This is a genomic window from Eubacterium sp. An11 (assembly GCF_002161065.1).
In the GTDB taxonomy this organism is placed as follows: Bacteria; Bacillota; Clostridia; order Lachnospirales; family Lachnospiraceae; genus Anaerobutyricum; species Anaerobutyricum faecale.
Genome location: NZ_NFLV01000002.1, coordinates 113,046 through 170,716 on the forward strand (window position 1 = coordinate 113,046; position 57,671 = coordinate 170,716).

General features: G+C 46.7%; 55 protein-coding genes, 3 tRNA genes and 1 other annotated feature (2 of these 59 cut by a window edge). Of the genes, 6 read left to right on the forward strand and 52 right to left on the reverse strand.

The window, feature by feature from the left end; genetic code table 11:
• Nucleotides 1–740 carry the 5' portion of an N-acetyl-gamma-glutamyl-phosphate reductase gene (gene argC, locus B5E53_RS02440; RefSeq protein WP_087312432.1) on the reverse strand. It extends 301 nt beyond the left edge of the window, so the window shows 740 of its 1,041 coding nt (coding positions 1–740); its start codon is at nucleotides 738–740; its stop codon lies beyond the left edge, outside the window.
• 396 nt (nucleotides 741–1,136) lie between these two features.
• Between argC and B5E53_RS02445 the strand changes: the two genes are divergently transcribed.
• Together B5E53_RS02445 and B5E53_RS02450 are read left to right on the forward strand one after the other, a co-directional pair.
• Nucleotides 1,137–2,369, forward strand: coding sequence for an argininosuccinate synthase (locus B5E53_RS02445; RefSeq protein WP_087312434.1), 1,233 nt, complete (start codon nucleotides 1,137–1,139; stop codon nucleotides 2,367–2,369).
• 257 nt (nucleotides 2,370–2,626) lie between these two features.
• A complete protein-coding gene (locus B5E53_RS02450) occupies nucleotides 2,627–3,094 on the forward strand; it encodes a hypothetical protein (RefSeq protein ID WP_087312623.1) in 468 nt (155 codons plus the stop codon).
• A gap of 57 nt (nucleotides 3,095–3,151) precedes the next feature.
• Here the strand turns inward: B5E53_RS02450 and B5E53_RS02455 are convergent, their stop codons facing one another.
• The 4 genes from B5E53_RS02455 to B5E53_RS02470 all read right to left on the reverse strand — a co-directional run bounded on the left by B5E53_RS02455 (nucleotide 3,152) and on the right by B5E53_RS02470 (nucleotide 6,731).
• Nucleotides 3,152–3,874: an amino acid ABC transporter ATP-binding protein gene (locus B5E53_RS02455; protein ID WP_087312436.1), complete on the reverse strand. Its 723-nt coding sequence runs from the start codon at nucleotides 3,872–3,874 to the stop codon at nucleotides 3,152–3,154.
• Nucleotides 3,861–4,529, reverse strand: a complete 669-nt coding sequence (locus tag B5E53_RS02460) for an amino acid ABC transporter permease (protein ID WP_087312624.1) — start codon at nucleotides 4,527–4,529, stop codon at nucleotides 3,861–3,863. Before B5E53_RS02460 ends, B5E53_RS02455 begins: the two co-directional genes overlap by 14 nt.
• Before the next feature lie 318 nt (nucleotides 4,530–4,847).
• Nucleotides 4,848–5,666 carry a basic amino acid ABC transporter substrate-binding protein gene (locus B5E53_RS02465; RefSeq protein WP_087312438.1) on the reverse strand — a complete coding sequence of 273 codons (819 nt, stop codon included), beginning with the start codon at nucleotides 5,664–5,666 and terminating at the stop codon, nucleotides 4,848–4,850.
• Nucleotides 5,667–5,723: 57 nt separating this feature from the next.
• Entirely contained in the window at nucleotides 5,724–6,731 is a 1,008-nt protein-coding gene (locus B5E53_RS02470) for a DMT family transporter (RefSeq protein ID WP_087312440.1), read from the reverse strand.
• Nucleotides 6,732–6,903: 172 nt separating this feature from the next.
• Between B5E53_RS02470 and argH the strand changes: the two genes are divergently transcribed.
• The gene (gene argH / locus B5E53_RS02475; RefSeq protein WP_087312442.1) at nucleotides 6,904–8,289 is read left to right on the forward strand and encodes an argininosuccinate lyase; all 1,386 of its coding nucleotides are present in this window, start codon (nucleotides 6,904–6,906) and stop codon (nucleotides 8,287–8,289) included.
• 19 nt (nucleotides 8,290–8,308) lie between these two features.
• Here the strand turns inward: argH and B5E53_RS02480 are convergent, their stop codons facing one another.
• From B5E53_RS02480 to B5E53_RS02560, 16 genes are all read right to left on the reverse strand, one after another.
• On the reverse strand, nucleotides 8,309–9,217 hold the full coding sequence (locus B5E53_RS02480) for a helix-turn-helix transcriptional regulator (protein WP_087312444.1): 909 nt from the start codon (nucleotides 9,215–9,217) through the stop codon (nucleotides 8,309–8,311).
• A 279-nt stretch (nucleotides 9,218–9,496) separates the two neighbouring features.
• Complete coding sequence (locus B5E53_RS02485; RefSeq protein WP_087312446.1) at nucleotides 9,497–10,357, reverse strand: mechanosensitive ion channel domain-containing protein; 861 nt, start codon at nucleotides 10,355–10,357, stop codon at nucleotides 9,497–9,499.
• Between the two features lie 90 nt (nucleotides 10,358–10,447).
• Nucleotides 10,448–11,533, reverse strand: a complete 1,086-nt coding sequence (gene asd / locus B5E53_RS02490) for an aspartate-semialdehyde dehydrogenase (RefSeq protein WP_087312448.1) — start codon at nucleotides 11,531–11,533, stop codon at nucleotides 10,448–10,450.
• Nucleotides 11,534–11,573: 40 nt separating this feature from the next.
• Entirely contained in the window at nucleotides 11,574–12,737 is a 1,164-nt protein-coding gene (locus B5E53_RS02495) for a phosphoglycerate dehydrogenase (protein ID WP_087312449.1), read from the reverse strand.
• 113 nt (nucleotides 12,738–12,850) lie between these two features.
• A complete protein-coding gene (ilvB, locus tag B5E53_RS02500) occupies nucleotides 12,851–14,539 on the reverse strand; it encodes a biosynthetic-type acetolactate synthase large subunit (protein WP_087312451.1) in 1,689 nt (562 codons plus the stop codon).
• A 99-nt stretch (nucleotides 14,540–14,638) separates the two neighbouring features.
• Nucleotides 14,639–16,312, reverse strand: a complete 1,674-nt coding sequence (gene ilvD / locus B5E53_RS02505) for a dihydroxy-acid dehydratase (RefSeq protein ID WP_087312453.1) — start codon at nucleotides 16,310–16,312, stop codon at nucleotides 14,639–14,641.
• A 33-nt stretch (nucleotides 16,313–16,345) separates the two neighbouring features.
• Entirely contained in the window at nucleotides 16,346–17,428 is a 1,083-nt protein-coding gene (leuB, locus tag B5E53_RS02510; RefSeq protein WP_087312625.1) for a 3-isopropylmalate dehydrogenase, read from the reverse strand.
• 232 nt (nucleotides 17,429–17,660) lie between these two features.
• Nucleotides 17,661–18,518 carry a peptidoglycan recognition family protein gene (locus tag B5E53_RS02515; protein ID WP_242963489.1) on the reverse strand — a complete coding sequence of 286 codons (858 nt, stop codon included), beginning with the start codon at nucleotides 18,516–18,518 and terminating at the stop codon, nucleotides 17,661–17,663.
• Nucleotides 18,519–18,741: 223 nt separating this feature from the next.
• Nucleotides 18,742–20,199 carry an IMP dehydrogenase gene (gene guaB / locus B5E53_RS02520; RefSeq protein ID WP_087312455.1) on the reverse strand — a complete coding sequence of 486 codons (1,458 nt, stop codon included), beginning with the start codon at nucleotides 20,197–20,199 and terminating at the stop codon, nucleotides 18,742–18,744.
• 282 nt (nucleotides 20,200–20,481) lie between these two features.
• Complete coding sequence (gltA, locus tag B5E53_RS02525) at nucleotides 20,482–21,879, reverse strand: NADPH-dependent glutamate synthase (protein ID WP_087312457.1); 1,398 nt, start codon at nucleotides 21,877–21,879, stop codon at nucleotides 20,482–20,484.
• Between the two features lies 1 nt (nucleotide 21,880).
• A complete protein-coding gene (locus B5E53_RS02530; RefSeq protein ID WP_087312627.1) occupies nucleotides 21,881–22,708 on the reverse strand; it encodes a sulfide/dihydroorotate dehydrogenase-like FAD/NAD-binding protein in 828 nt (275 codons plus the stop codon).
• A 254-nt stretch (nucleotides 22,709–22,962) separates the two neighbouring features.
• Complete coding sequence (locus B5E53_RS02540; RefSeq protein WP_087312461.1) at nucleotides 22,963–24,624, reverse strand: glutamine--tRNA ligase/YqeY domain fusion protein; 1,662 nt, start codon at nucleotides 24,622–24,624, stop codon at nucleotides 22,963–22,965.
• Between the two features lie 200 nt (nucleotides 24,625–24,824).
• Nucleotides 24,825–25,457, reverse strand: a complete 633-nt coding sequence (locus B5E53_RS02545) for a cell wall hydrolase (RefSeq protein ID WP_162611758.1) — start codon at nucleotides 25,455–25,457, stop codon at nucleotides 24,825–24,827.
• A gap of 270 nt (nucleotides 25,458–25,727) precedes the next feature.
• On the reverse strand, nucleotides 25,728–26,552 hold the full coding sequence (locus B5E53_RS02550; protein WP_162611759.1) for a C39 family peptidase: 825 nt from the start codon (nucleotides 26,550–26,552) through the stop codon (nucleotides 25,728–25,730).
• Between the two features lie 399 nt (nucleotides 26,553–26,951).
• Nucleotides 26,952–27,024: transfer RNA gene (locus tag B5E53_RS02555), tRNA-Thr, on the reverse strand.
• 154 nt (nucleotides 27,025–27,178) lie between these two features.
• Nucleotides 27,179–27,682, reverse strand: coding sequence for a shikimate kinase (locus B5E53_RS02560; RefSeq protein WP_087312467.1), 504 nt, complete (start codon nucleotides 27,680–27,682; stop codon nucleotides 27,179–27,181).
• A 181-nt stretch (nucleotides 27,683–27,863) separates the two neighbouring features.
• Here B5E53_RS02560 and B5E53_RS02565 point away from each other — a divergent pair, with 181 nt between their 5' ends.
• The gene (locus tag B5E53_RS02565; RefSeq protein ID WP_087312469.1) at nucleotides 27,864–28,616 is read left to right on the forward strand and encodes a hypothetical protein; all 753 of its coding nucleotides are present in this window, start codon (nucleotides 27,864–27,866) and stop codon (nucleotides 28,614–28,616) included.
• A gap of 132 nt (nucleotides 28,617–28,748) precedes the next feature.
• The gene (locus B5E53_RS02570) at nucleotides 28,749–30,386 is read left to right on the forward strand and encodes a DUF6020 family protein (RefSeq protein WP_087312471.1); all 1,638 of its coding nucleotides are present in this window, start codon (nucleotides 28,749–28,751) and stop codon (nucleotides 30,384–30,386) included.
• Here the strand turns inward: B5E53_RS02570 and B5E53_RS02575 are convergent.
• From B5E53_RS02575 to B5E53_RS02675, 21 genes are all read right to left on the reverse strand, one after another.
• Entirely contained in the window at nucleotides 30,380–31,312 is a 933-nt protein-coding gene (locus tag B5E53_RS02575) for a glycosyltransferase family 2 protein (protein ID WP_087312473.1), read from the reverse strand. The two genes, B5E53_RS02570 and B5E53_RS02575, sit on opposite strands and share 7 nt — an antisense overlap.
• 20 nt (nucleotides 31,313–31,332) lie before the next feature.
• The gene (gene rlmB / locus B5E53_RS02580; protein ID WP_087312475.1) at nucleotides 31,333–32,085 is read right to left on the reverse strand and encodes a 23S rRNA (guanosine(2251)-2'-O)-methyltransferase RlmB; all 753 of its coding nucleotides are present in this window, start codon (nucleotides 32,083–32,085) and stop codon (nucleotides 31,333–31,335) included.
• Nucleotides 32,061–32,540, reverse strand: coding sequence for a ribonuclease III domain-containing protein (locus B5E53_RS02585; RefSeq protein WP_242963490.1), 480 nt, complete (start codon nucleotides 32,538–32,540; stop codon nucleotides 32,061–32,063). The genes rlmB and B5E53_RS02585 overlap by 25 nt, the downstream gene beginning before the upstream one ends.
• Nucleotides 32,525–33,931 carry a cysteine--tRNA ligase gene (cysS, locus tag B5E53_RS02590; RefSeq protein WP_087312477.1) on the reverse strand — a complete coding sequence of 469 codons (1,407 nt, stop codon included), beginning with the start codon at nucleotides 33,929–33,931 and terminating at the stop codon, nucleotides 32,525–32,527. Before cysS ends, B5E53_RS02585 begins: the two co-directional genes overlap by 16 nt.
• A gap of 90 nt (nucleotides 33,932–34,021) precedes the next feature.
• Nucleotides 34,022–34,254: a binding site (T-box leader), on the reverse strand.
• 91 nt (nucleotides 34,255–34,345) lie between these two features.
• Complete coding sequence (locus tag B5E53_RS02595) at nucleotides 34,346–35,623, reverse strand: GNAT family N-acetyltransferase (protein ID WP_087312479.1); 1,278 nt, start codon at nucleotides 35,621–35,623, stop codon at nucleotides 34,346–34,348.
• Nucleotides 35,620–36,180 (reverse strand): 2-C-methyl-D-erythritol 2,4-cyclodiphosphate synthase, encoded by a 561-nt coding sequence (gene ispF, locus B5E53_RS02600; protein ID WP_087312629.1) that lies wholly within the window; start codon nucleotides 36,178–36,180, stop codon nucleotides 35,620–35,622. Before ispF ends, B5E53_RS02595 begins: the two co-directional genes overlap by 4 nt.
• A 220-nt stretch (nucleotides 36,181–36,400) precedes the next feature.
• Nucleotides 36,401–36,474, reverse strand: a tRNA-Met gene (locus B5E53_RS02605).
• A gap of 14 nt (nucleotides 36,475–36,488) precedes the next feature.
• Nucleotides 36,489–36,561, reverse strand: a tRNA-Val gene (locus tag B5E53_RS02610).
• A gap of 121 nt (nucleotides 36,562–36,682) precedes the next feature.
• Nucleotides 36,683–37,879 (reverse strand): amidohydrolase, encoded by a 1,197-nt coding sequence (locus tag B5E53_RS02615; protein ID WP_087312481.1) that lies wholly within the window; start codon nucleotides 37,877–37,879, stop codon nucleotides 36,683–36,685.
• Nucleotides 37,880–37,899: 20 nt separating this feature from the next.
• The gene (locus tag B5E53_RS02620; protein WP_162611760.1) at nucleotides 37,900–38,427 is read right to left on the reverse strand and encodes a DUF1700 domain-containing protein; all 528 of its coding nucleotides are present in this window, start codon (nucleotides 38,425–38,427) and stop codon (nucleotides 37,900–37,902) included.
• A 70-nt stretch (nucleotides 38,428–38,497) separates the two neighbouring features.
• The gene (locus B5E53_RS02625; protein WP_087312483.1) at nucleotides 38,498–39,586 is read right to left on the reverse strand and encodes a transglutaminase domain-containing protein; all 1,089 of its coding nucleotides are present in this window, start codon (nucleotides 39,584–39,586) and stop codon (nucleotides 38,498–38,500) included.
• A gap of 6 nt (nucleotides 39,587–39,592) precedes the next feature.
• Nucleotides 39,593–39,976 (reverse strand): hypothetical protein, encoded by a 384-nt coding sequence (locus tag B5E53_RS02630; protein ID WP_087312484.1) that lies wholly within the window; start codon nucleotides 39,974–39,976, stop codon nucleotides 39,593–39,595.
• A gap of 415 nt (nucleotides 39,977–40,391) precedes the next feature.
• A complete protein-coding gene (groL, locus tag B5E53_RS02635) occupies nucleotides 40,392–42,014 on the reverse strand; it encodes a chaperonin GroEL (RefSeq protein WP_087312485.1) in 1,623 nt (540 codons plus the stop codon).
• A 32-nt stretch (nucleotides 42,015–42,046) separates the two neighbouring features.
• A complete protein-coding gene (locus B5E53_RS02640; RefSeq protein WP_087312486.1) occupies nucleotides 42,047–42,322 on the reverse strand; it encodes a co-chaperone GroES in 276 nt (91 codons plus the stop codon).
• A 54-nt stretch (nucleotides 42,323–42,376) separates the two neighbouring features.
• Nucleotides 42,377–42,550, reverse strand: a complete 174-nt coding sequence (locus B5E53_RS19060) for a hypothetical protein (RefSeq protein WP_162611761.1) — start codon at nucleotides 42,548–42,550, stop codon at nucleotides 42,377–42,379.
• A gap of 34 nt (nucleotides 42,551–42,584) precedes the next feature.
• Nucleotides 42,585–42,806 carry a PF20097 family protein gene (locus B5E53_RS02645; RefSeq protein WP_087312487.1) on the reverse strand — a complete coding sequence of 74 codons (222 nt, stop codon included), beginning with the start codon at nucleotides 42,804–42,806 and terminating at the stop codon, nucleotides 42,585–42,587.
• Nucleotides 42,807–42,842: 36 nt separating this feature from the next.
• Nucleotides 42,843–43,982, reverse strand: coding sequence for a hypothetical protein (locus B5E53_RS02650; RefSeq protein WP_087312488.1), 1,140 nt, complete (start codon nucleotides 43,980–43,982; stop codon nucleotides 42,843–42,845).
• Nucleotides 43,983–44,088: 106 nt separating this feature from the next.
• On the reverse strand, nucleotides 44,089–44,832 hold the full coding sequence (locus tag B5E53_RS02655; RefSeq protein WP_087312489.1) for a hypothetical protein: 744 nt from the start codon (nucleotides 44,830–44,832) through the stop codon (nucleotides 44,089–44,091).
• Between the two features lie 254 nt (nucleotides 44,833–45,086).
• Nucleotides 45,087–46,409 (reverse strand): M56 family metallopeptidase, encoded by a 1,323-nt coding sequence (locus tag B5E53_RS02660; protein WP_087312490.1) that lies wholly within the window; start codon nucleotides 46,407–46,409, stop codon nucleotides 45,087–45,089.
• 729 nt (nucleotides 46,410–47,138) lie between these two features.
• On the reverse strand, nucleotides 47,139–47,510 hold the full coding sequence (locus B5E53_RS02670) for a BlaI/MecI/CopY family transcriptional regulator (protein WP_087312492.1): 372 nt from the start codon (nucleotides 47,508–47,510) through the stop codon (nucleotides 47,139–47,141).
• Between the two features lie 130 nt (nucleotides 47,511–47,640).
• A complete protein-coding gene (locus B5E53_RS02675; RefSeq protein ID WP_087312493.1) occupies nucleotides 47,641–48,456 on the reverse strand; it encodes a hypothetical protein in 816 nt (271 codons plus the stop codon).
• Between the two features lie 218 nt (nucleotides 48,457–48,674).
• On the opposite strand from B5E53_RS02675, the gene B5E53_RS02680 reads away from it, so the two are divergent.
• Nucleotides 48,675–49,538 (forward strand): DMT family transporter, encoded by an 864-nt coding sequence (locus B5E53_RS02680; protein ID WP_087312494.1) that lies wholly within the window; start codon nucleotides 48,675–48,677, stop codon nucleotides 49,536–49,538.
• A gap of 125 nt (nucleotides 49,539–49,663) precedes the next feature.
• Here B5E53_RS02680 and B5E53_RS19065 read toward each other — a convergent pair whose 3' ends face one another.
• From B5E53_RS19065 to B5E53_RS02735, 10 genes are all read right to left on the reverse strand, one after another.
• The gene (locus B5E53_RS19065) at nucleotides 49,664–49,813 is read right to left on the reverse strand and encodes a hypothetical protein (protein WP_162611762.1); all 150 of its coding nucleotides are present in this window, start codon (nucleotides 49,811–49,813) and stop codon (nucleotides 49,664–49,666) included.
• A 39-nt stretch (nucleotides 49,814–49,852) separates the two neighbouring features.
• Nucleotides 49,853–51,046 (reverse strand): polysaccharide deacetylase family protein, encoded by a 1,194-nt coding sequence (locus B5E53_RS02690; RefSeq protein WP_087312496.1) that lies wholly within the window; start codon nucleotides 51,044–51,046, stop codon nucleotides 49,853–49,855.
• A 144-nt stretch (nucleotides 51,047–51,190) separates the two neighbouring features.
• On the reverse strand, nucleotides 51,191–51,748 hold the full coding sequence (efp, locus tag B5E53_RS02695; protein WP_087312497.1) for an elongation factor P: 558 nt from the start codon (nucleotides 51,746–51,748) through the stop codon (nucleotides 51,191–51,193).
• 63 nt (nucleotides 51,749–51,811) lie between these two features.
• A complete protein-coding gene (locus B5E53_RS02700) occupies nucleotides 51,812–52,327 on the reverse strand; it encodes a YqeG family HAD IIIA-type phosphatase (protein WP_087312498.1) in 516 nt (171 codons plus the stop codon).
• A 77-nt stretch (nucleotides 52,328–52,404) separates the two neighbouring features.
• Entirely contained in the window at nucleotides 52,405–53,034 is a 630-nt protein-coding gene (sigK, locus tag B5E53_RS02705; RefSeq protein WP_087312499.1) for an RNA polymerase sporulation sigma factor SigK, read from the reverse strand.
• Between the two features lie 159 nt (nucleotides 53,035–53,193).
• A complete protein-coding gene (locus B5E53_RS02715; RefSeq protein ID WP_087312630.1) occupies nucleotides 53,194–54,417 on the reverse strand; it encodes a U32 family peptidase in 1,224 nt (407 codons plus the stop codon).
• Between the two features lie 94 nt (nucleotides 54,418–54,511).
• Nucleotides 54,512–55,156, reverse strand: coding sequence for an O-methyltransferase (locus tag B5E53_RS02720; protein WP_087312501.1), 645 nt, complete (start codon nucleotides 55,154–55,156; stop codon nucleotides 54,512–54,514).
• The gene (locus B5E53_RS02725) at nucleotides 55,153–55,521 is read right to left on the reverse strand and encodes an endolytic transglycosylase MltG (protein ID WP_087312502.1); all 369 of its coding nucleotides are present in this window, start codon (nucleotides 55,519–55,521) and stop codon (nucleotides 55,153–55,155) included. Before B5E53_RS02725 ends, B5E53_RS02720 begins: the two co-directional genes overlap by 4 nt.
• A gap of 32 nt (nucleotides 55,522–55,553) precedes the next feature.
• The gene (locus B5E53_RS02730; RefSeq protein WP_087312503.1) at nucleotides 55,554–55,940 is read right to left on the reverse strand and encodes a YlbF family regulator; all 387 of its coding nucleotides are present in this window, start codon (nucleotides 55,938–55,940) and stop codon (nucleotides 55,554–55,556) included.
• Between the two features lie 76 nt (nucleotides 55,941–56,016).
• On the reverse strand, nucleotides 56,017–57,671 hold the 3' portion of the coding sequence (locus tag B5E53_RS02735; RefSeq protein ID WP_087312504.1) for a ribonuclease J. 10 nt of this gene lie beyond the right edge of the window; the window shows 1,655 of its 1,665 coding nt (coding positions 11–1,665); its start codon lies off the right edge, out of view; the stop codon is at nucleotides 56,017–56,019.

Genomic DNA, 57,671 nt, shown 5'->3' on the forward strand with positions numbered 1-57,671 from the left:
TAGGCTGTCACAAGAATGCCCCGGTTCATCGGCACCAGATGAGGCGTAAAATTGATCAGCGTTTCCTGGCCGGACGCATAGGAAAGCTGCTCTTCAATCTCCGGTGTGTGACGGTGTGTAGTCACACCGTAAGCCTTGATACTCTCATTGACCTCACAGTACAGGTTCGCCACCTTGGCTCCCCTGCCCGCGCCGGAAGTACCGGACTTGGCGTCAATGATGATGGACTTCATGTCAATCCACCCTGCCTTTGCCAGCGGATAGACGGACAGGAAGGAACAGGTCGGATAGCAGCCCGGATTGGCCACCAGGCGGGCTTTTTTAATCTGCTCCCTGTTCACCTCGCAAAGTCCGTAAACGGCTTCTTTTATATATTCGGGACTTCCGTGTTTGATGCCGTACCATTTCTCATAGGTATCCACATCTTTAATACGGAAATCCGCGCTCAGATCAATAATGTTCACTTTTGATAAAATGTCTTCATTTACAAGGGTGCTGCAAAGTCCCTGGGGCGTTGCGGTAAAGATCACATCCACTTCCTCGCAGAGCCTCTCCATGTCTTCTCCCTCACAGATATCCGGAACCAGAGTAAACATGTTCCGGAACACATCGGCGTAAGGCTCGCCGGCGTAGGTTCTTGAACCATACCATTTGATCTCCGCTTCCTTATGCCCAAGCAAAATCCGCACCAGCTCCTGTCCGGCATATCCGGTGGAACCGATAATTCCTACTTTTATCATGTGCTTTTCCTCCTGTATACTGCATATTTTGGAAAGTCAGAACAAATCCGGCTTTTCCCTGTCGCCTGCATCATTGCTGCAATTGTGTATTATCCCACATTTTTCTGCCTGTGACAAGGAAAACTTCCCTTCCTCTCAATTTTTTATGCATAATTATTTAATAAACGACCATAATTATACGATAATCTCCTTATTTATGCAAGCATAAGTTAATATTTATTCATCTTTTTTCAAAAAACTCTTGCAAATTTCTCTCCGATGCCGTATAGTATACCTATCGCGCTGAACATTTCCTGTTTCAATAGAATTTAATAGAAGTTTTACGGCGCATCTGTATTCGGTCTGCGGACCGTGTACTTTTTTCTTTAAGAAAACATTTTAAGGAGGATACATAGAATGAGCAAAGAAAAAGTTGTTTTGGCATATTCCGGTGGTCTTGACACCACAGCCATCATCCCTTGGTTAAAGGAAAACTACGATTATGACGTTATCTGCTGCTGCGTAGACTGCGGACAGGGCGAGGAGCTGGACGGCCTTGAGGAGAGAGCACTCTACTCCGGCGCATCCAAATTATATATTGAAGATATCACCGATGATTTCTGTGACAACTACATTATCCCATGCGTGCAGGCAGGCGCTGTTTACGAGAACAAATACCTTCTCGGAACTTCCATGGCACGTCCCGGCATCGCTGCCAAGCTGGTGGAGATTGCCAGAAAAGAAGGCGCTGTCGCTATCTGCCACGGCGCTACCGGTAAAGGCAACGACCAGATTCGTTTTGAGCTGGGCATCAAAGCGCTGGCTCCTGACTTAAAGATCATCGCCGCATGGAGAGATGACAAATGGACGATGAACTCCCGGGAAGAAGAGATCGCCTACTGCAAAGCGCACGGCATCGACCTTCCATTCTCCGCTGACAGCAGCTACAGCCGTGACCGGAACTTATGGCACATCAGCCACGAGGGACTGGAACTGGAAGATCCTTCCATTGAACCAAATTACGATCATCTGCTCATGCTCAGTGTAACTCCTGAAAAAGCTCCGGATAAAGAAGAGTATGTGACTATGACATTTGAAGCCGGCGTACCGAAGTCCATCAACGGCGAGGAAATGAAAGTTTCCGATATCATCCGCAAATTAAATGAGATTGGCGGAAGAAACGGCATCGGTATCATTGATATCGTAGAGAACCGTGTTGTGGGCATGAAATCCAGAGGCGTCTATGAGACTCCTGGCGGAACTATTCTTATGGAAGCACAGAAACAGCTGGAAGAACTGGTTCTCGACCGTGACACCATGGATGTAAAGAAAGACATCGGAAACCGGATGGCACAGCTCGTATACGAAGGCAAATGGTTCACTCCTCTCCGCGAGGCATTACAGGCATTTGTGGAATCCACACAGAAATATGTGACCGGTGAAGTGAAATTCAAACTTTACAAAGGAAACATCATCAAAGCCGGAACCACTTCTCCATACAGCCTGTACAGCGAATCCCTGGCATCCTTCACCACCGGTGACCTGTACGATCATCACGACGCAGAAGGCTTCATCACCTTATTCGGTCTTCCAAGCAAGGTTCGCGCCATGAAGATGCAGGAAGTGGAAAAAACAAAAATAAATAATTGATGATCATCATCCATACAGCTGCTTCCCATAAGTGTTTTTCTGAATAATTATGGGAGCAGCGGCACACTGCCGCGATGGCTCTGCCTTTCCGGGACAAGACGATTTTCTCTTCCGGAAATATATCTCCTGTTTCAGGAATCTGCAGACCTGCGGCAGTGTTTTTTATTATCTCGTATATTTTTTCCTCTGTCGATTATACTATCCCTGAATACGCAGGATTGCTTTACATCCTGCATGATACAGGAGAAAGACAGATCATGGATACCAATCGCTTCATAATAAAAATCCTCCGGACACTATTCATCATATGTACCGGAGGAATGGTCTATTATAATATTGAAATTCTTTTTCGGGGATATTCGCATATCTCCATGTTTCTCTGCGGAGGGCTGAGTCTTTATACCATCGGTATTCTCAACGAACATCCGACCATTCACCCGTCCTTCCTCACACAGATGATTCTCGGAACTCTCATCATCACCGCCTACGAATTTATCACCGGCATGGTGGTCAATCTGATTCTCCACCTCCACGTGTGGGATTATTCCGATATGCCGTTTAATTTAAAAGGGCAGGTATGCCTGCCCTTTATGTTTGTCTGGTTCTTTCTCACGCCCGTCTGCATCGTAACCGATGATATCATCCGGTACGCACTGTTCCACGGGAAAAAACCTTCTTATTTTCATTTGGAAAGGAGCGTTCCAAAAACAGAACGCTCCTCCTGATGAAATGCACTTTCATGCAAAATATATCTTCTGCCCGTCAGACTGCCCGGACAACGCCTACAGCACCTTGGACAAAAATTCCTGGGTACGGGCTTCCTTCGGATTGCCGAAAATCTCTTCCGGCGTCCCCTGCTCCAGAATGATACCGTCATCCATGAACATGACACGGGTTCCCACCTCTCTGGCAAATCCCATCTCATGGGTGACCACGGCCATGGTCATGCCCTCGTCCGCCAGGTTCTTCATAACTTCCAGAACCTCTCCGACCATCTCCGGGTCGAGGGCGCTGGTCGGCTCGTCAAAGAGCATCATCTTCGGGTTCAGCGCCAGAGAACGGACAATGGCGATCCTCTGTTTCTGTCCGCCGGAGAGCTGTCCCGGATAAGCGTCTGCCTTCTCTTCCAGATTGACCAGACGGAGCAGGCGAAGCGCCTCTTCCTTTGCCTCGTCGGCTTTCATCAGCTTCAGTCTTGTCGGCGCCAGAGTGATATTTTCCATGATCGTCTTATGCGGGAACAGATTAAAATGCTGGAACACCATTCCCATATGCTGACGAATCTTATTGATATCGGTCTTTGGATCCGTGATATCCACCCCGTCAAAGATTACCTGGCCGGAAGTCGGACGCTCCAGAAGGTTCATGCAGCGCAGAAAAGTGGACTTTCCGGAACCGGAAGGGCCGATGATAACGACTTTCTCGCCCGGGGCGATATGTTCGTTGATATTTTTCAGCACCTGATGGCTGCCAAAAGATTTACACAAATTCTTAACGTATATCACTTTCTCTCAGCCTCCTTTCCAGTAAACTCATGATCCAGGTAAAGAACATGACGATGATCAGGTAAACAATGGCAACGGCAATCAACGGCAGCAGTGCGTCAAAGGTCACGCCACGGATAATATCACCGCCGCGGGTAAGCTCTGCCAGTCCGATGTAACCGCAGATGGACGTCTCCTTCAAAAGAGCGATCATCTCATTGACCAGAGCCGGCAGACAGTTCTTGATTGCCTGCGGCATGATGATCTGCGTCATCGTATCCACATAGCCAAGACCCAGAGAACGCCCTGCTTCCATCTGGCCTGCGTCCACGGAAAGAATACCGGAACGGAAGATCTCTGCCACATAGGCACCGGAATTGATACCAAAGGTCACAACAGCGACCATAGTCTTACTGATATCCGGTGAACTTAAAATGATAAAGTACATAATCAACAGCTGTACCAGCGCCGGCGTACCACGGATTACCGTCAGATATACCCGGCAGACGATATCTGCCACCTTTAACAGGAATCCGCCCAGTCCTCTTTTGTTCTCCTCCCGCATGGAGCTGTAACTGGTACGGACCACGGCGACCAGCGCACCGATAATCAGACCGAGAATCAGTGCTAAAAATGTAACGATCAAAGTTGTCTTGAGACCATCCACGATATACATATATCTCTGGTCCACGATAAAGTCATTGACGAACTTTGTCTGTAATTCTGAAAACCATTCGCTCAAAATCTCATCCTTCGCTTTCTTTTCTATAAATCTGTGTCAACCAACAATAACAGTTGAATGCCCCCGGAAAACCGCTGCTAATGCAGCCTGTCCGGTGCCGCAATCTGTGACCCACAAACAAAATGCAGGGGATAGGTGGCTGTACGCACATCCAATTCCCTGCACCACAGGCTGTCAGTCTGCATCTGCCTCCCGTTTCATCTGTTTTTATATGAAGTACCGGTTACTCTGCCGACTGCACCACCCTTTAGATTATTCTGCCGAAATATATTTATCAAGAATGGACTGAATGGTACCATCCTCTTTTAACTCTGCCAGAGCGCCGTTGACAGCGTCGAGCAGCGCATCGTTGCCTTTCGCGATACAAGCAGCGTACTCTTCTTCCGCATACTGGGTATCCAGGATCTTCAGGCCGTCTGTGCTTGCCACATAGGAAAGAGCCGGCTGGTTGTCGATGATAACCGCATCGATCTTGCCCTGGGATAATGCCATAACCGCATCGTTGCCTTTATTGAACTTCTCTACATTTTCCTCACCGAACTGTTCGCTGGCTTTGATATCACCGGTGGTGGATAACTGTACGCCGATCTTCTTGCCCTGTAAATCATCGATGGTCTGGATATCGGAATCTTCTCTTACGATAACGGACTGGATACCTGTTGCATAAGTGTCCGTAAAGTTAATATTTTTCTGACGCTCCGGTGTCACAGTCATACCTGCAAGACCGATATCTGCTTTTCCTGTGGAAACGGCTGTGATGATGGAATCAAACTCCATATCCTGAACTTCTACTTCGAGTCCCAGCTTCTCGCCGATAGCTTCTGCGATCTCAACATCGATACCAACAATCTCATTTCCTTCATAGTACTCGTATGGAGGGAAGTAGGCGTTGGTCGCCATGATCAGTTTACCCTCTGTCACTGTAGGAACCGTGGATGTCGCAGCGGCACCTGTTGTGCTCTCCGCCGGTGCGTTATCCTGTGTATCCTTCGCGCTGTTTCCGCATCCTGCTAAAAGAGATGCGCCGAGAACAGCTGCCATAGCTAATGTCATTACTTTTCTAAACTTCATGATAATCTCTCCTTTATTGAATAATATTTACTATTATACACATATTCATGCATAAAATCAATGGTCCTTTCGACGAAAATCCGGAAGCTGTGCGAGAATAATCGCCGCAAACATCAAAATACATCCCAGAAGTTCTCTTCCACTCAGCACCTGATAAAGGATTACGAAGCCGCTCAGCGCGGAAAATACCGATTCCAGGCTGAGAATCAGCGCCGCCATGGTCGGATTCATACCCTTTTGTCCCACAATCTGCAATGTATAAGCCACTCCGGTGGACATGACGCCCGTGTAGAGCACCGGCACCGCTGCCTCCAGGATCAGGGAAAACTGCGGGTCCTCAAACAGCAGCATCCCGATGCAGCCAAGGACCGCCCCGGTAAAGAACTGGATGCAGGACATTTTTACCCCGTCCAGAAAGGTATTAAAATAATCAATGGCCATGATCTGTCCCGCGAATAAAAATGCGGAAATCAGGATAAGAAAGTCTCCCGTCTGGATCTGCAGCGCTTCATTCATACATAAAAAGTACAGTCCCGCCAATGCGATGACCACGGCAATCCAGGTGAGAATCCCGCAGTAGCGTTTGAGAAAAATCCCCATGAGCGGCACGATAATAATATAGAAAGAAGTGATAAATCCCGCTTTGCCCACGGTGGTATACTGGATTCCCGTCTGCTGAAAACAGTTGGCGGCAAACAGAAACAATCCGCAGACCACACCGCCAAACAAAAGTTTCCGGTCCGTCCACCAGCGGCAGGGTTTTCCGGATGTCTTTGCCGCAGCCGGCGTACTTCCGGCCGGCATACCCCCGGACTCCTTCCGGTCCGCATCCATATGTCTTTCTTCCTTATCCACATCTCTTTTCTTTCCGCCCAGATGGTCAAAAATCCAGATACAGGGCAGAAGAACGATTCCTCCGATCAGCGAACGAAGACAGATAAAAGTGAGCGGTTCAATGAAATCCATACTCACACTCTGCGCCACGAAGGCAGCTCCCCAGATCAGCGCGGTCAGCAACAGCAGAATGGTATTCCTGACCTTGTGTGTTTTCAATTGTGTTTCCATACTTATGTCCTCTCTTCTGTCGTTTTACACGCAAACAGATTGATTATACTCTTTTTCCCGGCAGAACTCAAGAAATGTTTTTGCAACGAACCTTGTCAGACCATAGATTTTCGTGTAAAATAAATGGCAGTCATTATAGATTCATTTTGTAAATTTGTAAAGGAGGAGCATTATGGCTCAATTATGGGGTGGACGCTTTACCAAGGAGACCGATAAGCTGGTCTATAATTTCAACGCGTCTATCAGTTTTGATAAAAAGTTCTACAGACAGGATATGGAGGGCAGCATGGCCCATGTAAAGATGCTGGCCGCAGTCGGCATCCTCACCGAGAAAGAACGGGATGACATTCTCCGGGGCATCGAGGGGATCCTCGCTGATGTGGAGAGCGGAGCCCTGGATATTTCTGACGAATATGAAGATATCCACAGCTTTGTGGAGGCAACGCTCATCGACCGTATCGGGGACACCGGCAAAAAACTGCACACCGGCAGAAGCCGTAACGATCAGGTGGCTCTCGATATGAAACTTTATACCAGAGATGAGCTTCTTTCCATCCGGGATGAATTGCTGGCTCTGATCAAGACCTGCCATTCCCTCATGAAGGAACATATTCACACCGCCATGCCGGGCTTTACGCACCTGCAGAAGGCGCAGCCGCTGACCCTCGCCCACCATATCGGCGCATACATGGAAATGTTCAAGCGGGATTATGACCGTCTCTGCGACATCTATGAGCGGATGAACTATTGTCCTCTGGGCGCAGGCGCTCTGGCAGGAACCACCTACCCTCTGGACAGGGAAATGACCGCAGAGCTTCTGGGCTTCTACGGACCGACCTTAAACAGTATGGATTCCGTCTCTGACAGAGACTATGTGATCGAACTTTTAAATGCGCTGTCTATCATTATGATGCATTTAAGCCGTTTCTGCGAAGAGATCATTATGTGGAACTCCAACGAATACCAGTTCATTGAGATCGACGACGCTTACAGCACCGGCAGCAGCATCATGCCTCAGAAGAAGAATCCGGATATCGCCGAGCTTGTCCGGGGAAAGACCGGCCGAGTTTACGGAGCCCTGATGTCTCTGCTCACCACCATGAAGGGACTGCCTCTTGCCTACAACAAAGACATGCAGGAGGACAAGGAACTGACCTTTGACGCTTACGACACTGTAAAAGGTTGTCTCGCACTCTTTAACGGCATGTTGAAGACCATCACCTTCCATCCGGAGATCATGGAACAGAGCGCCAAACACGGCTTTACCAACGCCACAGACGCCGCAGACTATCTGGTGGGCCGCGGAGTACCGTTCCGCGACGCCCATGGCATCGTAGGAAAGCTGGTCCTGTACTGCATCGACAAGGGCATCTCCCTGGACGACATGAGTCTTTCCGAGTACAAGGCCATCAGCCCTGTTTTTGAGGACGACATTTACGACGCCATTTCTTTAAAGACCTGTATTGAGAAGCGCAACACCATCGGCGCGCCGGGGCCGGCCGCCATGGAGAAAGTCATCGCCATCAACGAAGACTGGATTGCGGATAAAACAAAATAGTTTCTGTTAAGAGCAAATACTATTTTCCGTTGGAGGTTCTGCCAAACTGGATGGAAAGAAGATACATATAGTCATTTTCTTTCATCCAGTCTGCCCCTTCGGTAACGTCCCCGATGGCTCCTGTCCGCAGTCCGTTTCTACTGTAAATAAAGGCTGCGATTTTTTCTGTGTCATCTGGGGATACTTTCATCCTGTCCTCAATTTCTACCGCTGATCTGCCCAAATATTCCCTGTCAGATATATTTTTTAGAATATCAAATTCCGTCTCATATTTTGTCCCGTCTCCCGTCAGGATCACTCTGATCTTAAAATGCTCAAAATCCGGGATAAACGCCGCCATCCCTTCCCAGCTCTTTTCCGGAAGCATCCCCATTCTTCCCAACTCTTCCGTCTTCTGAAGAACACCCTTCTGATATGTGGACAATGTGACCGTGATTTCTGTAAACGTGTCGTCCAACCGGTATTTATACAGGAAGGCACCGTCCGTTCCGGATAAAAACTGTGCCATCTCCATCTCCGCACTGTCCTTTGCCAGCGGTTCCACATAGTTACAGGCATCCCCCCTCATAAAAATTACAGAACACAAGGCTGTGGACACCAGCAGCGTCAGACAAAGAAGCACCGCTATAATCTTCCGCAGCTTTTTCCGCTTTATATTTCCATCCTCTGTGACCCGAATCAGATTTTTCTCCGACTGTTTTATGATATTTTCCTGGGGAAGATCTTCCCCGGCAATAAATTCATTGAGTGAGATCCCCAGGATCTCACACAGTTCCATATAGACTGACACGTCAGGAAGACAGATGCCTCTCTCCCACTTGGAAACTGACTTGTCACTCATTCCCAGTTTTTCTGCCACCTGCGCCTGCGTCAGCCCCAGCGCTTTGCGTTTCCCTGCAATATATTTTCCGATTTTTACAAGATCCATCTAAACACCTTCTTTCCGGAAAAAGTACCTCTCTATCACATTTTTATCACATCGACAGATGTACTGCCCTGTTTTCTTCTATCATAGCGGCAAAAACACTCTCCTGTTTCTTTCTGTCATAGCAGAAAAAGCACTCCCCTGTTTTCTTCTATCATAGCGGCAAATCGCCGGAAAGAACACCTCTCCGTGGTAGAATCAGTAAAAAATCCCCATATAATAACATAAAAATAAAGAACAGCCCCTCTTTGCTGACAATCCGGCAAAGAGAGGCTGCATCGGTTATTTCTGCGAAATCACGTTGACATCCAGCTGATTAAACGGTATGGTCACGTCCGCTTCATCAAACGCATATTTAATTTTTTCCAGTACTCTCCAGCGGGAATCCCAGTAATCTTCCGTCTTCACCCAGTAACGAATGCCAATGTCAATACAGCTTTCCTTAAATTCACTGACATATATTTTCACCGGATCATCTTTGAGCAGGACGGTCTCGCTCTCAATCACCTCTGACAAAATGTCTTTCACCTTTTTTATATCTTCACTGTACTCTATGCCGATCAGCAGATCCACACGGCGCTTGTCCTGATTGGTCACGTTAGTGATGGTCGCATTGGACAGATTGCCGTTGGGAATGAGAATCGCCTTATTATCCATGCTGCTGAGTTTTGTGTACATAATACCGATCGACTGCACCGTACCTTCTTTGCCGGAGCTTTCTTCCAGGATATAGTCTCCCACCTGAAAGGGTTTGACCACCAGCAGGAGCACTCCCCCGGCAATATTGGCAAGGGAACCCTGGAGAGAAAGCCCCACCGCCAGACCGGCAGAACCGATCACGGCGATGATGGAAGAGGCCTGCACACCGACCTGCTGGATGGCAATGAAAACCACCAGAATCTTCAGTCCTATCCTCATAGCAGACAACAGGAAGGTCTGAATCATCAGGTCCATTTTTGAACGTTCAAATACTTTTTTGCAAAGTTTTACCACATAATTGGAAAGTTTAAAACCAATGATGAGAATCAGCAGGGCAATCACACAGTTTCCCAGAAATTCCATGAAAAGAACGCCGGTACGTCCGAGATATTCGTATACCAGTGATAATATCGATCTTCTGATTGAATCCAGATCTAATGCCATTCTTTTTCCTCCTGTATTAAAAGGCCGCTGCAAAAGACAGATGCTTTGCAAGCGGCCCTTCTATTCAGTCGTTTTTCTTTTAAGTTCTTTTTATTTTGCGCTGATATATCCCTGTGCGGTCAGAAGCTCTGCGCAAAGAATTGCTCCGCCGGCTGCGCCGCGGACAGTATTGTGGGATAAACCGATAAATTTGTAATCGTAGATCTTATCTTCTCTCAAACGACCCATGGAAATACCCATTCCGTTCTCGAAGTTTACATCTGCTTTTACCTGCGGACGGTTATCTTCCTCCAGATACTGGATGAACTGCTTTGGAGCGCTTGGCAGGTTCAGTTCCTGCGGCAGTCCCTTAAAGTTTCTCCAGCATTCGATAATCTGCTCTTTGGTCGGTTTTTTCTCAAAGTTCACAAAGACAGCGGCGGTATGTCCGTCAAGCACCGGTACACGGACACACTGAGTGGTGATGACCGGCAGCTCTGCCTTCTCGATGTGATCTCCGACAACCTTTCCGAACAGTTTCAGTGGTTCCTGCTCAGATTTCTCTTCCTCGCCTCCGATATACGGAATTACATTTTCCACCATCTCCGGCCAGTCCTTGAAGGTCTTGCCTGCGCCTGAAATCGCCTGATAGGTTGTTGCCACCACTTCTTTTGGTCCGAACTCTTTTAACGCGAAAAGAGCCGGCGCGTAGCTCTGAATGGAGCAGTTTGGTTTTACAGCCACAAAACCTCTGGTGGTTCCCAGACGTTTTTTCTGTGCAGCGATCACTTCAAAATGTTCCGGATTGATTTCCGGTACGACCATCGGCACATCCGGTGTCCATCTGTGAGCACTGTTGTTGGATACCACCGGTGTCTCTGTCTTTGCGTACTCATCCTCGATCGCACGGATTTCTTCTTTGGACATATCTACTGCGCTGAAAACGAAGTCCACCTGAGAAGCTACTTTTTCCACTTCGTTTACATTCATGACAACGATATTCTTTACTGCCTCCGGCATCGGTGTCTGCATTTTCCAGCGTCCGCCTACCGCTTCCTCATAAGTTTTTCCTGCAGAACGCGGGCTTGCCGCGATGGTTGTCACCTCATACCACGGATGATTTTCCAGCAGAGAAATGAATCTCTGTCCCACCATTCCAGTTCCTCCGAGAATTCCGACTTTTAATTTCTGTTCCATTTGTTATCTCCCTTAGTATTCTTTCCCTGTTTTATTATTTTTATTTGATCACTCTGACTTTCAGTACGCCGTCGATGGCTTCCAGTTTGCTCACCGCTTCTTCCGTGATCGGAGCATCCAGATCAAAGATGGCGTAAGAATAATTATCTTTAGCCTTATTACTCATTTCTGTAATATTAATGTTATCCTTGGAAAACATTCCGGTAAACTGTGTCAGCATATTTGGGATATTTCTGTGTAAAATGGCAATACGTCCCTGTGTCTGGCAAACTCCCATGTCAACGTTCGGGAAGTTCACGGAATTACGGATATTTCCGTTTTCCAGATAATCCATCAACTGTTCCACAGCCATCACTGCGCAGTTCTCCTCAGACTCTTCTGTGGAAGCGCCCAGATGAGGGAACGCGATAACGCCGTCCACTGAGGCAACCTTCGGGGTAGGGAAATCTGTCACATAATGACGGAGTCTTCCTTCCTGCAGCGCCTCCACCACAGCATCCTCATCCACCAGACCATTTCTGGCAAAGTTCAGAATTGTTGCAGACGGTTTCATCTTTGCGATTCCATCTCTGCCCACCATATTTCTTGTGGTGTCCATCAGAGGAACATGTACGGAAATAAAATCACAGTGCTCAAAAATCTCATCCACAGAATTTACATGGTGCACAGAGCGGGAAAGGTTCCATGCGCTCTTTAAGGACAGATACGGATCGTAGCCATAAACATCCATACCAAGATTTCTCGCCGCATTGGCAACCAGAACGCCGATGGCTCCCAGGCCGATGACACCGATCTTCTTTTTCTGGATTTCTGTTCCGGCAAAAGCTTTTTTGGCTTTTTCCATCGCCTTGGTGATATCCGGATTATTTTTATTCTCCTGTACCCAGTGGTTTCCTCCGATAAGGTCACGGGAGGACAGAAGCATTCCGGCAATGACCAGCTCCTTTACGCCGTTGGCGTTGGCGCCCGGTGTATTGAATACGACAATTCCTTTTTCTGCGTAATCGCTGACAGGAATATTGTTGACGCCGGCTCCGGCACGGGCAACCGCCAGAAGATTCGGAACATCCTGCATTTCATGCATGGCTGCGCTTCTCACCAGCACAGCGTCTGCCTCCTGCAGATCTTCCACCTCTTTATAATTCTCATCAAAAATTGACAGTCCAACCTTAGAAATCGGATTTAAGCATTTGTACTGAAACATAATTGAGTCTCCTTTTTTAATAGATGTATGGGTAAAGACAGAATATCTCTGTCAAAAGACACCCGGGTTCATAAGCTTTCTCACAAAGTCCGCTCCCCGGCTCCGGGCATCCATTATTCTTTTGCTGCCAGGTCTTCCTCTGTAAACGCCTCATCAATGGAATCCCCCGGCGCTACCATCGGCCATACTTTATCATCGCTGTCAATGATACAGTCAATGAGATATGGCTCTCCGCAGGACAGCGCCTCGCCAAAGGCCTTTTCGAACTCTTCCATATTTGTAACACGGGACGCTCTTGCTCCCATGGCTTCCGCCAGCTTCACAAAATCCACTTTGTCATTCAAAGTGGTTGCGGAATAACGTTTTCCATAGAACAGATTCTGCCACTGGCGAACCATTCCCAGCACATGGTTGTTGATGACAACCTCGATCACCGGTACCTCTGACCGGGTGGCAGTGGCGATCTCATTCATATTCATACGGAAGCATCCGTCTCCCGCAATATTGACAACCACCTTATCCGGACATCCGATCTTGGCGCCGATAGCTGCACCCAGACCATATCCCATGGTACCCAGACCGCCGGAAGTCAGGAACTGACGTGGTCTTGTATATTTATAAAACTGTGCTGCCCACATCTGATGCTGTCCCACTTCTGTGGTGATGATGGCATCTCCCTTTGTCATATCATAAATCTTCTCGATGACTCCGGGACCGGAAAGCTGATCCTGATGATAGGTCAGCGGATATTTTTCTTTTAACGCCTGCACGTGCTGAATCCATTCCGGATGATGCTGTTCTTTGATCCGCTTATTAAAAATAGTCAGCACTGCCTTGATATCGCCAACGATGGAAATATCCACCATGATATTTTTATTGATTTCCGCCGGATCAATATCAATCTGAATAATTTTGGCATTTTTTGCAAATGTTTTGGCATTGCCGTAGACACGGTCGCTGAACCGGCAGCCGATGGCAATCAGAACATCTGCCTCAGACACACCGATGTTGGAAGCCTTCGTTCCGTGCATACCAAGCATTCCTGTGTACAGCGGATCGTCTCCCGGAAAAACTCCCTTACCCATCAGGGTATCGCAAACCGGAGCATCCACTTTTTTCACAAATTCCCGCACCTGCTCGCTGGCATCGGACAGGACGCAGCCGCCACCCAGCAGGATATAAGGACGTTTCGCCGTGCGGAGCACCTCAGAAGCTTCTTTCATGCTTCTCTCACGGATGGTGTCGCAGACCGGATGGATCTTCACCGGTTTTACGGACTCAAAATACGTTTTTGCCGCTGTCACATCCTTGGTAACATCAATGAGCACAGGGCCTTTTCTTCCCGACTGCGCGATACGGAATGCGTCCCGGATGGTATCCGCCAGCTTTTCAATGTCCTTTACAATATAATTATGTTTGGTTATCGGCATGGTGACGCCTTTGATATCAATCTCCTGGAAGGAGTCCTTTCCAAGAAGGCTCACTCCGACGTTTGCCGTGATCGCCACCACCGGGATGGAATCCATATAAGCTGTGGCAAGACCGGTAACCAGGTTGGTTGCTCCCGGTCCGGAAGTCGCCATGCACACGCCGACCTTCCCCGTGGCCCGGGCATACCCGTCCGCCGCGTGGGCTGCGCCCTGTTCATGGGAAGTCAGAATGTGATGGATTTCACCGCTGTGTTTATATAATTCATCATAAATGTTCAAAATCGCACCGCCCGGATAACCGAAGACGGTATCCACGCCCTGCTCTTTCAGACATTCAATCACGATTTCTGAACCATTCAGAATCTGTCTCATCTGGTTTCAATCCTTTCCAAAAATACATTTCTTCCGGCAGCGGGCGGATGCCCACAGCGCCGGATCTTATCCTCTTATTTTCCAAATGTCCCTCAGACATTATTTCAGCTGATTCACATCCAGCACCGCTCCTCTGTTTCCGGATGTAACGAGAGCTGCGTAGCGAAGCAGATAGCCATCTTTGATCTTTGGTTCTCTCGGCTGCCATTTTGCTTTTCTGGCTGCCATCTCTTCATCAGAGATATCCACGTTCAGACTGTTATTCGGAATGTCGATCTTAATGATATCTCCCTCTTCCACCAGAGCGATCGGTCCGCCCACGGCTGCTTCCGGAGAGACATGTCCGATGGAAGCTCCTCTGGATGCGCCGGAGAAACGGCCGTCTGTGATAAGAGCCACGGAATCTCCCAGTCCCATACCGGCGATGGCGGAGGTCGGATTGAGCATTTCTCTCATGCCCGGACCGCCTTTTGGTCCCTCGTAACGGATGACAACCACATCGCCAGGAACGATCTTTCCGCCCTTGATAGCCGCGATGGCGTCTTCTTCACAGTCAAAGACACGGGCCGGCCCTTCGTGAACCATCATTTCCGGTACCACTGCAGACTGTTTTACGATACCGGTATCCGGTGCCAGATTACCTCTGAGGACAGCAATTCCGCCATGCTCCATATAAGGATTGTCGATCGGACGGATGACTTCCGGATTCTTATTGTATGCATGGGCAATGTTCTCACCGACGGTCTTACCTGTCACGGTGATAGCGTCCTCATAAAGAAGACCTTTTTTGCTCAGCTCATTCATTACGGCATACACGCCGCCAGCTGCATTGAGATCCTCCATGTAAGTCGGACCTGCCGGTGCCAGGTGACAGAGGTTCGGTGTCTTCTCGCTGATCTCATTGGCAATGTCCATGTTCAGCTCAATTCCTGCCTCATGGGCGATGGCCGGAAGATGCAGCATAGTGTTGGTGGAACATCCCAGGGCCATATCCACTGTCAGACAGTTTAAAAAGGCTTCTCTGGTCATGATATCGCTCGGACGGATATTCTCTCTGTAAAGATCCATAACTCTCATACCGGCATGTTTTGCCAGACGGATTCTCTCGGAGAATACTGCCGGAATGGTTCCGTTGCCCTGAAGTCCAAGGCCGATCACTTCCGTCATACAGTTCATGGAATTGGCGGTATACATACCGGAGCAGGAACCGCAGGTCGGACATACGTTGTTGACATATTCCTCTACCTTTTCTTCTGTCATCTTACCGGCCTCATAAGCTCCCACCGCCTCGAACATGGAAGATAAACTTCTCTTGCAGCCATCCACGCGTCCTGCAAGCATCGGGCCGCCGCTCACGAAGATCGTCGGCACGTTGATTCTTGCCGCTGCCATCAGAAGACCCGGCACATTTTTATCGCAGTTCGGAATCATCACAAGTGCGTCAAACTGATGGGCTTTTGCCAGACATTCTGTGGAATCAGCAATCAATTCTCTTGTAACCAGTGAATATTTCATACCCACATGTCCCATGGCGATACCGTCACAGACCGCGATGGCCGGAACAACGATCGGAGTTCCTCCCGCCATGGCAACACCCATCTTTACTGCTTCTGTAATTTTATCCAGGTTCATATGTCCCGGAACAATCTCACTATAAGAACTTACCACACCGACCAGCGGACGATCCAGCTCTTCCTTTGTAAAACCCAATGCGTTAAATAAGGAACGATGCGGCGCCTGCTGCATTCCTTTTTTTACATTATCACTTCTCATCACTATTACCTCCAGTTTCCAATATACTGTGTTTTATATTCTGGCCGCGATCAGGTCACCCATCTCTTTGGTTCCCACTTCTTTCATGCCTTCTGACATGATATCTCCTGTGCGGTAGCCGTCTTTCAATACCTGCTTCACTGCCCGTTCCACATCATCCGCGGCCTCATCCATGTTGAGGGAATACCGCAGCAGCATTGCCGCTGATAAGATTGTCGCAATCGGATTCGCCAGATTCTTTCCGGCAATATCCGGCGCGGAACCGTGGCTTGGTTCATACAGACCAAAACTTCCTTCTTTCAGGCTGGCGGAAGACAACATTCCGATCGATCCGGTCACCATGCTGGCCTCGTCAGACAAAATATCACCAAACATATTTTCCGTTAAAATCACATCAAACTGTTTCGGATCTCTCACCAGCTGCATAGCGCAGTTGTCCACCAGCATGTGTTCCAGAGTAACCTCCGGATAATCCTCTGCCACCTCGTTCACCACTTTTCTCCAGAGTCTGGAGCTGTCCAGCACGTTTGCTTTATCGACGCTGGTCACTTTCTTTCTTCTCTTCATGGCAATCTCGAAAGCGCGGATGGCAATGCGGCGGATCTCATTCTCATTGTAGCAGAGAGTGTCCGTTGCCTTCAGTACGCCATTCTCTTCCACAGTTTCTCTGGCTCCGAAATACAGGCCTCCTGTCAGCTCCCGCATGACCACCAGATCAAATCCGTCTCCAATGATATCTTCCCGAAGCGGGCAGGCGTCCTTTAACTCCTCATACAGATATGCCGGACGCATATTGGCGAATAATCCCAGGCCTTTGCGGATAGCAAGAAGCCCCGCCTCCGGTCTTAAATCTGCCGGAAGCTTATACCACGGTGAAGTGTTGGTATCTCCTCCGATAGAACCCATCAGCACTGCATCACAGCTCTTTGCCGTCTCCAGAGCTTCCTCTGTCAGAGGCCTGCCATGTACGTCAATGGATGCTCCTCCCAGAAGAATCTCTGTATATTCCAATTCTTTTGAATATTTTTCTGCAACCTTATTCATTACCTTGAGTGCTTCGGCAACAATCTCCGGGCCAATGCCGTCGCCCCGAATGACGCCAATCTTGTAACTCATCTGCTTCATCCCTTTCTCTTTTCTGGTTTTCTGCTGCCGGATGCTCTTCCCGTTCTCTTCTTTCTTTATATGCCGCGTCCGGAAAAGAATCCCGGACGCCGCGCGAACATCATTTTTATGTAAAAGCACCGGATATACAGATACTCACAGTTAATAATCATATCTCATTTTCCCATCATAATCAATGATTTTTGCAGGTTTTTCATGATACTTCTTTCATTTTATAAGATTTTTACTGGTTTTTTTCCAATTTTTTCTGAATATCTGAAAGAAACTCCTCCCAGGCATCCTCGTGACGGACAAAATAAAGAGGACATAACTTTCCGGTCACATCATAATGGCGGATGACATCCGACGACGAAAGACCGTAGGTGGCACACAGCCAGGCGGTGAGTTTCACCAGAGAACGGTACGTTTTTTTCGTAAACTTTCCATTCTCTTTTCTGTGACAGCACTCAATGGAAATCGTATCCGAATTCCTCTCATTAGACGCGTAGGAAATCTCATCGAGAGGAATGCACTGGATAATCTCTCCGTCCAATCCTATGATAAAATGGCTGCTCGCCTTTGTCAGATGAGTATCTTTCAGATTCTCAAAATAGTTCCTGTTCTCCTCGGCAGTGGAACCTGCGTTGGCCACATAATGGACCACAATGCCATTGACCTGTTCCAGAGGGATACCGCTGCGGCTGTAAGGATTCTCCACAATAAAATCCTGAATGATCTCCGGTCTGCCGCAGGGTCCCTCCTCCGCAGGAAGGATCTGATAATCGTCACCGGCGGAAATCTCCCGCTGCACTGTGCCGGGTTCTCTCCTTGTGAAAGGATTCCAGCGGATCGCATGGCCAAACACCACCACTGCCAGAGACAGCATGCAGATGGTCCCGGCAATCTCCAGATTTTTCCGGGTAAAGATCCCCTGTTTCTTTGTTTTCCCTGTTTTTCTTTTCTTTCTATTGAAAATCCTGTTCTTCCTTGTTCTCTTTTTTTTGCGGGATAATGCCTTTTTATATAGAAGCTTCTGGTACGCACAGAGTCTTTTACGGCTCTTTTCGCCATTCTTCCCTCCTGGAAAATTCTTCTGAGCCAAAATAAACGGTCCTTTCCTGAATATTTCCTTTCCCCGAAATGAATTATATCGAATACGATATGATAAAACTCAAAAAACACCCTATAAGAAAAACAGGCTGTGCAGATTGGTTCCCATGGTTTCCATCCATCTGCAGCAGCCTGTTCCATATTATCTGGAATACCTTACCGCAAGTCTGTATTCCTCGTATGTTTCCATCCTATTATATGATGGCGTCTTTCCATTATTCTACGCTGTAGTTCGGCGCTTCCTTTGTAATGTGAATGTCATGCGGATGACTCTCTCTCAGAGCAGCAGCGGACATCTTCACGAATCTGCCTTTCTCTTTCAGCTCTTCAATGGTTCTCGCTCCACAATATCCCATACCGGAACGAAGTCCTCCAACCAGCTGGAAGATAGTATCTTCCACAGTGCCTTTATAAGCCACACGGCCTTCCACACCTTCCGGAACCAGCTTCTTGGCATTCTCCTGGAAATAACGGTCTTTGCTGCCGTTTTCCATGGCTGCCAGAGATCCCATACCACGGTATACTTTGTATTTTCTTCCCTGGTATAACTCAAAGCTTCCCGGGCTCTCGTCACATCCTGCCAGCAGACCGCCAAGCATGACCACGTTGGCGCCGGCTGCAATGGCCTTTGTGATATCACCGGAGAACTTGATACCTCCATCGGCGATGATCGGGATGTTGTACTGTTTTGCCATCTCGTAGCAGTCCATGATCGCTGTAATCTGCGGTACACCAATACCCGCAACCACACGGGTTGTACAAATGGAACCAGGTCCGATACCAACTTTTACCGCATCCACACCACAGTCAATCAATGCCTTTGTGGCTTCTCCTGTGGCAACGTTGCCGGCGATCACCTGTAAATCCGGATATTTCTCTTTTACGAGAGCAAAGGTCTTAAGCACGTTGGCGGAATGTCCGTGAGCGGTATCGATGACGATAACGTCAACATGAGCATTCACCAGCTCATCCACACGGTCCAGGATATCAGGAGTACATCCCACAGCCGCGCCGCAGAGAAGACGTCCGTTTTCATCTTTCGCGGAAAGAGGATAACGGATCTGTTTCTCGATATCCTTAATGGTAATCAGACCTTTTAAATTAAAATTCTCATCAACGATAGGAAGCTTCTCTTTTCTGGCCTTGCCGAGAATCTGCTTCGCCTCTTCCAGAGTGATTCCCTCTCTTGCAGTGACAAGACCGTCTGCCTCAGATGTCATGGATTCCTTAATCTTTTTGTCAAAGTTCGTCTCAAACTTCAAATCACGGTTAGTGATGATACCCACCAGTCTTCCGTTCTCTGTGATCGGAACACCGGAAATGTGGAACTTGGACATCAGCTCTTCTGCCTGCTGAAGGGTATGATCCGGAGAAAGATAAAACGGATCTGTAATGACACCATACTCGGAACGTTTTACCTTATCCACTTCATCAGCCTGCTGTGCAATGCTCATATTCTTATGGATGATACCGATACCACCCTGACGGGCCATGGCAATCGCCATCCGGTGTTCGGTTACCGTATCCATGCTGGCGCTCATCAGAGGAACATTCAGCTGAATCTTATTCGTCAGCTTGGTCCGAAGTTCCACTTCGTTCGGAATGACTTCTGAGTATCCCGGCACTAATAATACGTCATCAAATGTGATTCCCTCTCCGATAATTTTTCCCATATCAAACTTCCTTCCTGTCAATGTTGATTTATTAGTTTCTATAGTAATATTAGTAAGTTATGTTATCATAAAAAATCAGATTTTGTCAACAAGTCAATCATACGTTTTTTTATCTGAAATCTCATAAATTCTTAGTGAAATTCACAGTATATTAGTTCTTTTCTCCTCTGTGTTTTTCGTAAACGGACGTCTGTCTTTTCCCGGCGTATTTTTTTGTATCAAAAAGGAAGGGATATCCTCCCGCATCAAAGATACCGGAAAATATCCCTCCCATAATTGCATTTATTTTGCTGATAATTTTGCGTCGATCGCTGCTGCCGCGCGCTTTCCTGCTCCCATAGCAAGGATAACGGTAGCCGCTCCAGTTACAGTGTCTCCGCCGGCGTATACATTCTCTTTGGAGGACTCCATGGTCTCTTCATTGACAATGATACCGCCCCATTTCTGGCATTCCAATCCCGGTGTGGTATGACGGATCAACGGGTTCGGGCTCTGTCCGATGGCGATGATGACTGTCTCCACATCCATCACATAGTTGGAACCTTCAATCGGCTCCGGACGTCTTCTTCCGGATGCATCCGGCTCACCCAGCTGCTGCTTGACGATTTCCATTCCTTTTACCCAGCCGTTTTCGTCACCGAGAATGGCAGCCGGATTGTTCAGGAAACGGAAAATGATTCCCTCTTCTTTCGCGTGATGAAGCTCTTCCAGACGGGCCGGTGCCTCCTCCTCGCTTCTTCTGTATACGATATAAACTTCTTCAGCTCCCAGACGTTTCGCAGTTCTTGCGGCATCCATAGCCACATTACCTGCTCCCACGACAGCCACTCTTCTGCCCACCTTGACAGGAGTCGGAGCCTCCGGGAACTTGTATGCTTTCATCAGGTTCACACGGGTCAGAAACTCATTGGCAGAATATACTCCCAGGAGATTCTCGCCAGGAATATTTAAGAAACGCGGAAGTCCCGCTCCGCTTCCCACAAATACTGCCTCATAACCGTCTTCCATCAGCTCATCGATGGTAACGGAACGGCCCACGATCACGTTAGTGTCGATCTTCACACCCAGATCTTCCACACTCTTGATCTCTCTGGCAACCAGATCTTTCGGCAGACGGAACTCCGGAATACCGTAGCTTAACACACCGCCGGCCTTATGTAAAGCTTCAAAAATCGTAACGTCGTAACCTTTTTTGATAAGCTCTCCGGCACAGGTCAATCCTGCAGGACCGGAACCTACCACAGCCACTTTATGGCCATTTTTCTCAATGTCCACTTCCACTGGTTTCGCGTGTGCCATATGATAGTCAGCCACAAAACGCTCCATACGTCCGATACCCACCGGTTCGCCTTTGATGCCGCGGACACATTTGCCCTCGCACTGGTTCTCCTGCGGACATACACGGCCGCAGATTGCCGGCAGCGCATTCTCACTGGTGATCACTTCATAAGCGCCCTCAAAGTCGCCTTCTGCCACTTTAGCCACGAACTCCGGAATCGGAACGTTAACCGGACATCCGCCGACACACGGTTTATTCTTACAGTTCAAACAACGGGTTGCCTCTTCCACAGCCATCTCTGCCGTGTAGCCGAGAGCCACCTCGTCAAAGTTTTTATTTCTTACATTTGGGTCCTGTTCCGGCATCGGAACCTTAGTCAGACTCATATTCTTTTTTGCCATTTTATTTTGCTCCCCTTCCAATTTTGCACTGATGTTCTTCTTCTTTAAAGATACCCTGTCTTCTCATACATTCATCAAAATCAACCTTGAATCCGTCAAAGTCAGGTCCATCCACACAGGCAAATTTTGTCTCTCCGTCAACAGTGACACGGCAGCCGCCGCACATTCCCGTACCGTCGATCATGATCGGGTTCAGGGAAACCATCGTATGGAGATTCAATGGACGGGTTACATTTACCACATTCTTCATCATGATCAGCGGGCCGATGGCGATACACTCATCATATACTTCTCCCTTGTCGAGAAGGTCCTGAAGAACCGTTGTAACAAATCCTTTGGTGCCAAGACTTCCATCGTCTGTGGCAATGTAAACATTCTCGCAGAACTCTTTGAACTGATCAGCCAGAAGAACGTATTCAGCGCTCTTTCCGCCGATGATCACATCGACCTTAGTACCCATGGCTGCCAGCTTACGAAGCTGCGGATATAATGGCGCCGCGCCGACACCGCCGGCCACGCCGATCACTTTGTTCTCTTTCTTTTCGAGAACCGCAGGAACTCCAAGAGGTCCCACGAAATCCTGCACATAGTCTCCTTCCTGCTTCTTGCTTAAGAGATCTGTGCTGTAGCCGACTACCTGATAAATAATAGTGACCGTTTCTTTTTCACGGTCATAGTCGGCGATGGTGAGAGGGATTCTCTCTCCATCCTCATCCACACGAATAATGATGAACTGTCCCGGTTCGCATTTTCTTGCGACGAAAGGAGCGTGAATCTCCATCAGTTCCACCGCATTATTCAATGTCTGTTTTTTTACAATTTTGTACATGCGTCTTTCCACCTCACTTAAAATATCACACACAATGATGAGAAAAATCATCATTGTGTGCGTAAATATTATCCCATGAATACGAAAAAATTACAAGTAAATTCAACAAAAAACGTGAGAAAATCAACAAAAGACTGGAGAAATTCTCTGATTTTTTTATCAAATCGACTGAAAAAGTTCTATATTTATTTTAAGATGTCTTCAAACTGCCTCATCTGCCTCTCCGCCGGCAAACGCCTGCGCCGGCAGAACTGTTATTTTTTTGGCTTGTAAGAACTCTTCAGTGACACGATCCGGTTGAATACCAGGTGGTCTTCCCGGCTGTCCTTGGCGTCACAGCAGAAATAACCATTTCTCACGAACTGATAACTGTCGTAAGCCTTGCTGTCTTTCAGAGCGGCTTCCAGCTTGCAGTGAGAAAGCACCGTCAGTGAATTCGGATTCAGGTTGAGGCTTCCGTCCTCATTGTAAACACCTTTTTCTTCATCTACAATGTTCTCATACAGACGCACTTCCGCATCCACACATTCGGAGGCACATACCCAGTGGATGGTTCCCTTCACCTTCCGTCCGGTAAAACCGCTGCCGCTCTTGGTTTCCGGATCATAGGTACAGTAAATCTCCGTTACATTTCCGTTCTCATCGGTCTTGTAATCAGTACAGGTAACAAAATAAGCATTCATGAGCCGCACTTCATTGCCCGGATAGAGGCGGAAATACTTCTTCGGCGGATCGATCATAAAGTCATCTCTCTCGATATAGATCTCCCGTCCGAACGCCACCTGACGAATACCCAGCGCTTCGTTCTCTTTGTTGTTTTCCACATCCAGATATTCGATCTGTCCTTCCGGATAATTGGTGATGATCACCTTCACTGGATCAAGCACCGCCATCATTCTGGACTTCTTAAGCTTTAAGTCATCACGGATGCAGAACTCCAGCATAGCATAATCCACGGAACTCTGCGCCTTGGAGATGCCGGCCAGCTCAATGAAGTTCCGGATGGACTCCGGCGTGAATCCTCTTCTTCTGAGCGCCGCGATGGATACCAGACGCGGATCATCCCAGCCATCCACAATACCTTCTTCCACCAGCTTCTTAATATAACGCTTGCCGGTGATCACGTTGGTCAGATACATTTTCGCAAACTCAATCTGTCTTGGCGGCTGTTCAAAGCCCACTTCCCGTACCACCCAGTCATAGAGCGGACGATGATCCTCAAACTCCAGCGTACAGATAGAATGGGTCACGCCCTCAATGGCGTCCTCGATCGGGTGGGCGAAATCATACATCGGATAAATGCACCATTTATCACCGGTGTTGTGATGATGCATGTGTGCCACACGATAAATGACCGGATCACGCATGTTCATGTTGCCGCTGGCCATGTCGATCTTGGCGCGGAGTACTTTTTCCCCGTCTTTAAACTCACCGTTTCTCATTCTCTCAAACAGATCAAGGTTCTCCTCCACGGAGCGGTTCCGGTACGGACTCTCCTTGCCCGGTTCCTTCAGGGTTCCTCTATATTCACGGATTTCCTCCGCTGATAAATCACATACATAAGCTTTTCCCTTTTTGATCAGGGTCACTGCAGCCTCGTACATCTGTTCAAAATAATCTGAAGCAAAGTACAGACGATCTTCAAAATCAGCGCCGAGCCACAGCACGTCTTCCTTGATTGATTCCACAAATTCCACTTTTTCTTTCGTTGGATTCGTATCATCAAATCTTAAATTAAACTTTCCGTGATATTCCTGCGCCAGCCCGTAATTTAACAGAATCGCCTTTGCATGTCCAATATGAAGATATCCGTTTGGTTCCGGAGGGAAACGTGTCATCACATGATCGTACACTCCCTCTTCCAGATCCTTATCAATTGCCAGTTCAATAAAATTCTTCGATACATTTCCTTCCATTGTCATCCTCCTGGTAAAAAATGTGCAGGCCAGCGCCGCCTGACCCACAGGTAAATGCGGCAGATGCCAGCTAACTGCGTTCTATCATATCATAATTACAAAATCGGCACAAGAAAAAATCGGCAGTGACAAAGTAAAGTACAAAAAAATGATGGCACGCGAAAGAATCCGCCGCCATCATTTTTTCTTTTTGCCCGCACTTACTGCATTTCATATTTATCTTCTGTCAGATAAAAATACGTGTTATCGCCAATCTGGCCATACGTTTCGTACCCGCTCAGATAGTCATAACTGGAAGAACGGAAATACAAAATATAAGAAGGAATATTTCTCTTTCCTTTATATAAAGCATCGTCCACCGCGGCAATGCATTCTTCCGAAGGCTTCCGGTCCACATACGGGTAAGTTCCCGTTTCCTTATCATAATACGCGGTAAACTGAGAATCCTCTGTCACCACATCCATCAGATCATCAGAATATTTATCGGACTGCGTCCGGTTCATCATGCAGCTGATCACCGCCAGAGAGCCCTCATAACCGGTATCACACTCCATGGACACTACTTTATAAAGAATATCTTTCTCTTCCTCCGTCAGTGTCTCCCCGTACATATTCAGATTCTCCATGGTCTGACATTCGCTGGTTCTCCCTGCGCTTCCTTTGTTCTTTGTACTTTTTTCCACAACCCCTTTTACCGTCTCCTCTCCCATCAGTGAAGCGGCGATATCTCCCTTCGATCCGTCCTCCACAGAAAATGGGAAAAACGTCCCTGCCCGTACCGACTGGAAACATACCAGACAGCCGATGGCAGCCATGATTGCATATGTCCTCATTTGATATCTGTGTCTTTTCTTCAAATTCATGCACCTCTCCCTTTTCTATGATCAAACTGGTTTGGGGTTAATAAAGTATATGCATTTTTGTAATAGTTTATTAACAACTATCTGCATTTTTTTGTAAAAAAAGGTTCACACAAAGTTTACTGGTGGATAATCAAAAGTATTTCCCATCCATCCAGATTTATACACAGATTCAAATTTTTATTGTATTTTATAGCAAAAAAGCAGCAGCACCGCCGTTTCCATGCGATGCTGCCGCCTTAACTATCTTTTATTTACAAGAATGTATCCTCCGCTGGTATCCTGCGAATCATAATATACACTGTCAGAAGACCGCTTGCAGGAGAACATGTATTTCACCAGCTGTTCCACCTTGGCAAACTTGATTCTCTGTTTGCTTCCCGACCAGCTTCTGTAAGCGGAATCCGCCACAATGGCCTTGCCGGTATTGGTCATACCCAAAAGCACCATGGTATGCTTGGATGAAGACCAGCGGTAACTGTTTCTGGATGACATCTTTCCGTTTTTCTGTTTGCGGTTATTGACCTCAATGATCACCGCATTTCCGGATAACAGATGACTTTTGATCTCCTGGACCGCCTGCCTATCCTTAAAATAACGCACATACTGATTCGGCACACCGCAGTAATTCAGAATCCTGGTAATTCCGTTCAGAGAAACCGGCATCTGTGACACCATGGACTTACTGTAATTTGCCGACCAGACTTTTGTACCAAATACTTCTCGTTCTAACTTTCTGCTGGTTTTCTCCGGTGTATAATTCTTATACTTTGTAGTATAACCGGAAAGAACCGTGGTCAGTGCGCTGGCCGCACAGCCGTGGCGTTTAATATAAGTGCTGCGCGCGCCCTGGGCGAACACCCGGAACGTCCTCACGCCGGAACCGCCGTTTGACTGCACCGAAGCTCCTCCGCTGGTATCACTGTTTACTCTGACCATATATTTTTTCACATTGGTCTGTTTGGATATGGTTGACTTCTTTGTTGTGATATTTGATGCCGCAAATGCCGGCACCGGCGCCGCCGCCATCAAAAAAGCCATTGCCACCGCTATTAGTTTCTTTTTCATTTCGTCTTGCCCTCCATCGTCTGTCTTCGTTCTCTTCCTCTCCATGTTTTGTACGGAAACAGTCTCCATCCTCATGGCTGTCCCGATACGCCGGCATTTCCTTTTTTATCCATCCGGCAACGTACAAAACCTTAGTACAGAGTATCTCACAAATATGACATAAATATTACAAAAAGGCTTTTTTGTGTAATAAATGTAATTTTTATGCAATAATATCCAGTCACGAAATAAAATCCGCAACGAAGGATCGGTCAAAGATACCGTGAATAAAATGAAAGAAATATAATGAAAATAATTTTGCCAAAAATAACTGTGCTAAAATGATCACTGCTGCCGGAGTAATACCGGCACAAAAAAGAAAAACCGAAATACTGATTAGTATTTCGGTTTTTTTAGAAGAGCTGCCTAGCGGATTTGAACCGCCGACCTCCGCCTTACCAAGGCGACGCTCTACCAACTGAGCCAAGGCAGCACTGAGAATCATCTCAACAAAAAGCATTCTATCATGGCTTTCCCTTCTTGTCAACACATTTTTTTGAAAAATTCAAAAAATTAGTACAATTTATTTTTTAAAGTGTTTTCCCCAATTATCCGGGCAGTATCCTGTACATCGATCCCTGGATATCTTACAGCCTTTCCCTGAGATTCTCCATCACTAAAGCCAGGGTTCCTTCTATATCCCTGCCGTCTTCCACAACGATCAGATCCGCGTATTTCTCATAGAGAACACTTCTCTCCTCGTAAATATCCCGGAGAGTCTGTCCGTCTTTCAGTACCACTCCCCTTCCCTTCAGATCGCCAAGTCTTTTCTCCAGGGCGTCATAAGAACATTTCAGATACACAACGATCCCTGTCCTTTTAAAATGTTCCATGGCCTCTTTTCCGTAAACGGCGCTGCCGCCGGTGGCAATCACCGCCCGCTCCGCTTCAATGGACGCATTTACCTGATTCTCCACAGCGAGAAATCCGTCTACGCCCTTTTCAGCGATGATATCTTTTAAAAGCTTTTTCTCCTGCTGCTGGATCAGAAGATCCGAATCGAGAAACTGGTATCCCAGCTCCTTTGCCAGAATGACACCGATGGTACTCTTGCCGACTCCCGGCATTCCCGTTAAAATGATATTCTTCATGTTACCTCCTTTTTGTCAATTTTTTATCCTGCGCCGCCATTATACCATGTCATTTCATGCAGAACAAGAAAAAGCATCGGCGGGCCCCGCATATTTTTTCCCCTAAAAGAACATAGAAAGCAGTTGTTTTCAATCAAAAAATACGCTATGATATAAAAATAGTGAGAAAGGAAAGAATGCCATGTTTGAAATGTTCTTAACAATAATGGCTGCGCTGATCGCCGCCATTTACGGGGTATCGCAATCCGTTTTTATGAACGGCCCCCACAGAAATTATTACCGGATTGGTCTGCTGGTCCTTATCCTGATTATTTATGGTCTTTATAAGATTCATCATACCGCCAGACAGAGGCATCTTAAGCGACTGCATGTGGAGCCGGAAGCATATGTCTATTACGCGAAATATACTTCTTTGCTTTACCGTGCCGGTTACTTTATCAGCTATTTTATCCAGAATATCCTTTTCGACTACATATATATGTGGCGTAATTTCAACTTCTGTAAAGGTCTGGATGTCTATGACGGCGGCGTCGGAGAATATTACATCAAGTTCCGGCATACCTGGTACCGCTATTTAAAGCTGACCAGATATCGCCACAAAGTATCGTTAAAGAAGCTGCAGGGCTATGCCGCCGACATGAAAAATCAGATGATCGTGGATGCATTACAGACAGAAGAAGAAAAAGAAAGGTATCTGCATTACGCAGAGGAAGCCAAAAATTACTTTGATGAACACGGAACTCTCACCAAAAGTGTTCTGAAAAGCTTCGCCAACTACGGTCAGATCGATTGGTATTACCGGAAAAATATCCTGAAGAATTATAAAGCTATCGCCTGCGTCAGAAAATATCAGCCGCTGGTTATCGAGATGGTCCGTCAAAAAGAAGACTGGAATCAAAAGGATCTTAATGAATTTCGAAAGAAAGAATTTTAATTTAGTATTGATCCGATCATATAAATATCATATATCTGTAGTACAATATCTGCATCCAGCACATTCCGGGTTGGGTGCAAAATTTTTGTATATGTGTTTTTTTCTGCATATACTGTCAAAGGAGGCAAAATAATGAAAAAACATAGTTTCTCATACGATTATCTTTTCTTTTTATTATTTATCTTCACCCAGTTGATCGGCGTTGTGATGACCATAAATACGCAGATCAGCAGCACATTTCACCTGACACCCTTTCGTATTGCGGCCGCCCTTCTCCTTTCGTTGATCCTGGCGTACCTTCTGTCCATTTTATCAGGGAAAGCGCTGGCGTTCATCCACACAAACAATCCTCTATCGGACAAAAAACCCGCAGAACGAGTGCGGGTTTTCTCCGGCAAAAGAAACGCCAGAAAGCTCTGGCTTTGTGTCTGGGCCGGAATTTTTATTTTATGGATGATTTATTTTCTGGCTTATTATCCCGGCATCCTGGCCTACGATGTCAAAACTCAGTGGAGACAGTATTTCGGCATCGTCGGCTATAATACCAAGCACCCTCTTCTCCACACCATGCTGATGGGAGGAATCATTGATCTGGGAGAAAAATTGTTCGGAAGCTACAACAAGGGCGTAGCCTGTTACTGCCTGTTACAGCTTCTGATCGTTTCGGGTGCAGTCACTTTGATTCTGTTCTACATTCACAAAATGACTGTCTCCGGAAAACTGCTGACAGCCGCAGCCATTTACCTGATCCTTTTTCCGGTATGGCCGTTTTTAGGCATCAGCACGACAAAAGACACTTATTTCGCCATCTTTTTTCTGCTCAGCTTCATGGCGCTCCTTCACTGCTGTCGGGCAGGTATCACCATAAAAAACCTTCTTCTTGCCGCAGTGAGCCTGACCGCCGCTCTGCTGTTTCGTAATAACGCCGTTTACGGAGTGATGCTGGCCATCTTTCTGCTGCTTATCTTCATGATAAAGAAAAGCTGTCCCAGAAAGATTTTTCTCAGCTTCGCCGGCGTCTTTCTCATCTCTGTCATCCTGGCTGAGGGGACGCTCGGCCAGCTGGAAAAAGCTGCCGGGGCCCGCCCGGGAAGCATCGCAGAGACTTTGAGCATTCCCTGTCAGCAGATTGCCCGGGTATATAACGAAAGGGAAAATGAACTCTCCACCGACGAGAAAAACCAGATTCTTGCCTATATCCCGGAAAAAAGAATCCGGAAATATAAATGGCAGCTGTCTGATCCCATCAAAAAGTACTGGGACGTGGACCTTGTGCAAAGCGACTGGAATCGTTTTCTCCGCCTGTGGGCGGATCTTGGCCTGCAATATCCAAAAGAATATCTGGAAGCCACTCTCTGCAACACAATGCCTCTGTGGTATGTGTGGGACGAATCCATAGTATCCGTCCACGGAGTCTATATGGAAAGCGAAGTCAAGGACGTCACAGACGGAAAGGTGACAAGGCACAGTCTCCTTCCACGTCTGGAAAAAGTACTCTCCGACGCTTACAGCAAAGGATATGTTCTGAAAATACCGGTTATCTCGCTCCTTTTCGCACCGGCGTTCTATCTGTGGATCATCATCGCCTGCGGATTTCTGATATTGAAATACCGACGGTATAAATACCTGGTTCTGCCAGTCTTTCTGCTGTCCTACGCCGCCACTCTGATGGCCGGCCCATGCATCCTTCCGAGATACTGCATGAACTTCATGTTATGTGTACCTCTGCTGATCGTCTGCACGGGAATTTCGATCAGATCTTCTCATTGACGTTTCTGAAATTCTGAAATCCGAATGAGATTCATCTCAAACTGCTGCCGGTCTTTCTGACGCAGAGACTGAAGGATCACTCCCGCAAAGAGGGACATCAACGCCGCCATCTCCACAAATCCACAGACAATCAGCGTTGGAAAATCCGGTACCAGGCCGGTTCTGGCGTAGGTAACCAGAATCGGCACGAAAAAAATCGCCGCAATCACGGTCAGCAGCAGAGCAATCACGCTAAAAAAATTGATCGGCTTATAATTTCGGTATAACCGAAAAATCGTCAGAAGAACTTTGATTCCGTCAGAATAGGTATTCAGCTTTGACTCACTGCCTTCCGGCCTGTCCCGATAGTCAATGACAACATTCTCGATGTACATATTTTTGTCAATGGCGTGAATGCTCATCTCCGTCTCAATTTCAAACCCTTTGGAAAGCACCGGAAAGCTCTTAACAAACTGATAGCTGAACGCCCGGTACCCCGTCATGATATCTTTGATCTCACTTTTAAACAACACATTGATGGCCTTACGGACAATGGAATTGCCCATATTATGAAAAGGACGCTTATTTTCCTCAAAATAAGTGGATGACAGCCGGTCTCCCACAACCATATCCACATGTTTCCGGAGAACTTTGTCCGCCATCTCCCGGGCAAATTCCGCCGGATAGGTATCGTCTCCGTCGGTCATAATATAACACTCCGCATCAATTTCCCGGAACATGCGCCGGATCACATTTCCTTTTCCCTGCTGATATTCATGTCTCACGACCGCTCCTGCTCTGCGGGCCAGTTCAGCCGTATTGTCAGTAGAGTTATTATCGTACACATAAACCACCGCTTCCGGCAACACCCTCTTAAAATCAGTGACAACTTTTTCTACCGTTTTTCCCTCATTGTAACACGGGATCAATACTGCGATCTTATCCATATGACATCTCCTTAGAAATCCTATTTCTTTGCTGCTGCCAGCCGCTGCCGGACAATCTCAAAAGCCAGGACTCCGGCTGCCACCGAAGCGTTCAGGGAATCAATATCCCCCCGCATGGGAATCGAGGCGATATAATCACATTTTTCTTTTACGAGACGGCTCACACCGCTGCCTTCATTGCCGATCACAAGACCAATCGGACCGGTGAGATTCTGCTGGTACATAAGTTCTCCGTCCATATCTCCACAGACAAACCACAGGCCTTTTTCCTTCAGCTCCTCGATCGTCCGCGCCATATTGGTCACCCGGACCACAGGCGTATAATTAACCGCTCCGGCGGATACTTTTGCCACCGTTCCGGTCAGCCCAACCGCCCGTCTCTTCGGAATGATCACCCCATGCGCACCGGCCAGATTCGCCGTCCGGATGATGGCGCCCAGGTTATGTGGGTCCTCAATCTCATCGCAGAGAATGAAAAAAGGATCCTCTCCCTTTTCCTTCGCCGCCGCAAACAGATCTTCCATCTCCGCATAATGACAGGCCGCTGTAACAGCGACCACGCCCTGATGCTTCTCATGATTGGCAAGTGAATCCAGCTTCTCCTTTGAAACATATTTGACCAGAGTCGACTGTTTCCTGCTCTCCCGGAGGATGGACTTGACAGGTCCATCCTGACATCCATCCTGAATAAACAATTTATCTACGGTCTTTCCGGCGCGAAAGGCCTCCAGCACCGCGTTTCTTCCTATTATAGTGTTTTCTTCGTATGACATGGCTCCTCCTCAAGTCCAATGGCCACCAGTTCCATGATCCGCCCCATCTTTCCTGTCAGGTAGAGATATCCGATGAGAGTCTCGAATCCCGTGGCAATCCGGTAATCATGATGGGTCTGGTTTTTGGCACAGCTTGCCGACTTGGCATTCTTTCCCCGCCGGAACATTACCTTTTCTTCTTCATTTAAATACGGCTTGATTTTCTCCATCATCCGGGTCTGGGCAGCAGCGTTGACATACCCGATGACCTGGCTGTGATATTTATTCGGCTTCGTATTTCCCCTGGTGGTGATCATGGTCCGGATGATCAGATCGTACACGGAATCTCCGATATAAGCAAAGGAAAGCGCAGAGTAGGTTTTCACCTTCTGCGCATCCAGAGGAAAAGAATCCGCAATGACTTTGAGACTGTCTTCCATGGTAAAGTCCTTGTCCACTGTTAAGCCCTCTTCCATTTCACACCAGCCCTTGTATCTTCCAGAATGATGCCCTTGTCCGCCAGCATATCACGAATCTCATCCGCTCTGGCAAAATTCTTTGCCTTTCTTGCGTCCTGACGCTCTTCGATGAGCGCTTCAATATCCGCGTCCAGCATCTCTTCTTTCTTATCTGTGATAATGCCCAGGATATCGCAGAGCTTCACAATGGTATCCAGAAGATACTGTACATATTCCTCAGATCCACCGGCAGCAGTCACATTGGCAAGCTTCACCAGTTCAAAGATAGCCGCAATGGCGTCCGCCGTATTAAAGTCATCTTCCATGGACGCCTCGAATTTAGCAACCAGAGCTTTCGCCTCTTCCATGTTCTTCTTATCTGCTTCCGCTGTGCCTTCTGTTTTCTCCCCGGACTGTTTGGCAGCCAGCACATCCCGGAGATTATCCACTGCAGTGAGGATCCGCTCAAGGCCGTGTTTCGCCGCTTCCACCAGCGTATCGCTGAAATTCAACGGGCTTCTGTAGTGAGCGCTGAGCATAAAGAAACGAATCACCTGCAGCGGATATTTTTCACCGATCTCCCGGACAGTGAAAAAGTTTCCGGCGGATTTGGACATTTTCTTATTGTCAATATTTAAGAAACCATTGTGCATCCAGTAATTGGCAAACTTCTCTCCGTTGCACGCCTCACTCTGAGCGATCTCATTCTCATGATGCGGGAAAATCAGATCCTCGCCGCCGGCGTGAATATCGATGGTGTCCCCGATGTATTTCCGGGACATGACCGAACACTCGATGTGCCAGCCAGGACGGCCCTCGCCCCACGGTGACGGCCAGGAAGGTTCGCCCTCTTTTTTCGGTTTCCAGAGCACAAAATCCATGGCGTCATCTTTCTCATCGCTGACCGCGATACGGATGCCCGCCATCATATCATCCAGATTCTTGTTGGAAAGCTGTCCGTAATGGTCAAACTTTCTTGTACGGAAATATACGGTACCGTGTTTCTCGTAGGCATAACCTTTATCAATGAGTTCCTGGATCATCTGAATCATGCCGTCAATCTCTTCCGTAGCCTTCGGATGGTGTGTCGCTTCCTTGACATTGAGCGCCTGCATATCTTTCTCGCACTCTTTGATATATTTCTCGGAAATCTCAGAAGCGGATACGCCCTCCTCCTGCGCTTTCTTGATGATCTTGTCATCCACATCAGTAAAGTTGGACACATAGTTCACATCGTATCCCTTATACTCGAAATATCTTCTCACTGTATCGAATACAACCATAGGGCGGGCATTTCCGATGTGAATATAGTTGTAAACCGTCGGCCCGCAGACATACATGCCGACCTTTCCTTCGTGCACCGGCACGAATTCTTCTTTTTTGTTGGTAAGTGTGTTATATATCTTCATGATATCCTCCTTGTATACTAAAATATCTGTTACACAACAAAATGTCCCGCAGCAAAATATTTTGCAAAAGAAAAAACTCCGTCCCTCAAAAAAAGAGACGAAGTTATCCGCGGTTCCACTCTGTTTGACGCCCCGAAATCCGGGGCCTCCCCTTACACCGTTAACGCCTGGTACGTGCGGCACTCCCGCCCGGTAAAAGGGCCTTCGCACCGCCGGCTCCCGAATGCACTTTCCCGGTTCCCGCGGATAAGGATGCTTCCAGCCTCCGGCATCCTCTCTCTGTATCCCGGCAAAACGGTACTCTTTTCGTTCTCCGCCTTTTTCATATATTCCTAAGTCTATGCAATTTCCGGAGTTTTGTCAATTGTTTTTTCTAATAATTTCCGTCGGCTTCATTCTCCATTCATTTCTGTCTCAGACAATTTCCTGGATACAGCATGGCTGCAGAGGACGCAGCCCTTCCATCAGCGCCCGGCCCTCCGCCGTAAGGCCTTCGTACATTTCTTCCGTCCGGTCTTCCCGTCTTCCAAAAATCAACTCCGTAAGTGCCGCAATGGAAATGCTTCCTCCATCGGTTATCTGAGGTTCTTCGTCTGCCGAAATCTTCCGGATGGTACTTCCCTGTTTCCCGGCATGCCAGAGATAGACGCCGTCCTGCTCTTTCAGAAAATCATCCCGGACCCGAATCCGGCAGGCAGCTTCCACATCACTGCAAAGATCTGTTCCTGTTTTTTCCAGATCAAGGATGCGGAACATGATGATTTTTTTCTCACGCACCGGAAGCAGGCGAACCCCCTGATAGTTTCCCGGCGCCCTCAGTTCTTCTTTCCAGGTTTCATCAAGAATCAGCTGATATCTGCCATAATGATACTCTCTTTCGCTGTAAAGCAGTGCCTCATGGAGAAACTCCTGCCTGTCTTCCGTTCCCGCATAAACCACCTGCGAAAGCACCATACAGTCATTTTCCGCTCCCATGACAAATCTTCCGGCATAAACGCCGTTCCGGTATGCGGTTACCAGGCGACCAAAATCGCTGCGCACCTCTTTTTCCATCCGCCTTAAATAATCCGGCGTGATCCTGGTGCAGACAGCAAATTGTTTTTCTCTCCGGGCGTTTTCCATCCGGCAGACTTCTTCCAGATCTTCCGGCAAACCTGCCTGAAAGGAAAATCTTTCCTGTTCGGGAGGCACAGCCTTGCCAAAACATTCAATCTCCTGTTCCAGCTGGCGTATCCCAAACCGGAAATCAAACGGCAGGTAATAATTTTCGTCAGCGGGCATCAGATATGTGAATGATTCCCCGCTTCTTCGCAGCCGGGAAAAAGTCTCCGCAAGCAGTTCCCGCATAACGCCTTGCCGGCGGAATTGTTCATCAGTGGCTACCCCCACAATATAATGTGCTTTCATATCCCTGCCGCGCACTGTGAGTGTATAGGGATTCAGATGAAGCATCCCCCTGATCACCTGCGCGCTGTTTTCCGGGGCATTCAGCATCTCTGCAGCTTTTATTTCCGGGACATCTGACCCCTTTAAGTTCTGGTCTTCTTCCCCCTCGGTCACATTCAGCAAAATGTCGTTGTTTCCATAAACTTCCGCAAAATAAAAATCTGCATAAGGCACCGGATCATGAAAATTTCTCTGCCACATGGCATAGATTTCATCTCTGTGTCGTCCGTTCTCTCCGATAATCATTGTTCCTGTCCTCCCTGCTGCCGGCAGCCCTGGCAGCCCGCGCAATTTTTTTCTTCCAGCATCACATCAGCGCCCACATAATTCTGAATCTCTGAAAGCAGGCACACCGCGCTGGCAGCGATGCCCAGCCCCTCCCCGGTAAATCCAAGTCCTTCTTCCGTAGTCGCCTTCACATTCACCTGTCCTTCACTGATTCCCAGCACATCCGCGATATTTTTCTTCATCTGTGGAATATAGCCGGCCAGTTTCGGCCGCTGGGCAATGACGGTGGCATCAATATTTTCAATAAAATACGCCTTTTTCTCAATAAGACGGCGCACTTCCGAGAGAAGCTTCATGCTGTCGGCTCCCTTATAAGCCGGATCCGTATCCGGAAAATGCTTTCCGATATCTCCGAGGGCCGCTGCTCCCAGCAGTGCGTCCATGACCGCATGCACCAGCACATCCGCATCTGAGTGTCCAAGAAGCCCTTTTTCAAAAGGAATCTCCACACCGCCAAGAACGAGCTTCCGGCCTTCTGTCAGGCGATGTACATCGTATCCACTTCCAATTCTCATAGTATCTCCTGTCCTTTCTATGATTCTGTCATTCTCATGCAATAAGAATGAATCCTGCTTTGCAGAATTCTCCGCCTGCGGCAGATCGCTTCCGCGACATCTTTCCATCCGCCACAATGCGATCTTCACGGAGCGTTTTTTGTTTCACGGAAACACAGCTTTCTATGAAACAAAAAAAGCATACCCGCCATGCAGATATGCTCTCCCAGATAACAAAAAATAGCGGGAACTGGATTTGAACCAGCGACACCACGGGTATGAACCGTGTGCTCTAGCCAACTGAGCTATCCCGCCATGTGATGAAAAAGTGGGACCTATAGGGCTCGAACCTATGACCCTCTGCTTGTAAGGCAGATGCTCTCCCAGCTGAGCTAAGATCCCACATCACTCAACGAAACTTATTATATTACAAAAGTTCTCTGCTGTCAACAAGAAAATGACTCTTTTTTCTGTTTTTTTCAAAAAATATAATTAATTCTATTATTTGAACTGTCGATGCATTTTATACATCTGTCTTTGCTTCTTTTTCCGCCAGCTTCTCCGCCGCAGAAACAGCCGAAAGATGAAGAAGCACCGCATCGGCAAGAGCTCTCTCATCAATGGCAAAACAAGGATGATGATTTGGAAAACATTCTTTCTCCGGATCCCCGCATCCCACAAAGGCAAACACACCGGGAACCTTTGTCTGGTACCAGGAAAAATCCTCCCCCAGCATCAGCGGCGGCACATGGCAAAGTTTCCTTTCCAGAAACCGTTCTGCCTCCGGAGCAATGCACGCTGTCAGGGACGCGTCATTGACCAGCGGCGGATGAGAACCGTAATGATAGGTGATATCCGCTTTTCCGCCATAATACGCGGCGATATGTTCTGCTCTGGCTTCCACTGCCTCTTTCAGGCGAAGGGCCGTCTCTTCCCGAAAACTCCTGCAGGTCCCTTCCGCCTGTGCCGTGCCTGCTATGACATTATACTGACTGCCTGAATGGAGGGAACCGATAGTCACGACTGCGCTGTCCGCCGGATCGACCTCTCTGGATACAATACTCTGGACACTCATCACGAAGTCCGCTGCCATCACTGTAGCGTCCACGCACTGGTGAGGCTTCCCGGCATGACCGCCCTTCCCCTCAAAGGTAATGGAAAAACGGTCCGTCTGCGCCATCCGGGGACCCGCTTCTATGGACACATCCCCCGTCTTCATATCGGAAAACAAGTGCAGTCCGAAAATAACATCCACATCGGAAAGCACACCTTGAGCGAGGATATGCGCCGCGCCGAGAGTATTCTCCTCCGAAGGCTGAAAGATCAGTTTGACCCGGACAGAAAGTTTCTCCTCTCGTTGTTTCAGAATCTCCGCCGCTCCTAAAAGTCCGGCGATGTGGCCGTCGTGGCCGCAGGCATGCATCCGCCCCGGATGTACGGAGGCGTACTTTACCCCGGTCTCCTCCGTCACCGGCAGCCCGTCAATATCCGCGCGAAGGGCAATGGTAAATCCCATTTCCGGGCCAATATAAGCAAAGGCGCCGGAAGGCTCCAGATGATGGGGTACGACACCCATCCTTTCCAGATACCGGCAGATCATTTCCGTAGTTTCCACTTCTTCCATACCAAGTTCCGGAATCCGGTGGAACTCCCGCCGGATCCGGCTGTATTCTTCTTTTCCTGCTTTTACCGCTTCTTTCAGCTGTCTTACGTCAATCATATATCGCTCCTCTATATTTTTTACCGGCTGCCGCGGATCAAACGAAGAACAATCAGCACCGGAATCAGTACGACCACCACCGGCAGCAATACCCGAATCAGCAATCCGAGAATGATCAGAATAAGGATAATCCCGAAAACAAGCTTGAGACCACCCACCTTCTTTATCCGAAGATTCGCCTGTTCATCCTCATAACTGTTATAACGCCCCTCTTCGGAGTCATAATAACCGCCCTGACTTTCCCGGCTGCCGCCATAATATCCTCTCTGGCTTCCGCCGTACCGGCCGCTCTGTCCACCATTATAATAACTGTCCTGTCCGCCATAATCCGCCTGCCTGTCCTGTCCGCTGACCGCCTCCCGGGCGTCAATGATAGATCTGGCAATAAGCCTCGGACTTCCCAGCGAGGTTACGATCTCACTCTCACTATAACCCATGGCTTTCTGTTCCTCAAAGTACTGGCGATAATAATTCAGAGAATCTCTGATCTCACTCTCCGGCACCTCACCCCGCAGACTTTCTTCCAGTTCCCTAAAAAAATCTTCCATATTTTCTGTAATCCTTTCTGAGTAAGCAGCCATCCCCACAGCATACGCCGCACTGGCAGCCCCTCTTTTGTCAGTAATCCAAAGTAAAGTATAACGTCGTATACGGCGCCTCTCCTATGGTCTGCAAATGTACGTATTTTGCGCCGCTGTATTCAAAAATGAATTGCAGATTTGCCTCCGAATATGTGGCTTCGTTGTAATCTCCCACCATCACCTGGACACTGTCCGGCGTATCATCCGCAAATATTTCCTTACATTTTGCTTCAAAAGCATCCATATTCTCACAATACAGATCATTCTTTCTGTAATATTGGTATTTTGTCCCTTCCGCCGGCACAAAATCCGCAGCCTCCCAGGCGTGGCTCTGCGCCATCTGCGTATCATTGAGATTAAAATAAGAATACAAAAGTCTGTCCGGGTCATCAGGTTCCGGATCATCCCAGGTCACATCCACGTGATACCATTGATCATCATCCAGACGGATCAGGTTCCACGCATGATTCTCCCCGTCTGCCGTCCCGGTGATCAGTTCACATTCCACGCCGCTCAGATCACAGAGCAGCTTCATGGCCTGAGCATAGCCGTTGCAGACCGCCTTTCCCTGTACCAGGGCGCCATAGGCATTGTAAGCGGTGCTGTCCTCAGAATCCACACCTTCCGGATATCCGTAAGCCACATTTTTCACCAGATAATCATGAATCTTTTTCTCTTTTTTGTAGGCTGACTTTTCTTTGGAAAGATCCGCAAGGATACCTTCACAGACCTTCTTAAGTTCCGCCGCCTGACTGCGTTCCTCCGGAATCTCCCCTCCATCGAGGAGCGCTTCCTCCACATAATAATTATCGCTGATATCGCAGGAAAGCGTCACATAGGAGCGGTCCAGCATCTTCACAGTCTTGATCTCATACTGCGTCACACTGCCATAAAAACCGTCATGTTCCTGATTGAGCACATTCAAATCATCCTGCGAAAGTTCCTCCGTCACAAACGCGACCTCTTCTTTTCCCTCCTTTAAAGAATTCTCTACCTGTTGATACAACTCCTCGGCAGTATTGATCACCGATTCCCCGGAAGCCATAATTTCCCGTACTGTACTGCATCCGGAGAGGGTCAGCACCGCTGACACACTCAACACCGCCAGAAATTTTTTCATATACATCCCTTTCTAATCCTCCACATATTCCTTCAGGAGACGGTCCGCCTTCTCCACATCCGACGGACGCAGAATCATCTCGTCGCCTTTTCCGGTGGCAAAGGCATACATATATTCCAGATTGATACCTTCTCCGGCAAAAGCCACCAACATATCAGAGAGCGCGCCTGCCCGGGAAGGAATGCGGATCCGAAGCACATCCGTAAGTTCCACCTGATATTTGTGGCTGCGGAGAATTTCCGCCACCTGTTCCGGATTCGGAAGAATCAGCCGTGTCACGGTATCCGCCATACTCAGAGCTTCCACATTGATATTCTCCTTTCCAAGAATATCCATCACTTCTTTTAACTTGCCTTCTCGGTTCTCTACCCGAACGGTAACCTGCTTTACAATCATGTCTTTCCCTCCCTGTACATATTTTATTATCATTTTACCAATTTTCCCAGGTAAACGCAACCATCAGCGCAGGGAGGCTTTTACATCATAAAAAGTTCCGCCAAAACTAAATCAGGAGATGCGGGATAAACCACGCATCTCCTGATTTTATTTTATTTATTTGTGTTTTCAGCCGCTGTCCGGGATTTTGTGACGAAAGCCAGATACTACGCGCCTTGCGCTCCCGCATCTGCCGGACTTTCGCACTATTCAGCCATCCACTTCGGATTCGCAGCTATCGCTGCTTTTCCGCTGCTTACGCAGCTAAATCCTCAGTTTTGGCTAAGCGCCATATGCCTTTCAGAGCAAAAATGCTTCTGCAAGTAAACTTGCAACGCTATTTTTCGCTCTGAAGGCGCATGGCTGAATAGTTACATTACATCATTCCCATTCCGCCGGCCGGAGCTCCTGCTGCAGGTGTCTCTTCCTTGATATCAGCCACAACAGATTCTGTGGTCAGTAATGTGGAAGCTACGCTTGTAGCGTTCTGCAGTGCGCTTCTTGTAACTTTGGCAGGGTCGATGATACCGGATTTGATCATGTCAACGTAAGTCTCTGTCAGGGCATCGAAACCTGTGCCAACTTCGCTCTCGTAAACTTTGTTGATGATTACGGAGCCTTCCAGTCCTGCATTGGCTGCGATGTGGTACAGAGGAGCTTCCAGAGCTTTGAGAACGATCTCAGCGCCTGTCTTCTCGTCACCGGATAAATCTTTTGTCATCTCTTTTACAGTTTTAGCTGCGTGGATGTAAGCAGATCCGCCGCCGGCGATGATACCTTCCTCAACAGCTGCTTTTGTGGCTGCCAGAGCATCTTCCAGACGAAGTTTTGCTTCTTTCATCTCTGTCTCAGTAGCAGCACCTACACGGATAACAGCTACGCCGCCGGATAATTTAGCCAGTCTCTCCTGTAATTTTTCTCTGTCGAAATCAGAAGTTGTGGTTTCAATCTGGCTCTTAATCTGGCCGATTCTTGCCTGGATAGCATCTTTATCACCCAGACCGTCAACGATAACGGTATTCTCTTTTTCAACTTTAACGGATTTTGCACGTCCGAGCATATCCATGGTAGCGTCTTTTAATTCAAGGCCGACTTCCTCGGAAATAACGGTGCCGCCTGTCAGGATAGCGATATCTTCAAGCATTGCTTTTCTTCTGTCGCCGTAGCCAGGAGCTTTCACACCGACAACGGAGAAGGTTCCTCTTAATTTATTAACGATCAATGTGGTCAGAGCCTCACCCTCGATATCTTCAGCGATGATCAGGAGTTTTGCTCCGCTCTGTACGATCTGCTCTAATAACGGAAGGATTTCCTGGATATTGCTGATCTTCTTGTCTGTGATCAGGATATATGGATCTTCCAGTTCAGCAACCATTTTTTCCATATCTGTTGCCATGTATGCGGAAATGTATCCACGGTCAAACTGCATACCTTCTACCAGGTCAAGCTCTGTGAGCATGGTCTTGGATTCTTCAATAGTGATAACGCCGTCTTTGGAAACTTTCTCCATGGCGTCTGCAACCAGCTGTCCAACCTGTTCGTCACCGGCAGAAATAGATGCAACCTTCGCGATCTGCTCTTTGCCGCCAACCTGCTGGCTCATTTTGCTGATAGCCTCAACAGCAGCGTCTGTTGCTTTCTTCATACCTTTTCTTAAGATGATCGGATTAGCGCCTGCTGCCAGGTTCTTCATACCGGCATTGATCATAGCCTGTGCAAGAACAGTAGCGGTTGTAGTACCGTCACCAGCCACATCATTGGTCTTTGTGGCAACTTCTTTTACGATCTGTGCGCCCATGTTCTCAAAAGCATCTTCCAGTTCAATATCTTTTGCGATGGTAACACCGTCGTTGGTGATCAACGGAGCGCCAAAGCTTTTATCCAGTACAACATTACGTCCTTTCGGTCCCAATGTGACTCTTACGGTATCTGCTAACTGATTTACGCCTGCTTCCAAAGCTTTTCTGGCGTCAACGCCATATTTAATCTGTTTTGCCATGATAATCATTCCTCCTGTTTTATACGATTCTTCTAATATTCAACAACTGCCAGAATATCACTCTGTTTTACGATGATATATTCTTCTTCATCCATCTTTACGTTAGTTCCGGCGTATTTAGAATAGATAACCTTCTGTCCGACGGATACTTCCATCTTCACATCATCCGTTCCAGGGCCAACAGCGACAACCTCTGCCTCCTGTGGCTTCTCCTGTGCGGAGCTGGTAAGGATAATACCGGTTTTTGTCTTTGTCTCAGCCTCAAGCTGTTTTAAAACTACTCTGTCCGCTAATGGTACTAACTTCATAATAATGCCTCCTATACAAATTCTTCTATTGTTATCTTTTTTGATTGTTAGCACTCAATTTTGATGAGTGCTAATTGCTAATACATATAATAGATTTTTTCCCTTATAATTGCAAACGGTAAAAAGCTCTATTTTTCTGTATATTTTTAAATATATTTTATTATCTCTTTTTTTCTCTTGTTTTCTCATTTTATCTTTATTTTTCTGTTTTGTCAGATATTTTGGCAAAGAAAAGGAAGGACCAGACGATCCTTCCTTCTCTTTATTCTGTACATTTACAGTCAATCGTAATCACATCACAGGCCGGACAATACCATGCCGGCTGTTTTTTCATATCAAAAAAATGCTGTTTCCCCAGGCGAAACCCCTCTTCCTTTTCTCCTGTATACCTCATCTTACTCTTACCGTATGCGGGAATCCATTCGATAGCAGGAGTTGGAATGTACCCTTTAAGCATTTCCCGGCCACAATAACCACATTTCATTGCTGCTCCCCTCAAAGCACACCCTTTCTTTCTACCTCATTTTTCTACCAGACAAAAATTCACCACATGATTATCCACATCGTTCTCATAATCATAATAATCTAGTAAGATGGGGTTCAGTTCATTGGTTACGCAGTCATAATAAAAGAGTCCCGAATCGCCATTCCAATTATCACCCTTTATGTAATAACTTTTCCCTTCGTCTACCGTTATCATACTCCTCACATATTTCATATTAGGAAAAGGAGATTCTATCTCTTTGCAGGTTTGTTTTTCGTAATCAATCATATAATATTTGTATTCTGACTCTACCCCCTTTTTCTTTTCATTGACATCGAACCTCTCTACGACCATTACTGTATGGTCTGTAATCTGAACCGCAGCCTGAATATCGCTTTTCAACAAAGACTTCACTTCAATCACAAAATCCCCTTTTACATTAAAATCCTTATCCACCAGTGAAATATGGTATTTTAAAGGTTTCTTGCCACTTCTGACTTTCAAGTTATACAACGCCTTTTCCTTGCAGCTTACATTGACAAATGTTCCATATTTAAAATTATAATTTAACGCAATCGGTTGCGTTTCATATGGAAAATCCTCATAACCATCTTCATTCAAAATTTTGTTATACAAATAGGTAAACTGTCCCGAATTCAGATCAAACATGGCAGTTCCTATCGCGTGCACTGGAACAGTTGTCACCAATAATTTATTATCTATGGGAACAATATCATTGTAGGCACAATTTTCTTCCTCCAGGCATATCGATTTTTTGGTTTCCAAATTATATTCATGTAAGCGATCTACCTGCCTTACATCTCGTCCCACCATCTTGCTATAATACACTTTATTCTTAGACAAATCTGTTACCCCAAGAGCATAGCCAGAATCATAAGGAATCTTCGCACGGTTCGTCAACTCACCCGTTGCCAGATCATATGTATACATATTCATCATCCGCCCTGAAGCCACGGAATCATCACTGGTAGTATAGTTAATAGACAAATATCCATTGTCTATCAAAACATTTCTCTCTTCCTTCTGTTTTTCCTCAGTGTTACTTTCCGGTTGCATTTTTTCTGAATTTCCGCCCATATCACAACCAACACACAATAGCAAAAGCACAAGAATAGCAAAAGTCAGTTTAAAACAATTTTTCATTTTACATACCATTTTTTATTATCCTCCAAAACAATATATATTAATATTCTCATTCATATAGTATTGGCAGGAAATAAACACTATTGTATTAACAAATGTCCTTTTCCTGCCATATAGATTATTGCACAGTATATGAATGTACTATCTTTCCGTTATCTACGCTATCTTTAACACCTCCAACTGTCAGGCCACAGATTCCTTTGTTGGACCATGTACCATCTTCAAAAATATCTAAAATAGCGTTTGGAAGTTCCCCACAATCTTCTTTTTTAAATGTTTTTACTTTATTATTTTTTAAATTTTTTGCCTTTACTTTTACTCCAGTTGGAACATCATCACCTTTCCATTTTGTAGCACAATCTCCCATTTTTAAATAATATGGTTTTCCATTTACATTGTGATCGCCTTTAAACTTTGTCTTACTCGGCTCATCCGGCTTTCCATAGTAAGTGATTTGTCCCTTTCCAACAACTTTATCTGCTTTAAAGTTCAAAAAACATTTACCATACTCCCATTTACCTGATCCCTTTTTTCTGACTCCAGTATTATTATAAGTGGTAATCGGAGGACTTAATTGATAACCCCCATCTCCATCAGGATAATACACATTTCTTAATAATCCTTCATCATCATAAACCGCTTTCATTCCCGGAAAAGGCTCAACATCGCTAATCTCCTGCTTGGAGTTATCTGCTTCTCCTCCTTTCTCACATTGATAATTCAATTCATTATCATAAATAATCACAGAATCTGGCTGCATATAGTTCGGAACATTTTTTATATCAGCCGCCTGTATTCTCATAGAAAACGACAAGACAAAACTTCCAATCAATCCGAATAACATCCTCTTTTTTAATATCATTCAACACACATCCTTTCACGATTCTTCGCTCAAACCTTGCTACTGCATAATTCTTACTGCTTTTCAGTTCGAATTGCAATACATCTTATAAATCCCTATCATTTTTCATATCATCATCCCTCTCTTCGCTCTTATGTATTACTTGTACTAATTATATTGTAGTACAATCATTTTTCATCGTCAAGAAAAAAAGATATGACTACTACGCCATATCTTTTTTGCATCTGATTTTTGTTATATTGTTTATAATTGATTCAGTGCGGGCATTTCTTCCGCTTCGTCACGGACAAAACTTCTTTTTTCACAATTGCTCCGCAGTTTTTACATTTTGTAATTTCAATCTCCTTCACCTTGCAGCCGCCGTTATCCAGTCGGATATGTTTCACCTTCTTGTATTTTTCTGTTCTGCTGTGGCTGCAATTTGTGTATGGCTGTACATTTCTTTCTTCCACGCCCGAAACAGGATTTCCATCTTCATCAAAATACAGTATGTCGCTGTGGCTGAAATCATAATTAAGATCGGTGTCTAACTCCATTTCTTTCATCTCAAATTCATTGAGATAATATCCATTTTCTTCCATCGGATCCAGATCTTCATACGGCGGCATATAAGCAAACACTGACAGGCTGCTCAAACAGAGTACCAGAACGCCGACGGTCAGTACAGCCATTCTTTTCTTTTTACCTCCGTATAATATAAAACGGATTCTTTCCTTCATTTTCTTTCCTCTTTCCGACAGATAATTGACAGGCGCACCGGCTTTTTTATCCACCGCTTCCCACACAAGAAACATGGCGTAGTCTTTTTTCTCCTCCATGCTCCTGCCTTCCATACATTTCTCATCACAATAATATTCACTCATTTTGCCGTACTGACAGAGTAAATACCAGGCAAACGGATTATACCAGTGAAGAATACACACAAGGATGCACAGCAGCTTCCAGAAAATGTCTCTGTGCCGGATGTGCGTCATCTCGTGAAAATGGATCCATTCCATCTCTGATTCCTCATATTCGCGGTCAGGAAGCAGGATACCCGGCCGCAGCCAGCCGATGGTACAGGGGCCGTTCACCTTGTCATTTTTATATATTTTGACCGTCCTTTCCCGCCACAATCGATTCTTCCTGTTTTCCTTCCGGTCCTGCACAGCCGGGCCTCTTCCTGAAACTTCCCGCTCCACGCTGTGTCGCATGATCTTCCGCTTCATATACAAATACCAGAACAGATAGATCAGCAGCCCTGCCGCAACGATAACAAACCAGAGAATCCACAGATAAAAATATTTCTCAGAAATAATATAATAAAATCCGTCGCCCGAGCGAATACTCACAAAAGAATACCCGAACAGCTTCTTCATAAGCACGTCCCAGTAAAGCTGAATGTCGAAAACTTCTATCCATGACACCGGAAGATAAAATTTAAAATATTGAAACGGACACAGAAAAAACAGGACAGCCAGCCGAAGCATATACACGTAATACCGCGCCCTGATTTTCTCCCCATATATTTTTTTCACAAACATATACCCCAGCACCGGAAATGTACCAGCCAGAGTCATCGCCATCTGCAACGCCATACTTTCCTCTCTCTTTCGTACAAAATAGTTTCAGCGTACTGCCTTCTCTTGCGAAACGATACAGATACGACAGCGCGCTAATACTGAAAGTATAGCATTAATCCCCCGAAACTTGATCACAAAAACGAAAACAATCTCTTACGATTTTATGAATTGTTTCCAATTCTTAAAAGAAAGCAGAAGATCGAGAACCACAGCGCATAGCAGGATGTATTGTGGAAAGATTTCTATTCCCAAATATCCTTTATGGAACAAACATTCCCAAAAATATAGCAAACCATACCCCTTATCCATATAAATACACACCCACGGAAGTGCTATTCCAAATTCATAGATGAACGGAGTATCAGGATGTATAACCGGTGAAGATTTTTGTATAAAACTACCCAGGATGAGAAGTATGCTAAATAACAAAATCCGTTTTAAAGAAAACAACTTTTTTAATTTATTCATATTGATTATTTTCTTGATCCTTTCTGACTCCACGTGTAGCTAAGAGGAATTTGTACTCCTGTCAGCCAAGATTTAATTTTATCAAAGTTCCCCTTTTTACCATCGATAATAAAAAGAAATTTTTTGCAAAATACAAACGTAGCACCGAGACAAAAAAACAATATTTACTATTTGGCGTGTTTTCATCTGATATTACCTTCTGCAGAAAAGCAACAAAAAATCTCTTACAATTTTGTGAATAAACAGCATTGTAAGCGATTATCTTCATACATAGTATTACATTTTCTGAATATACTCCATCAGTTCCTGCTCGTCAGCGTCTGAGATGCTGTCGTTTCCGGTCAGCGCCGCGATAAAGTGGGAGATTTTACCGTCATAGCCGTTCTCCAACACTTCTTTCGCCTTCTCCTGCTCGTACTGCTTCCGGTCCAGCCGGTAACGATAATAGGCTTTTCTTCCTTCCATCCGGCGTTTTAAAAGGCCCTTATCCAGAAGCCGGCTTAAAAATGTATTAAGGGTCTGCTTCTTCCACTCTTTGCCGCCGTCTTCATTAAAATGCTGCATTAATTCTTTGAAATCGTATTCTTTCTGCGCGTCCCAGAAAAATTCCATAATTTCATGCTCTGTCTGACTTAATCTTGTTCTCAAATGCGCACCCTCTCTTCATATTACAATTTATTAGTACTATTATAATATATAATAACATTTCCACTTTTTAATTTCAACAAAATTTTTTAAAGCTTTCCCCTTTTTTGCCGTTTATCCCCGGTAAAAAAGCTTACTTTTTACAGATAGTTTCCGGAAAATATTTATTTTTATCTACAAATTGATTTTCTGTTCCATCTATGATGCGCTGCTCCATCTCCGACAAGGACATCTGATTTTCGAAATTTGCCGCCCCCGGTATTTCCGCTGCATCCGGCATATAACGGTTGACATTTTCTCCTTCTATCAGATAAATACCCTCATAAACATTCACCGGATTATAGATCACGTTTTCTTGCTCTGTATCTGCCTCCAAAAACCAGAAATATGTTTTTCCTTCTTCCGGCAGCCAGGCTCCGTCACAGAGAAAACGCACGTAAGTATTGTCAGGATCTTTCTCCATCTCTTCTCTGAACTCTTCTGCCTTTGGATCATCCTGTTTCTCAAAATATTCCCGGGCCAGTATGTCGCCGCCCAGATTGCTGACAGTAACAGTATCTCCCTTTTTCATTTCTCCCCGGTAACATTCTTCCACCTGCACTGTGTAATCGGTACCGATGGTCGCCTCATCATTGACCCACGGCCGCCGCGCCATGACCGTCCCTTTTATAATTATATCGGAGTGGCTCTTCAGCTCTTCCACCGTGCCGCATCTGTACGCGAACTCAAAATCCGAGGATATATCCAGGATAATATTTTTCTCTTCGGTCCCCGTTTCCGGTGAACCGGCGGCGGCTGTATGGGAAGTATCGGAACTATGTTCCGGAGCAATAGATTCGTTTTTTCCCTGATGCCTGTCCCGAAAATAGCCACTATAAATCATCACTGCCATAATCAGTACTATCAATGATAAAATAACGCAGGAAACAATCCGTATCATTTTTTTCATTTTCGCTCATCCCCTTTTTTGTTTGCGCATTTGTATTCTTTATTTGTAGTACATTATAACAGACAGAACTCGTACTGGCAAGTTCTTTGCAGGGATAGTGATTTTAATAATATAAAGCAGATTATAAACACTTCCAAATCGATGCTCTTGCATCCGGAAAAAGAAATGCATATAATAATACAGAAGTTAAAATTATTTTACAAGAAGGAAGATGCTTTATGAGTCAGAAAAACAAAGGAATTGTGCTGATCATCTGTTCCGCATTCTGTTTCGCACTGATGAATATGATGGTGCGGTTTGCAGGAGATCTGCCTTCCATTGAGAAGAGTTTTTTCCGGAATTTTGTGGCAGTGTTTTTTGCGTTGATCGCGCTTCGAAGAAGCCACACGCCCATTAAAGTACCGAAGGGAACGCTGAAACCACTTTTGCTGCGTTCCATTTTCGGCACCATGGGAATCCTGTGCAATTATTACGCCATCGACCATCTGGTGCTGGCAGACGCGTCGATTCTCAATAAGCTGTCGCCGTTTTTCGCAATCCTGTTTTCCCTGATTTTATTAAAGGAAAAGGTTCATCCGTTCGCGGCGGTCTGCGTGATCACGGCATTTATTGGCAGTCTTTTTATTATCAAGCCGGGACTGGGAATGTTTACGACATCACTGCCGGCCTTCATCGGACTTCTGGGCGGTCTGGGCGCCGGTATCGCCTATACTTATGTGCGGATTCTCGGGACCCACGGCGTGAAGGGACCGTTTATCGTTCTCTTTTTCTCGGCTTTTTCCTGTCTGGTGACACTGCCATACCTGATTTTTGATTTTCATCCCATGAGTCTTTACCAGCTGGGCTGCCTGCTTCTGGCGGGACTGTCTGCCAGCGGAGGACAGTTTACCATCACGGCGGCATACACCTATGCACCGGCACGAGATATCTCCATCTACGATTATTCGCAGATCATCTTTGCCACTGCGCTGGGATTTATTTTCCTGGGGCAGATTCCGGACTATCTGAGTTTCATCGGTTACGGAATTATTATCCTGGCATCGCTGGCCATGTTCATATTCCAGCAGAGACAGAAAGATTGACACCGTCAAAACGAAATGCATCACACTGACATGAAATAAAAATATATTACAGATTCCGAACATGCGCATTTCAGAAAAAGGGCGAAGCTTCATTTTGGCTTCGCCCTTTTCTCTGTTCTGGTACTTTATTTTTCCGTCTCTTCTTTTCGCCTTTTTTCCTCTTTCCGACGCTTCTTCATATGAAGCTTCGCCTTTTCGTAGATATCATAAGGTTCCTGGTAACGGGGACTGTAGTCATTATGATATCGTCCTTTTTGATATCGTTCATTTGTCATTTCACAAAGTTCTCCCCCGCTGTCCTTTCTTTCATGCACTTATTCTGCTGCAGTTGTTGCAGCCGCAGTATCATCATCCTCATCGGCTGTGCTGCCAGAAGCTGTACCGGCTGCTGCGCCGTCCTCATCTCCGGCCGCCGTGGTTTCCGGCGCTGCCTCTGTGGTAGGATCCGTGCGGTAATGAATGGTTCCCGGATCCAGAGTCTCTCCTCTGGCTGCGTACATCTCGGAGACAGTCACCAGCTGGTAGCCCTCCGCGATCAAATCCGGCACAAAACGCTCTACCGCATTGATATTATACTCATGGATATCGTGGAGAAGGACCACATCTCCATCGGTGGCAGTCATGACCATCTTATAGGTGTCATCCGCGTTCTTTGTCTTCCAGTCTTCCGTATCGAGAGACCAGTTCACCGCGCAAAGGCCCTGTTTTTTGGCTTCTGCCAAAACTTCTTTATTGATAGCTCCGTATGGCGGACGCATCAGTATCGGCGCTACACCGGTAGCCTTTTTAATGGCGTCCACGGATTCCTGAATCTCATTGGTCAACTCAGAACCGGACAAAGTCGTAAGCTGCTTATGGCTCTGGGTGTGAGTTCCCACTTCCATGCCCAGCTCATATTCTCTCTGGACAGTTTCCGGATAGTAGCCGGCATTTTCTCCAAGACAGAAGAAAGTAGCCTTGGCATAATTGTCTTCAAAGACATCAAGAATCTTATTTGTGGTATCCGGATTCGGACCGTCATCCATGGTGATGGCCACCATCGGTTTGGACGGATCAATTTCCGGATAAATTCTCAGTTCAAAAGTCGTGGAAAGATCAGAACCGTCCGTCGTTTTCGCCGTCACTTCCACGGTATGTTTCGCACTGTTTTCTGCCGGTGTCAAAACGCCATCCTCGGATACGGACACCAGCCCCTCTTCACTGCAGCTCCATTCCAGCTTCGTGTTGGTAGCGTTTTTCGGCTCATAGGAGATATCCAGCTGCATGGTTTCTCCCACACGGATGTTGGTAGCCGGTGCTCCCACGGATAAATCCGTGATCGGCACACTGTTGTCCGCTTCCTCTTCTATATTCTTCTCTGACTGCTGACCAGAACCTCCTGTGCTCAGATCATCGGTGGATGACGTTCCGGTCAGTCTCTTTAAGATGGAAAAAATGCCGCATAACAAAACGACGACTATTACCAGAACCACCGCATACTGCAAATATTTCATTACACCTTTTTTCATATTAACCTCCTGAACATACCGCTGTTCTTATGTTCTCTTTATAATCTGTTCCAAACACCACAAAACAGGTACTCTGGATAAAAGTAAAAAGCGAAAATCAAGGATTGATTTTCGCCTGTATGTGTTTCTCTTTACATGTAAAAATTATACTCTTGATAAGTATTCTCCGGTTCTTGTATCAATCTTTAACTTGTCACCAAGATTAACAAAGAGCGGTACGTATACGACTGCGCCAGTCTCTACAGTACATGGTTTGGTTGCGCCGGTTGCTGTGTTGCCTTTCTCTCCCGGCTCGCATTCTGTAACTTCCAGTTCCACGAACATTGGCGGTTCCACTGCGAAAATCTCTCCGTTGTGGGAAACCATTGTCACGTTATCGTTCTCACGAACAAACTTCAGGGCATCACCAATGGCATCCTGATTAAGACCAATCTGATCAAATGTCTCTCCGTCCATGAAATAATATAAGTCACCGTCTGTATATAAATACTGCATCTCTTTTCTCTCGATATGCGCCTGCGGGAACTTCTCAGTCGGACGGAAGGTCTTCTCAACAACACCGCCGCTCTTGATGTTCTTCATCTTCGTTCTTACGAAGGCTGCTCCCTTTCCAGGTTTTACATGCTGAAATTCAACAATCTGATATACATTTCCTTCTACTTCAATGGTCAAGCCGTTCTTAAAATCGCCTGCAGAAATCATATCTGAAATCCTCCTTACAACTGTTCTAAATCATTCTTACAACTCATTTTATAATAAAAGACCCTATTTTTCAACTCTTTTTTTCTTAAGAGTTCTAAAATAGAAATGAAGAACGATTTTTTCCAGATATCGTTTGAGGACAATCTGTATTTCTTCCTTCGGATGAATAGGTCCCACCAGAATCGTGTAGATACCGGCACGTTTTGCTCCGAGAACATCTGTGAATATCTGATCGCCCACAAAAAGCGTGTTCTCTTTTCTCGTTCCCATCCGCCGGATTCCTTCTGTATATCCCTTCGGCAGAGGTTTTCCCGCCTTATAAATGTACATGGAATCCACCTGCTCACAGAAACTTTTCACCCGCGGCTCCTTATTGTTGGAGATAAGGCAGGTCTTAAAGCCCAGAGCATGAAGCCGCCGGAACAGCTCTATGGCGCGTTCATCCGCCGGCGCTCCGTGGGGAACGAGGGTATTGTCGATATCAAAAAGGATGCCCCGAAAGCCCTGTTCATATAACTGCTCAAAATTAATTTCATAGGTAGATTTTTGATATTTGTCAGGATATAGTGATTCAAACATAATTTTCTCCTAAATTATTGTGGCTGCCTGACAAGGCAGATACAGCCTTTTTGTACGGCCGTTCCTCATTCTCACAGTCACATCCGCTCCTCATAACACTCTTTCAGCTTCTGAAGCGCCCGCTTCTCAATACGGCTCACGTAAGAACGGGAAATGCCAAGTTCCGCCGCCACCTCTTTCTGAGTACGCGGCTCTCCTCCCATGAGGCCATAACGTTTTATGATGATCTCCTTTTCCCTCGGATCTGAAAGACGATCCACCATCCCGCCAAGCTGTCCGAGATAATGCCTGTGGATAAACTGCTCGATCATGGCCGCCTCATCCGTACAGATGATATCCAGAAGGCTGATGTGATTCCCCTCCTGGTCCGTCCCGATGGGCTCGTAAAGAGAAACCTCTCTGAGAAGCTTTTTTTCCTGCCGGAGCATCATGAGAAGCTCATTTTCTATGCATCTTGCGGCGTAGGTCACCAGACGGCCGCCTTTCTTTTCATCAAAGGTGTTGACGGCCTTTATGAGGCCGATGGTTCCGATTGAAATCAAATCATCCAGGTCCCGGTCCTGAGAGTTATACTTCTTCACGATATGCGCTACCAGTCTCAGATTATGTTCAATCAGCTTTTCTTTCGCTGTCTCATCTCCATCACGGTACATTTTCAGATACTTTCTCTCTTCCTCTGCCTTCAAAGGCTTCTTGAATGACCGCATGTAAAGCTCCGAAACCCGTGTTCCTTATCAGTATATGCCGCACAGGATGGACACTGTTCCACATTTTCTGTTCATTTTCTGCCGGCGGTTTTTCGTCCGCCAGACAGTTTTCCCCGTCTGCCAGATACACGGGCAGACAGGCCGCCTGTGCGCCGGCAGCTATTCTTTCCGACGGAGCAGCCATCCTTCTTTGAGGGGCTCTCCGAAATCGATCCATATCTCCTGTTTCGGATGTGGAGCGGATTCCACCGGCTGACGGTTCTCATCTTCCATGGCAAGAACCTTCCGCTCAAGGTTTGTCCCGTCAGGAAGCATGATTTCAATTTCTTCCCCGACAGAAAATTTATTTCTCTGATAGATCTTTACAAACCCTCTCTCGTCTGTCTCCTGGACAATGCCAATATAAGTGTATTCTTTGATGTAAGTGTTAGCATCGTAAATCTGGGCATTTTCATCCGTTTTACCATAATAAAATCCCGTGGTAAACTGCCGGTAAGTACATTTAGCGATCTCCTCCCGGTAATAATCGAGATTCTGCTGATAAAGTTCCGGTGATTTCCGGTAATCATCGATGGCTCTCCGGTACGTTCTTGTAACTGCCGCCACATAGAGGGCCGTTTTCATTCTGCCTTCAATCTTGAAGCTGTCCACACCGGCTTCAATGAGATCCGGCACATGCTCGATCATGCACAGATCCTTGGAATTGAAAATGTACGTGCCCCTCTCATTTTCCTCTACCGGCAAAAACTCTCCCGGCCGGCTTTCTTCCATGACATAGTATTTCCAGCGGCATGGATGGGTACAGGCGCCCATATTGGCGTTGCGTCCGGTAAAATAGCTGCTGAGCAGGCAACGTCCGGAATGGGAAATGCACATGGCACCGTGTACAAAAGCTTCAATCTCCATCTCCTCCGGGATGTGCTCCCGTATCTCCTTCAACTCATAAAGGGACAGTTCCCTGGCCGCTACCACCCGGCTGGCCCCCTGAGCATACCAGAAATTATACGTGGCGTAGTTGGTGCTGTTGGCCTGAGTGCTGATATGCACATCGATCTCCGGGCACACTTCCCGTGCAATGGTAAACACGCCCGGATCTGAAATAATCAGCGCATCCGGCTCCATGGCTTTTAACTCTGTAAAATACTCCCGGATGCCTTTCAAATCTCCGTTGTGAGCCACAATGTTCGCCGTGACATACACTTTCACACCGCGGCTGTAGGCAAACCGGATGCCTTCCTCCATATCTTCTTTCGGAAAATTCTTCGCTTTGGCGCGAAGCCCGTACATTTCTCCTCCGATGTACACTGCGTCCGCCCCGTAAAGAACCGCAGTCTTTAACACTTCCAGACTGCTGGCTGGTATCAGTAACTCTGTATTTCTCATATTTTCCTCCGTTTTCAGACGGCCGCCATTTCCTGTGGCATTCTGCCGCATCGCTGTGCAATCACTGTCTTCTGCCGCTCTGTGGCAACATCTGTTATTTCTTCACACTGATGGTCATGCCGTCCCCCGTCTCCAGTATGACGGTATCCAATGTATCATTATGCGTCAGGGCAAATAAATATTCCCGCATCCTGCTGTGAATGGTATGGTTTCTTCTGCGGATGCCGTACCGGGATTCAAAAATATCCCCATCCTGCAGCACGTTGTCCGAGATCAAAACCCCGTCCTTTGGCAGCAGCCGCAGAACATCCGGCAGAAAATGTATATACTGTCCCTTGGCAGCATCCATAAATATAAAATCATAACTGTCGTCAAGCTTTTTCAGCCAGTCGGCAGCATCCCCTTCCAGCAGCGTGATGCGCTCCTCCATCCCTGCCATGGCAATATTCGCCTTTGCCCGCGCAATGCGGGGCGGATAATTCTCAATGGTGGTGATCTTAGTGGAGGAAGGAGTATTTTCACCCATAAAAACCGAAGAAAATCCTATGGCTGCACCAACCTCAAGAATCTTCTCCGGTTTTTTCATCTGCAATACTATTCTAAGTAACTCCCGGGTTTCTCTCCGAATCACGGGAACACGGTCCCGGACAGCCTCCGCCTCAATAGCTTTTAAACTGTCTGAACCTCTGTCCACGCTGAAGGAACGGATGAAATCCAGAACACGCTCTCTATCCATCATCCCTCGTCCTGCTCTCCTTTATGCGTCAGTGTGGCAAGAATCTCCGACGGCCGCTGGGAAGAATTTATGACATATTCTCCCGCCTGGATATTTTTATATCCTTCGGAGCAGCGAAGCGCCGCCGCAAAAATATAGGCATTGTTGATAATGTCCTTGCTGGCCAGGTCCTTTCCTATCTCCAGAAGAGATTCGTCCTCCGTCACCGTGAGAACCATCTCCTTAGCCACTTCCGGACTGTCCTTGGCCTTATCGGAAAAAATCTGATAACCCACCTGCCGCATCTGTACAAACAAATAAACGAGAAGGAGTGCGATAAAAATGTAAAATAAGGCCTTCACGATAAATCGGATTACTTTATTTGCCATAGTATCTGCTCCTTCCCGTATCTTATGCTTCTTTATTCTTCGTCCATATAGGAAATATCCAGGTCTATCTCTTTGTACAGTACATCATAGACCTTCCGGAGCAGCTTGCACACCGCCTGCTCCGATGTGAGAAAATCCATGACCACAGATTCCATGAGAATATTTTTATATTCTTTCTGCAGTTCCTCTGTTTTGTCGTCATAGTCTTCTGTATCGCTCAGTATCTGCAGCTGCAGATTCCGCCGCCGGAACACATTCAGCTGACTGTAAAGATCCGGCCGCTCTTTGAGCTTCGCAAGATCTCTGCAGTAATTCTGATAACTTTCTGTCCTTTTCAAAAGAGCTGTAAGCTCCCTGGTCCCGTCCAGAATCTCCGTCAGTTCCGGAAATATTTCCTCTTCCTTTTCTTCTGTTCCCATGGGTCTGCGCCTTTCTGCCTGATCTGCATGTCCATTGACTGCACAGCCGCATATTTTGCTAACTGTACAGTGCTGGCTACACTTCCATGATGATTGGAAGAATCATCGGACTTCTCTTCATTTTCTTCCAGATAAATCCTCCCAGATCATCCCGGATAGCAGTCTTGATTCTTGTCCAGTCTGTGATATTTTTGGCACTGCAGTGTTCCAGGGTATCTCTCACAACATTCTTTGCCGCTTCCATGAGCTGTTCATTTTCTCTCACATAGACAAATCCTCTGGATACGATATCCGGACCTGCCAGCAGCATGTTATTATAACGATCAAGAGTAACCACCACGATGAACAGACCATTCTGTGACAAATGCTGTCTGTCGCGCAATACGATATTACCCACGTCGCCGACGCCCAGACCATCTACTAAAATACCTTGTGCCGGCACCCGGCCGATGACAGCAGCCTTCTCCTCAGAAATGGAGAGTACATCCCCCGACTGGAGAATGATGACATTCTCCTTCGGAATCCCCATCTCGATGGCAAGGTCTTTGTGCCGTTTCAGGTGGCGGTATTCTCCGTGAATCGGAATCGCGTATTTCGGCTTCGTCAGGGTATAGAGAAGCTTGATCTCTTCCTGGCAGGCATGTCCGGATACATGGGTATCCTGGAAAATCACGCTGGCACCTTTCTTGGCCAGTTCATTCATGACCTTGGATACAGCCTTTTCATTGCCCGGTATCGGATGAGAGCTGAAAATGATCACATCTCCCGGTTTGATGGATACCTTTCTGTGGGTGGACGCCGCCATCCGGCTCAACGCTGCCATGGTCTCGCCCTGGCTTCCTGTTGTAATGAGTACAATCTGTTCATCGACATAATTCCGCATCTCCTCGATACCGATGAGGGTGTTCTCCGGAATCTTAATATAGCCAAGTTCTGCGGCTGTGGAGATGGTGTTGACCATGCTCCTTCCTTCCACAACAACCTTTTTGCCGTATTTATAAGCACAGTTGATGATCTGCTGCACCCGGTCCACGTTGGACGCGAAGGTCGCCACAATGATTCTGTGTCCGCTGTTCTCATCAAAGAGATGATTGAGCGTTCTTCCCACGGTCCGCTCAGATGGAGTGTACCCTTCTCTTTCCACATTGGTACTCTCGCACATGAGCGCCAGCACACCTTTCTTTCCAAGTTCCGCAAACCGGCCAAGGTCGATGGCGTCGCCAAAAACCGGCGTGTAGTCAATCTTAAAATCGCCTGTATGCACGATGATGCCGGCCGGCGTATAAATCGCCAGCGCCGCCGCATCGCTGATACTGTGGTTTGTCTTGATAAATTCAATACGGAAACAGCCAAGATTGATGGACTGTCCGTGTTTGACCACTTTTCTTCTGGTACTTCTTAAAAGATTATGTTCTTTTAATTTATTTTCAATCAGGCCCATCGTAAGCTTTGTGGCGTAGATAGGCATGTTCAGTTCCTTTAACGCATAGGGAATGGCGCCAATGTGGTCCTCATGTCCATGGGTGATGACAAGGCCCTTCACCTTGGACGCATTCTCCTTCAAATACGTAATGTCCGGTATTACTAAATCTATTCCTAACATCTCTTCGTCCGGAAAAGCCAGACCGCAGTCTACCACAATAATACTGTCTTCATACTCAAATGCGGTAATATTCATGCCAATCTGCTCTAATCCTCCGAGAGGTATTATTTTTACCGACTGATTTCCCG

What these genes read in the sequence shown, in the direction of transcription:
- B5E53_RS02560 (WP_087312467.1), bottom strand. Translation starts at nt 27,682, where the DNA reads ATGAAGAATATCATTTTAACGGGAATGCCGGGAGTCGGCAAGAGTACC.
- B5E53_RS02465 (WP_087312438.1), bottom strand. Translation starts at nt 5,666, where the DNA reads ATGAAGTTTAGAAAAGTAATGACATTAGCTATGGCAGCTGTTCTCGGC.
- leuB (WP_087312625.1), bottom strand. Translation starts at nt 17,428, where the DNA reads ATGAGTTACAAGATTGGCGTCATTCGGGGCGACGGCATTGGCCCGGAG.
- B5E53_RS02485 (WP_087312446.1), bottom strand. Translation starts at nt 10,357, where the DNA reads ATGGCATTAGATCTGGATTCAATCAGAAGATCGATATTATCACTGGTA.
- B5E53_RS02660 (WP_087312490.1), bottom strand. Translation starts at nt 46,409, where the DNA reads ATGGCGTTGCAGATGGCGATGACTCTGGCTGGTACATTTCCGGTGCTG.
- B5E53_RS02445 (WP_087312434.1), top strand. Translation starts at nt 1,137, where the DNA reads ATGAGCAAAGAAAAAGTTGTTTTGGCATATTCCGGTGGTCTTGACACC.
- B5E53_RS02725 (WP_087312502.1), bottom strand. Translation starts at nt 55,521, where the DNA reads ATGGCAAATAAAGTAATCCGATTTATCGTGAAGGCCTTATTTTACATT.
- B5E53_RS02495 (WP_087312449.1), bottom strand. Translation starts at nt 12,737, where the DNA reads ATGTTTCAGTACAAATGCTTAAATCCGATTTCTAAGGTTGGACTGTCA.
- B5E53_RS02730 (WP_087312503.1), bottom strand. Translation starts at nt 55,940, where the DNA reads ATGGGAACAGAAGAAAAGGAAGAGGAAATATTTCCGGAACTGACGGAG.
- B5E53_RS19065 (WP_162611762.1), bottom strand. Translation starts at nt 49,813, where the DNA reads ATGACAAATGAACGATATCAAAAAGGACGATATCATAATGACTACAGT.
- B5E53_RS02700 (WP_087312498.1), bottom strand. Translation starts at nt 52,327, where the DNA reads ATGTTTGAATCACTATATCCTGACAAATATCAAAAATCTACCTATGAA.
- argH (WP_087312442.1), top strand. Translation starts at nt 6,904, where the DNA reads ATGGCTCAATTATGGGGTGGACGCTTTACCAAGGAGACCGATAAGCTG.
- B5E53_RS02650 (WP_087312488.1), bottom strand. Translation starts at nt 43,982, where the DNA reads ATGGTATGTAAAATGAAAAATTGTTTTAAACTGACTTTTGCTATTCTT.
- B5E53_RS02540 (WP_087312461.1), bottom strand. Translation starts at nt 24,624, where the DNA reads ATGGAAGGAAATGTATCGAAGAATTTTATTGAACTGGCAATTGATAAG.
- B5E53_RS02620 (WP_162611760.1), bottom strand. Translation starts at nt 38,427, where the DNA reads ATGGAAGATTTTTTTAGGGAACTGGAAGAAAGTCTGCGGGGTGAGGTG.
- efp (WP_087312497.1), bottom strand. Translation starts at nt 51,748, where the DNA reads ATGATTTCTGCAGGCGATTTTAAGAACGGCTTGACCATTGAAGTAGAA.
- B5E53_RS02480 (WP_087312444.1), bottom strand. Translation starts at nt 9,217, where the DNA reads ATGGATCTTGTAAAAATCGGAAAATATATTGCAGGGAAACGCAAAGCG.
- B5E53_RS02655 (WP_087312489.1), bottom strand. Translation starts at nt 44,832, where the DNA reads ATGATATTAAAAAAGAGGATGTTATTCGGATTGATTGGAAGTTTTGTC.
- B5E53_RS02630 (WP_087312484.1), bottom strand. Translation starts at nt 39,976, where the DNA reads ATGATTGTAAAGCAGGTTACCGTTCGGGTAGAGAACCGAGAAGGCAAG.
- B5E53_RS02680 (WP_087312494.1), top strand. Translation starts at nt 48,675, where the DNA reads ATGAGTCAGAAAAACAAAGGAATTGTGCTGATCATCTGTTCCGCATTC.
- B5E53_RS02675 (WP_087312493.1), bottom strand. Translation starts at nt 48,456, where the DNA reads ATGAAAAAAATGATACGGATTGTTTCCTGCGTTATTTTATCATTGATA.
- B5E53_RS02545 (WP_162611758.1), bottom strand. Translation starts at nt 25,457, where the DNA reads ATGAGGACATATGCAATCATGGCTGCCATCGGCTGTCTGGTATGTTTC.
- gltA (WP_087312457.1), bottom strand. Translation starts at nt 21,879, where the DNA reads ATGGCAAAAAAGAATATGAGTCTGACTAAGGTTCCGATGCCGGAACAG.
- ilvD (WP_087312453.1), bottom strand. Translation starts at nt 16,312, where the DNA reads ATGAGAAGTGATAATGTAAAAAAAGGAATGCAGCAGGCGCCGCATCGT.
- B5E53_RS02585 (WP_242963490.1), bottom strand. Translation starts at nt 32,540, where the DNA reads ATGGAAGAGGGCTTAACAGTGGACAAGGACTTTACCATGGAAGACAGT.
- B5E53_RS02530 (WP_087312627.1), bottom strand. Translation starts at nt 22,708, where the DNA reads ATGTACAAAATTGTAAAAAAACAGACATTGAATAATGCGGTGGAACTG.
- sigK (WP_087312499.1), bottom strand. Translation starts at nt 53,034, where the DNA reads ATGCGGTCATTCAAGAAGCCTTTGAAGGCAGAGGAAGAGAGAAAGTAT.
- B5E53_RS02595 (WP_087312479.1), bottom strand. Translation starts at nt 35,623, where the DNA reads ATGATTATCGGAGAGAACGGACGACACAGAGATGAAATCTATGCCATG.
- cysS (WP_087312477.1), bottom strand. Translation starts at nt 33,931, where the DNA reads ATGAAGATATATAACACACTTACCAACAAAAAAGAAGAATTCGTGCCG.
- ispF (WP_087312629.1), bottom strand. Translation starts at nt 36,180, where the DNA reads ATGAGAATTGGAAGTGGATACGATGTACATCGCCTGACAGAAGGCCGG.
- B5E53_RS02460 (WP_087312624.1), bottom strand. Translation starts at nt 4,529, where the DNA reads ATGTATATCGTGGATGGTCTCAAGACAACTTTGATCGTTACATTTTTA.
- B5E53_RS02570 (WP_087312471.1), top strand. Translation starts at nt 28,749, where the DNA reads ATGAAAAAACATAGTTTCTCATACGATTATCTTTTCTTTTTATTATTT.
- B5E53_RS02645 (WP_087312487.1), bottom strand. Translation starts at nt 42,806, where the DNA reads ATGAAATGTGGTTATTGTGGCCGGGAAATGCTTAAAGGGTACATTCCA.
- rlmB (WP_087312475.1), bottom strand. Translation starts at nt 32,085, where the DNA reads ATGTCATACGAAGAAAACACTATAATAGGAAGAAACGCGGTGCTGGAG.
- B5E53_RS02625 (WP_087312483.1), bottom strand. Translation starts at nt 39,586, where the DNA reads ATGTATATGAAAAAATTTCTGGCGGTGTTGAGTGTGTCAGCGGTGCTG.
- B5E53_RS02575 (WP_087312473.1), bottom strand. Translation starts at nt 31,312, where the DNA reads ATGGATAAGATCGCAGTATTGATCCCGTGTTACAATGAGGGAAAAACG.
- asd (WP_087312448.1), bottom strand. Translation starts at nt 11,533, where the DNA reads ATGGAACAGAAATTAAAAGTCGGAATTCTCGGAGGAACTGGAATGGTG.
- B5E53_RS02690 (WP_087312496.1), bottom strand. Translation starts at nt 51,046, where the DNA reads ATGAAAAAAGGTGTAATGAAATATTTGCAGTATGCGGTGGTTCTGGTA.
- groL (WP_087312485.1), bottom strand. Translation starts at nt 42,014, where the DNA reads ATGGCAAAACAGATTAAATATGGCGTTGACGCCAGAAAAGCTTTGGAA.
- B5E53_RS02715 (WP_087312630.1), bottom strand. Translation starts at nt 54,417, where the DNA reads ATGAGAAATACAGAGTTACTGATACCAGCCAGCAGTCTGGAAGTGTTA.
- B5E53_RS02450 (WP_087312623.1), top strand. Translation starts at nt 2,627, where the DNA reads ATGGATACCAATCGCTTCATAATAAAAATCCTCCGGACACTATTCATC.
- B5E53_RS02720 (WP_087312501.1), bottom strand. Translation starts at nt 55,156, where the DNA reads ATGATGGATAGAGAGCGTGTTCTGGATTTCATCCGTTCCTTCAGCGTG.
- B5E53_RS02615 (WP_087312481.1), bottom strand. Translation starts at nt 37,879, where the DNA reads ATGATTGACGTAAGACAGCTGAAAGAAGCGGTAAAAGCAGGAAAAGAA.
- B5E53_RS02470 (WP_087312440.1), bottom strand. Translation starts at nt 6,731, where the DNA reads ATGGAAACACAATTGAAAACACACAAGGTCAGGAATACCATTCTGCTG.
- B5E53_RS02565 (WP_087312469.1), top strand. Translation starts at nt 27,864, where the DNA reads ATGTTTGAAATGTTCTTAACAATAATGGCTGCGCTGATCGCCGCCATT.
- B5E53_RS02550 (WP_162611759.1), bottom strand. Translation starts at nt 26,552, where the DNA reads ATGAAAAAGAAACTAATAGCGGTGGCAATGGCTTTTTTGATGGCGGCG.
- B5E53_RS02640 (WP_087312486.1), bottom strand. Translation starts at nt 42,322, where the DNA reads ATGAAGTTAGTACCATTAGCGGACAGAGTAGTTTTAAAACAGCTTGAG.
- ilvB (WP_087312451.1), bottom strand. Translation starts at nt 14,539, where the DNA reads ATGAGACAGATTCTGAATGGTTCAGAAATCGTGATTGAATGTCTGAAA.
- guaB (WP_087312455.1), bottom strand. Translation starts at nt 20,199, where the DNA reads ATGGGAAAAATTATCGGAGAGGGAATCACATTTGATGACGTATTATTA.